Source organism: Sphingobacterium sp. UBA3549, from assembly GCF_002376635.1.
Taxonomy (GTDB): domain Bacteria; phylum Bacteroidota; class Bacteroidia; order Sphingobacteriales; family Sphingobacteriaceae; genus Sphingobacterium.
In genome coordinates this window covers 115,343-173,013 of sequence record NZ_DFOE01000032.1, presented here as the reverse complement: position 1 = coordinate 173,013, position 57,671 = coordinate 115,343, and the positions used below count along the sequence as shown (strand labels likewise).

The 57,671-nt window shown below is 41.9% G+C and carries 51 protein-coding genes and 1 pseudogene (2 of these 52 running past the window's edge); 14 read left to right on the top strand and 38 right to left on the bottom strand.

Features of this window, described 5'->3' with window-relative positions; translation table 11 throughout:
* Positions 1-282, top strand: the 3' portion of a protein-coding gene (locus B2W36_RS16330; RefSeq protein WP_293888755.1) for a mechanosensitive ion channel family protein. 1,038 nt of this gene lie to the left of the window's left edge; the window shows 282 of its 1,320 coding nt (coding positions 1,039-1,320); the start codon falls outside the window, past its left edge; its stop codon occupies positions 280-282.
* A gap of 64 nt (positions 283-346) precedes the next feature.
* Here B2W36_RS16330 and B2W36_RS16325 read toward each other — a convergent pair whose 3' ends face one another.
* The 4 genes from B2W36_RS16325 to B2W36_RS16310 all read right to left on the bottom strand — a co-directional run bounded on the left by B2W36_RS16325 (position 347) and on the right by B2W36_RS16310 (position 6,073).
* Entirely contained in the window at positions 347-2,470 is a 2,124-nt protein-coding gene (locus B2W36_RS16325; protein WP_293888753.1) for a cation:proton antiporter, read from the bottom strand.
* Positions 2,467-3,039 (bottom strand): hypothetical protein, encoded by a 573-nt coding sequence (locus B2W36_RS16320; RefSeq protein ID WP_293888752.1) that lies wholly within the window; start codon positions 3,037-3,039, stop codon positions 2,467-2,469. The genes B2W36_RS16325 and B2W36_RS16320 overlap by 4 nt, the downstream gene beginning before the upstream one ends.
* Before the next feature lie 113 nt (positions 3,040-3,152).
* Positions 3,153-5,156 (bottom strand): BCCT family transporter, encoded by a 2,004-nt coding sequence (locus B2W36_RS16315; RefSeq protein WP_293888750.1) that lies wholly within the window; start codon positions 5,154-5,156, stop codon positions 3,153-3,155.
* 68 nt (positions 5,157-5,224) lie between these two features.
* Positions 5,225-6,073 carry a mechanosensitive ion channel family protein gene (locus B2W36_RS16310; protein ID WP_293888748.1) on the bottom strand — a complete coding sequence of 283 codons (849 nt, stop codon included), beginning with the start codon at positions 6,071-6,073 and terminating at the stop codon, positions 5,225-5,227.
* Positions 6,074-6,331: 258 nt separating this feature from the next.
* On the opposite strand from B2W36_RS16310, the gene B2W36_RS16305 reads away from it, so the two are divergent.
* From B2W36_RS16305 to B2W36_RS16275, 8 genes and pseudogenes are all read left to right on the top strand, one after another.
* Positions 6,332-7,624, top strand: coding sequence for a TIGR00341 family protein (locus B2W36_RS16305; RefSeq protein ID WP_293888747.1), 1,293 nt, complete (start codon positions 6,332-6,334; stop codon positions 7,622-7,624).
* Between the two features lie 477 nt (positions 7,625-8,101).
* Positions 8,102-9,559 carry an alanine/glycine:cation symporter family protein gene (locus B2W36_RS16300; protein WP_293888745.1) on the top strand — a complete coding sequence of 486 codons (1,458 nt, stop codon included), beginning with the start codon at positions 8,102-8,104 and terminating at the stop codon, positions 9,557-9,559.
* The gene (nhaA, locus tag B2W36_RS16295; protein WP_293888743.1) at positions 9,543-10,715 is read left to right on the top strand and encodes a Na+/H+ antiporter NhaA; all 1,173 of its coding nucleotides are present in this window, start codon (positions 9,543-9,545) and stop codon (positions 10,713-10,715) included. Before B2W36_RS16300 ends, nhaA begins: the two co-directional genes overlap by 17 nt.
* Before the next feature lie 133 nt (positions 10,716-10,848).
* Complete coding sequence (locus B2W36_RS16290; protein ID WP_293888741.1) at positions 10,849-12,648, top strand: chloride channel protein; 1,800 nt, start codon at positions 10,849-10,851, stop codon at positions 12,646-12,648.
* Positions 12,649-12,924: 276 nt separating this feature from the next.
* Positions 12,925-13,500 (top strand): annotated as a pseudogene (gene msrA / locus B2W36_RS22600) (peptide-methionine (S)-S-oxide reductase MsrA); the annotation flags it as partial.
* A gap of 24 nt (positions 13,501-13,524) precedes the next feature.
* Positions 13,525-14,028, top strand: coding sequence for a peptide-methionine (R)-S-oxide reductase MsrB (gene msrB / locus B2W36_RS22595; RefSeq protein ID WP_349676338.1), 504 nt, complete (start codon positions 13,525-13,527; stop codon positions 14,026-14,028).
* Between the two features lie 163 nt (positions 14,029-14,191).
* Positions 14,192-14,917, top strand: coding sequence for a ferritin-like domain-containing protein (locus B2W36_RS16280; protein ID WP_293880395.1), 726 nt, complete (start codon positions 14,192-14,194; stop codon positions 14,915-14,917).
* A 21-nt stretch (positions 14,918-14,938) separates the two neighbouring features.
* On the top strand, positions 14,939-15,772 hold the full coding sequence (locus tag B2W36_RS16275; RefSeq protein ID WP_293888739.1) for a ferritin-like domain-containing protein: 834 nt from the start codon (positions 14,939-14,941) through the stop codon (positions 15,770-15,772).
* 84 nt (positions 15,773-15,856) lie between these two features.
* On the opposite strand, the gene B2W36_RS16270 is transcribed toward B2W36_RS16275, so the two are convergent.
* Both B2W36_RS16270 and B2W36_RS16265 read right to left on the bottom strand, forming a co-directional pair.
* The gene (locus B2W36_RS16270) at positions 15,857-17,050 is read right to left on the bottom strand and encodes a DUF1501 domain-containing protein (protein ID WP_293888737.1); all 1,194 of its coding nucleotides are present in this window, start codon (positions 17,048-17,050) and stop codon (positions 15,857-15,859) included.
* Between the two features lie 17 nt (positions 17,051-17,067).
* Positions 17,068-18,444, bottom strand: coding sequence for a DUF1800 domain-containing protein (locus B2W36_RS16265; protein WP_293888735.1), 1,377 nt, complete (start codon positions 18,442-18,444; stop codon positions 17,068-17,070).
* A gap of 225 nt (positions 18,445-18,669) precedes the next feature.
* Here B2W36_RS16265 and B2W36_RS16260 point away from each other — a divergent pair, with 225 nt between their 5' ends.
* A complete protein-coding gene (locus B2W36_RS16260; RefSeq protein ID WP_293880405.1) occupies positions 18,670-19,137 on the top strand; it encodes a DUF6265 family protein in 468 nt (155 codons plus the stop codon).
* A 55-nt stretch (positions 19,138-19,192) separates the two neighbouring features.
* Here the strand turns inward: B2W36_RS16260 and B2W36_RS16255 are convergent, their stop codons facing one another.
* The 6 genes from B2W36_RS16255 to B2W36_RS16230 form a co-directional block, all read right to left on the bottom strand.
* Positions 19,193-19,873, bottom strand: a complete 681-nt coding sequence (locus B2W36_RS16255; RefSeq protein WP_293888733.1) for a type II CAAX prenyl endopeptidase Rce1 family protein — start codon at positions 19,871-19,873, stop codon at positions 19,193-19,195.
* Between the two features lie 68 nt (positions 19,874-19,941).
* Positions 19,942-20,523, bottom strand: coding sequence for a Crp/Fnr family transcriptional regulator (locus tag B2W36_RS16250; protein WP_293888731.1), 582 nt, complete (start codon positions 20,521-20,523; stop codon positions 19,942-19,944).
* Entirely contained in the window at positions 20,520-21,149 is a 630-nt protein-coding gene (locus tag B2W36_RS16245; RefSeq protein WP_293888730.1) for a histidine phosphatase family protein, read from the bottom strand. Before B2W36_RS16245 ends, B2W36_RS16250 begins: the two co-directional genes overlap by 4 nt.
* A gap of 108 nt (positions 21,150-21,257) precedes the next feature.
* A complete protein-coding gene (locus tag B2W36_RS16240) occupies positions 21,258-22,379 on the bottom strand; it encodes a glycoside hydrolase family 88/105 protein (protein WP_293888729.1) in 1,122 nt (373 codons plus the stop codon).
* A 105-nt stretch (positions 22,380-22,484) separates the two neighbouring features.
* Positions 22,485-24,503, bottom strand: coding sequence for a RagB/SusD family nutrient uptake outer membrane protein (locus tag B2W36_RS16235; protein WP_293888728.1), 2,019 nt, complete (start codon positions 24,501-24,503; stop codon positions 22,485-22,487).
* A 20-nt stretch (positions 24,504-24,523) separates the two neighbouring features.
* Positions 24,524-27,859 (bottom strand): SusC/RagA family TonB-linked outer membrane protein, encoded by a 3,336-nt coding sequence (locus tag B2W36_RS16230; protein ID WP_293888727.1) that lies wholly within the window; start codon positions 27,857-27,859, stop codon positions 24,524-24,526.
* Positions 27,860-28,282: 423 nt separating this feature from the next.
* Here B2W36_RS16230 and B2W36_RS16225 point away from each other — a divergent pair, with 423 nt between their 5' ends.
* The 3 genes from B2W36_RS16225 to B2W36_RS16215 are packed head-to-tail and all read left to right on the top strand — an operon-like array spanning position 28,283 to position 31,945.
* The gene (locus tag B2W36_RS16225) at positions 28,283-29,254 is read left to right on the top strand and encodes a TolB family protein (protein WP_293880417.1); all 972 of its coding nucleotides are present in this window, start codon (positions 28,283-28,285) and stop codon (positions 29,252-29,254) included.
* Positions 29,255-29,310: 56 nt separating this feature from the next.
* Entirely contained in the window at positions 29,311-31,329 is a 2,019-nt protein-coding gene (locus B2W36_RS16220; RefSeq protein ID WP_293880419.1) for a sensor histidine kinase, read from the top strand.
* Positions 31,322-31,945 carry a response regulator transcription factor gene (locus B2W36_RS16215; RefSeq protein WP_293880421.1) on the top strand — a complete coding sequence of 208 codons (624 nt, stop codon included), beginning with the start codon at positions 31,322-31,324 and terminating at the stop codon, positions 31,943-31,945. Before B2W36_RS16220 ends, B2W36_RS16215 begins: the two co-directional genes overlap by 8 nt.
* A 33-nt stretch (positions 31,946-31,978) precedes the next feature.
* On the opposite strand, the gene B2W36_RS16210 is transcribed toward B2W36_RS16215, so the two are convergent.
* From B2W36_RS16210 to B2W36_RS16190, 5 genes are all read right to left on the bottom strand, one after another.
* On the bottom strand, positions 31,979-32,626 hold the full coding sequence (locus tag B2W36_RS16210) for a hypothetical protein (RefSeq protein ID WP_293880423.1): 648 nt from the start codon (positions 32,624-32,626) through the stop codon (positions 31,979-31,981).
* Between the two features lie 183 nt (positions 32,627-32,809).
* On the bottom strand, positions 32,810-33,265 hold the full coding sequence (locus B2W36_RS16205; RefSeq protein WP_293880425.1) for a DinB family protein: 456 nt from the start codon (positions 33,263-33,265) through the stop codon (positions 32,810-32,812).
* A gap of 46 nt (positions 33,266-33,311) precedes the next feature.
* The gene (locus B2W36_RS16200; protein WP_293880427.1) at positions 33,312-33,884 is read right to left on the bottom strand and encodes an NAD(P)H-dependent oxidoreductase; all 573 of its coding nucleotides are present in this window, start codon (positions 33,882-33,884) and stop codon (positions 33,312-33,314) included.
* A 58-nt stretch (positions 33,885-33,942) separates the two neighbouring features.
* Positions 33,943-35,088 carry a hypothetical protein gene (locus B2W36_RS16195; protein WP_293880429.1) on the bottom strand — a complete coding sequence of 382 codons (1,146 nt, stop codon included), beginning with the start codon at positions 35,086-35,088 and terminating at the stop codon, positions 33,943-33,945.
* 10 nt (positions 35,089-35,098) lie between these two features.
* Positions 35,099-35,977: a TssN family type VI secretion system protein gene (locus tag B2W36_RS16190; RefSeq protein ID WP_293880431.1), complete on the bottom strand. Its 879-nt coding sequence runs from the start codon at positions 35,975-35,977 to the stop codon at positions 35,099-35,101.
* 119 nt (positions 35,978-36,096) lie between these two features.
* On the opposite strand from B2W36_RS16190, the gene B2W36_RS16185 reads away from it, so the two are divergent.
* On the top strand, positions 36,097-37,047 hold the full coding sequence (locus tag B2W36_RS16185) for a hypothetical protein (protein WP_293880432.1): 951 nt from the start codon (positions 36,097-36,099) through the stop codon (positions 37,045-37,047).
* An 81-nt stretch (positions 37,048-37,128) separates the two neighbouring features.
* Here B2W36_RS16185 and B2W36_RS16180 read toward each other — a convergent pair whose 3' ends face one another.
* The 21 genes from B2W36_RS16180 to B2W36_RS16080 form a co-directional block, all read right to left on the bottom strand.
* Positions 37,129-38,988, bottom strand: a complete 1,860-nt coding sequence (locus B2W36_RS16180; RefSeq protein WP_293880434.1) for a hypothetical protein — start codon at positions 38,986-38,988, stop codon at positions 37,129-37,131.
* Positions 38,989-39,002: 14 nt separating this feature from the next.
* Positions 39,003-39,434 (bottom strand): GPW/gp25 family protein, encoded by a 432-nt coding sequence (locus B2W36_RS16175; protein ID WP_293880436.1) that lies wholly within the window; start codon positions 39,432-39,434, stop codon positions 39,003-39,005.
* A gap of 10 nt (positions 39,435-39,444) precedes the next feature.
* A complete protein-coding gene (locus B2W36_RS16170; RefSeq protein ID WP_293880438.1) occupies positions 39,445-40,830 on the bottom strand; it encodes a DUF5458 family protein in 1,386 nt (461 codons plus the stop codon).
* Between the two features lie 5 nt (positions 40,831-40,835).
* Entirely contained in the window at positions 40,836-41,282 is a 447-nt protein-coding gene (locus B2W36_RS16165) for a hypothetical protein (RefSeq protein ID WP_293880440.1), read from the bottom strand.
* A gap of 120 nt (positions 41,283-41,402) precedes the next feature.
* Positions 41,403-43,910 (bottom strand): ATP-dependent Clp protease ATP-binding subunit, encoded by a 2,508-nt coding sequence (locus tag B2W36_RS16160; protein ID WP_293888725.1) that lies wholly within the window; start codon positions 43,908-43,910, stop codon positions 41,403-41,405.
* Complete coding sequence (gene tssR, locus B2W36_RS16155; protein ID WP_293888723.1) at positions 43,910-46,303, bottom strand: type VI secretion system protein TssR domain-containing protein; 2,394 nt, start codon at positions 46,301-46,303, stop codon at positions 43,910-43,912. The genes B2W36_RS16160 and tssR overlap by 1 nt, the downstream gene beginning before the upstream one ends.
* A 13-nt stretch (positions 46,304-46,316) precedes the next feature.
* Entirely contained in the window at positions 46,317-47,273 is a 957-nt protein-coding gene (locus B2W36_RS16150) for a PKD domain-containing protein (protein WP_293880446.1), read from the bottom strand.
* A 45-nt stretch (positions 47,274-47,318) separates the two neighbouring features.
* Positions 47,319-47,813, bottom strand: a complete 495-nt coding sequence (gene tssO, locus B2W36_RS16145) for a type VI secretion system TssO (protein WP_209579778.1) — start codon at positions 47,811-47,813, stop codon at positions 47,319-47,321.
* Between the two features lie 3 nt (positions 47,814-47,816).
* Positions 47,817-48,344 (bottom strand): hypothetical protein, encoded by a 528-nt coding sequence (locus B2W36_RS16140; RefSeq protein WP_293880450.1) that lies wholly within the window; start codon positions 48,342-48,344, stop codon positions 47,817-47,819.
* Between the two features lie 479 nt (positions 48,345-48,823).
* A complete protein-coding gene (locus B2W36_RS16135) occupies positions 48,824-49,231 on the bottom strand; it encodes a hypothetical protein (protein WP_293880452.1) in 408 nt (135 codons plus the stop codon).
* A gap of 121 nt (positions 49,232-49,352) precedes the next feature.
* The gene (locus B2W36_RS16130; RefSeq protein ID WP_293888720.1) at positions 49,353-49,616 is read right to left on the bottom strand and encodes a hypothetical protein; all 264 of its coding nucleotides are present in this window, start codon (positions 49,614-49,616) and stop codon (positions 49,353-49,355) included.
* Positions 49,617-49,772: 156 nt separating this feature from the next.
* Complete coding sequence (locus B2W36_RS16125; protein WP_293888718.1) at positions 49,773-50,801, bottom strand: hypothetical protein; 1,029 nt, start codon at positions 50,799-50,801, stop codon at positions 49,773-49,775.
* Between the two features lie 37 nt (positions 50,802-50,838).
* Positions 50,839-51,102: a hypothetical protein gene (locus B2W36_RS16120; RefSeq protein ID WP_293888716.1), complete on the bottom strand. Its 264-nt coding sequence runs from the start codon at positions 51,100-51,102 to the stop codon at positions 50,839-50,841.
* Between the two features lie 5 nt (positions 51,103-51,107).
* Positions 51,108-51,365 carry a hypothetical protein gene (locus tag B2W36_RS16115; protein ID WP_293888714.1) on the bottom strand — a complete coding sequence of 86 codons (258 nt, stop codon included), beginning with the start codon at positions 51,363-51,365 and terminating at the stop codon, positions 51,108-51,110.
* Positions 51,366-51,524: 159 nt separating this feature from the next.
* A complete protein-coding gene (locus B2W36_RS16110) occupies positions 51,525-51,779 on the bottom strand; it encodes a hypothetical protein (protein ID WP_293888712.1) in 255 nt (84 codons plus the stop codon).
* Positions 51,780-51,790: 11 nt separating this feature from the next.
* Positions 51,791-52,564 carry a hypothetical protein gene (locus B2W36_RS16105; RefSeq protein WP_293888710.1) on the bottom strand — a complete coding sequence of 258 codons (774 nt, stop codon included), beginning with the start codon at positions 52,562-52,564 and terminating at the stop codon, positions 51,791-51,793.
* A gap of 19 nt (positions 52,565-52,583) precedes the next feature.
* A complete protein-coding gene (locus B2W36_RS16100) occupies positions 52,584-53,270 on the bottom strand; it encodes a hypothetical protein (RefSeq protein WP_293888709.1) in 687 nt (228 codons plus the stop codon).
* 12 nt (positions 53,271-53,282) lie between these two features.
* Entirely contained in the window at positions 53,283-56,009 is a 2,727-nt protein-coding gene (locus B2W36_RS16095) for an OmpA family protein (protein WP_293888708.1), read from the bottom strand.
* A 3-nt stretch (positions 56,010-56,012) separates the two neighbouring features.
* Entirely contained in the window at positions 56,013-56,486 is a 474-nt protein-coding gene (locus B2W36_RS16090) for a DUF4280 domain-containing protein (protein WP_293888706.1), read from the bottom strand.
* A gap of 3 nt (positions 56,487-56,489) precedes the next feature.
* Positions 56,490-57,506, bottom strand: coding sequence for a hypothetical protein (locus B2W36_RS16085; protein ID WP_293888704.1), 1,017 nt, complete (start codon positions 57,504-57,506; stop codon positions 56,490-56,492).
* A gap of 21 nt (positions 57,507-57,527) precedes the next feature.
* On the bottom strand, positions 57,528-57,671 hold the 3' portion of the coding sequence (locus B2W36_RS16080; RefSeq protein WP_293888702.1) for a hypothetical protein. It continues 33 nt past the right edge of the window; 144 of the gene's 177 nt are visible here — the last part of the coding sequence; its start codon lies off the right edge, out of view; its stop codon occupies positions 57,528-57,530.

The following is a 57,671-nucleotide window of genomic DNA, read 5'->3' as shown; positions in this document are numbered from 1 at the left end:
CGGGCTTATGTCCTCGCATACGCAAAAAATAACCCTAATATCCACCAGGAATTGACATTACTGGTACGTCAGCTGGCTCCGACAGAATATGGCATACCATTAGAGTTATATATGTTTACCAAGGGAACTCAATGGGTATATTTTGAAGATACGATGGCCGATATTTTTGACCATCTGCTCGCAGCAATCAAACACTTTCACTTGCAAATCTTTGAATTGCCGGCGGCAGACGATTTGCGTTTGCTTATATCGAAAGAAGAACGTGCTGAATATAGTTTGTAATAACCAACTAAGAGTGCCTAGTGGTTTTCATATGAAAACCACTAGGCACTTATCATTAAATGGTTTATCGGAATACCCGTTGTATCAGTTTACCGATTTCCGCAAAATCCTGGTGATTGCTAATCGCGCGCTTTTCTGACACATCACTGTTATTTTCAGTAAAGGGATAAATCAGCAGATAATTGTTTTCAATCTGATTTTCGTTGAGGTATTGGGTAATGGTATGAATAGGCGATTTATACGAAAAACGGTTACGGTCGGCCATTAGCACGATTAACCCCTGATCAGATGTTAGTCCGCCGATAACCTGATCCACTTCTTTCCAGTCAGATATGTTAACAAATGAAGCTTCCACAGCAGACTTTTTGATAATCCGATAGAGAATTTCGATGATATCCGCTGTACTGTAGAATATAAGCGGGGCGCTCGAATTTCGGGCAATATTCCATATTTTTGATAGCGCTTCAAAAAAGCCGGATTCCCGGTATGCCAATGGCGGGATAAGCACAACATACTCTTTTACAGTTGAAATCGGTTGAACGGCACGGTACAACATCAAATTGACATGCTCATTTTTTAAGTAGCCGTTGTACAGATTATACATAAAAGACGTTGAAAAGCCCTTATCTTTATCCAGGCCGATGATCAGATCCGAAATGGATTTTTCTTTGATCACATTATTTATTCCGTCAACTACTCCGTTGTCATGCCGGGTAATGGCCTGTACCTGCACATCAGCCGCTGCGCCCAGCTTCACTGCAGATTCAAGAATCCTTTCTGCATTTTTTACGGAAGACTCATTTTTATCTTCACTGATGATATTTAACGCAAAAAGCTGATCGTCTTTTAATTTTGTACGAATCAGCAGTCCCAAATTGACCATCTTTTCAGTCATCTGTTCGCTATTGATCGGCAATAGAATATGAGCATCGGGCAGCTTATCCCCTGCTATGGTATCTTCCCGATCTGCCTCCGCAATTCGCTGTGCATTGGACATGGACACAAAGGATGAAATGGTACACGAAATTAGAATCAGCAAAATACTCCCGTTCAGCACATGCTCATTAAGCAAACGAATGGGCTCACCTTCTGCCGTTTGGCCAAGGATAATATTATAACCAACCATAACAGTTGCTAATGTTGCGGCTGCAGAGGCCGAGCTCATCCCGAAAATAAGCATCCCCTCCTGCTTGCTTAGACCAAAGGTCTTTTGCGTCAGCATGGCGGCTATATATTTACCACCAATAGAAGCGACCAACATGGTCGCTGCTACACCCAAGGTTTCCCAGCTTTTAAAAAAGGCCGAAAAATCAATTAGCATCCCCACGCTGATCAGAAAAAATGGAATGAAAATAGCATTTCCAACAAATTCGATCCGGTTCATCAATGACGAAGTATGTGGAATCAGGCGATTCAATGCCAGTCCCGCAAAAAAGGCACCAATAATGGATTCAATACCAGCCAGCTCCGCCAAAATCGAAGCCAGATAGATCATCACTACGACAAATATATATTGGGATATCTTATCCGGCACATTTTTAAAAAACCAGCGCGCTATAATCGGGAATACCAACAAAACAACCAATGCAAACGCAACCATTGAAGCGCTTAATCGAATCCAAAAGGCAGTGCCCACTTCCCCCTGAGACACGCCTACAATAACTGCCAACACCAAAAGTGTTAGCACATCTGTAATCATAGTCCCTCCCACGGTAATATTGACGGAAGGATTTTTCGCTATGCCCAAACTGCTGATCATAGGATAAACAATCAAGGTATGAGACGAGAATAATGCGGCAAATAAAATTGACGTTGCTAGTGAAAAATGTAATACATAATATCCGCCTATAAATCCGAGGATAAAGGGCGCCAAAAAAGTATAGATTGAGAATGTGATACTTTTCCATTTATTTTTCTTAAAGTCACCCATGTCGATTTCTAGACCAGCTAGAAACATTATGTAAAGCAGCCCTGTCGTTCCCGTCACCACTATACTGCTGTCTCGCGAGAGCATATTGAAGCCGTAGGGCCCAACAATCGCACCTGCGACCAGTAAACCTAGCAGATGTGGAACTTTTATTTTATTGAGTAGCAGAGGCACCAGTAATATAATAAGCAACTCGATAAAGAACTTAAGTAAAGGGTCTTCAACCGGAAAAGTAATGTGGTGAATACTGGCTAAGATCATCTTTCAATGCGTGTAAGTTCAATAGAAAAGTTTGCTTCGCAATCGCCATTCGTACCGACCGTCTGTGTTCCGCGCATGATCTTAGAACCAATCAGATCAAGGTTCATTTGCACCCTCGCCCTACTTTCGTTCATACTATCTTGTACTTGGACTAGGCTAATCCGATTATCCAATAAAGAACCTTTAAAGAGTCGCATCGTTTTATTTTTGGTATAGGTCTTTACATAGATACCTGTAGCATCAGCCACAAATTGCCATTGCTCGTTCCTTTGGTCACCAATTACATAATTGTTGCAATTCGAAGACCGGCAGACCAATCTGCTGTTCCATTGTCCTGCGATCGAATCTGGCCAACGCTGAACGATGGTGTCGGGCTTAAGCTGCTTGGATTGTGACGCGCGCAGACTGTCCCGCATGGCTAATAATGCATCGTATTCGGACTCTTTCTGCGCAAACTCGTGTTCTTTCTTGACAAGCTGTTCTTCACGGTTTTGCAAAGCTGTCGTTTCACGCTGACCGCAGGATACGATAAGTACAGAAAGAAATATCATGTATACTATATTTTTCACTTCAATCTTAATTATATATGAACAAATTCTCTTACAATCGCACACTTGTAGAAATATTAATCGGAAATAACAAGCGGCAACTTTAAGCGAAATCAAACCCTATGACGGATTCCTCATCGGAGATTCTTATTCGCATTACTACTAATAAACATTTCATTTTTCTCTTCCGAGATAATTTCCAGAAAACGATCGTAGTGCTTTAAAACATCGCTGATCAATTCGTTTCTTGTAAAGTACTGAATATCATAACCCTCTCGTGCATCTCCAAAATAAGATTTGGGAAAATACGTTTTTTTATCGTCGAATTCTGGGAGATTCTCTTCTTCAACCACATAATCAGAAACCACTTTGACCTGACTTTTTACACCATAGATAAAATTGTTGATTACATCGTGCCGGATTTCAATTTGAATCCGCTTGGGCTGCGCTAACTCTTGAATCTTTGCATCAATACCATTATGCTTGAATTCTGCCTGCAAATCCTCAAACGCTACCATCACGGTGTTCTTCATAAACTCTTCAACAGATTCTCTACTTTTGAATGAGACAATCTGCTGCAGGCGATCTTTCCAAAATTCGCCTGACCAGGGAACCGTACTGACCGAAAAATCACGTTCATAATAACTTCGATCAATGGTCAATGCTTTGACCAAACTGACACAAAAAAGCAACATAATCAGCGAAAAAGGCAAAGCCGTGATAAGGGTCATGGTTTGCAATGCCTGCAGTCCACCTGTATTTAACAACATAAGCGCCAAGATAGCCAACAGAGTCCCCCAAAATACCATTTGCCATTTCGGTGACTTTTCCGCATTCTTAGTAGCAATGCTATTCATCACAAAGATCCCCGAATCGGCCGAAGTCACAAAAAAGATTATGATAATCAAAATGACCAAGTAACTGACTATCTCGGAGAACGGTAAGTAGTCCAAAAACCTAAACATCAAGGCATCAGGATTATCAGCCAGCGCGCTCAATGCACCTTTGGCAAAATGAACATCAAACCACATCGCACTGTTACCAAACACAGACATCCATATAAAATTAAATATGGTCGGGATAATGAGTACGGCCGCAATAAATTCGCGAATGGTCCGCCCCTTGGATATTTTAGCAATAAATAACCCTACATAAGGGGACCATGATATCCACCAGGCCCAGTAAAGAATTGTCCAATTGTAGAACCACGGCAGCGTAGCCTCGTCATACACATGTGTATCGAAAGTCAGACTAAAAAAATTGTTTACATAATTACCGATTCCTTCCGTAAAACTTCCGATAAGGTAAACTGTTGGCCCCAAGAAAAGTACAAACAATAGCAAGATTACTACGGTGATTATATTGATGTTACTTAATAGTTTTACTCCTTTATCCACACCGGAGGTAGCTGATAAAATAGCTAATAGTGTTAATACGCCAACAATAACAATCTGATAGGTAAAATTATTCTCAGGTACAAGTCCTAATGTTTGTAAGCCTGCATTGACCTGTACCACGCCGAACCCGAGCGTCGTCGTAATACCAAAAAACGTACTACAGAGGGCAAATACATCAACGGCATTACCCCATTTTCCATTAATCTTGTTTTTTAATAATGGATAGAAACAACTTCGAAGCGACAGCGGCAGCCGATAGCGATAAGCAAAATAAGACAGAGCCAGTCCCACAACGCCATAAATCGCCCAAGCGTGTATACCCCAATGGAAAAAAGTGTACAGTTGCGCATTTTGAGCTCTATTAATATCATGACGGCCAGCAAAAGCTTCTGTAGAAAAATGTTGCATCGGTTCGGCAACGCTGAAATACATCAATCCGATTCCCATACCCGCGGCAAACAACATAGAAATCCATGAAAAAAAAGTATACTCGGGTTTACTGTCGTTACTTCCCAACTTGATATTCCCAAATTTACTAAACATGAGGTAAAGGAGAAAAATAACGAAGAGCGTAACGGCCCATACGTAAACCCAGTTGAGATTAATAAAAATAAATTGCTTGGCAGTATCTAAAATACGTACAGAGAGGGTCGGAAAAAATACCGATAGTAGGCAAACGCCTATAATAAAGATTAGGCTAGGAATAATAATTCCTTTATTAAATGTCGATTTTGACAACATCACTAAAATTAAATTTGTTTATAATATAGTGTCAAAACAACAGTCTTGACATCGATTTTTACGCTAAATTATGCATTACTACGGATATGGATATCACGTTGCGGAAATGGAATCTCAATACCAGCCTGGTCTAAAGCTTCTTTGCAGTTTATAATCAATTGTTCTTGCATCGTCCAGAAGTTTTCATTTGAAGTGGTCGCGCGCACGGAAAGGGTGATTGCGCTATCGCCCAACTCATTGACCACAACCTGTGGAGCAGGGTCTTTATACGCATATTCATTATTTTGAACGACCTCCAATAGTATCTGTTTAGCTTCTTTTAAGTCAGCGCTGTAAGATACACCAATGTCGAACCATGTCCGGCGTGTCCCCAAAACAGTGTAATTGGTAATGCTACTGTTGGATAACACACCATTGGGAACAACTAGCTGCTGATTTTGCGGTGTATTTAATTTTGTATTGAAAATATCGATTTCAATCACCGTCCCTGACACATTCGCGCTTGAACTAATATAATCGCCCACCCGAAAGGGCTTCAGTAGCAAAATCAGTATTCCACCCGCAAAATTAGATAAAGAGCCCTGCAAAGCTAAACCGATAGCCAAACCCGCAGCACCAATAATAGCAACAAATGCTGAGGTTTGAACACCCAATTGTGTGACAACAACAATAAACAGTAATATATTTAAAATCCAACCAATTAAATTACTGAGAAAACGCTGCAAAGAAACGTCCATTTTCCGGCGTTCGAAAGCTCTGTCGATCATACGCTTCACCAAACGAATAATCCAAGATCCAATTAAATATATCAGTAACGCTGAGATGAGGGCAGTAATAACACGTGGTGCCCAGGCAATTGCAGAAGCAATAAAATTATTCCAATGCGCCTGTACGTCGTTAAGTTCTAAATTATTCATAGTGCCTGTTTTTAAAAAATGTAATACTGAATTTTCAATATAATCTAATATTGATTGAATACCAAAAAAGAAAGTGGATGTTATTTCTAACAACTAATCGGCACGAATGTTTCTGAAAAAATAATACATCCAGATTTAACTTCATAAAAAAATAGAATTTGTAGCGGATATACCACCAATTGATAAAGAAGTATAGTCTATACTGAAATAAGATAAGGGATGTTTCCTATATTCGCATAAGTTATCAACAAAAAGTATATGAATAGAATTTTGGGCTTTTTCGATTTACATCAGGGAGAAGAAAAAAAAGAAACCGTATTGGAAAACGTTATCGCCAATATTTCCTTTCAGGGTTCTAATGCTTGGATCTTAGCTTGTGCCATCGTGATAGCATCGATAGGTTTAAATGTGAATTCAACTGCCGTGATTATCGGCGCCATGCTGATTTCTCCGCTGATGGGACCTATCGTGGGAGCAGGATTTGCATTAGGAACATTTGATTTTCCTCTGCTTAAAAAATCCATTAAAAATCTGCTGATTGCTACAGTCATCAGTCTTGTTGTATCCTTCATTTACTTTCTGCTCAGCCCGTTCAAAGAAGCTCAATCCGAATTGCTCGCGCGCACTTCTCCTAACATCTACGATGTAATGATCGCTATATTCGGTGGACTTGTCGGCATCATCGCCATCACTCGGGTTGACAAAGGAAATCCGATCCCAGGAGTTGCTATTGCAACAGCGTTGATGCCACCGCTGTGCACGGCAGGTTATGGCCTTGCTATTGGAAATTTCAGTTATTTTGCTGGCGCATTATTTTTATATATCATCAACTGTGTCTTTATCTGTATCGCTACTTTTATTATAGTCAAATATTTACGTTATCCGAAAAAGCACTATGTAGATCAGCAACGTGAAAAGAGGATTGCTCAAAGTATATCCATTATTACCCTTGCGCTCGTCGTGCCAAGTATATATTTTGCCTACAATCTGCTGCAGGAAAAAAAATACACCAATAAAGTCAAACAATTTGTCCAACAAGAATTAAGCAACAAAGGCTATACCGTCATTTATGAGAAAATGCAACTCAATACTGAACCGAAGAAGCTAGAATTAGCTTTTCTGGCAAAGAAATTCAGCAGCCAAGAGATAAAATCATTGGAACAAACAATGCAAACCTTCGGAATAAAGAATACACAGCTTGTGATCCATCAAGATAGCTTAGATTTGAAGTCTACTATCCTTAGTGAAATAGACAAACGTACTGCAGCTGTAAGTGAAAAAGACCTAACTATTCGCGCCCTGAACAACGAACTCACAAAATACCAGGTCGTCAACCCAGAACTCGACCGCGATATTAAGGTTCTTTTCCCCGAACTAAATTCTTATAGCATGGGCATGCAACAACATTATGCAAAAGCTGATAGCGTGGCAAATCTCATCGCATTTATTTATACTTCCCCAACCTCGCTAGCACAAAGCCAACAAGATAAATTACAAAGATGGTTAAAGAACCACTTTCCAAAAGACAGTGTCGAAATTATTAGGAGATAAACGTATTAAACTATCCATACGTTTCGCGGAAGCTAATCTGCTGCATTGTCTGTCCAACATATTTTATTGGACGATCGCTTCTGCGATCGAATAATTACTATTAGGTTCGAAGGAATCGACAAATCCACTCTTACACAAACGCTGGAACCGTCATTCTGCAGACTCTTTCGCAGGGTAAACTCTTCCGATCTCCTGCTACTTGCAGGTGTCATATCTAGACCACCCGGTTTCACTATATGCTGAAATGTTTAGCCGCATAGCAAGCGTCCGTCCATGAGATGGTAAATTATCTAACATGTATTGATCATTTTATAAAATTTAAAGCATAGAAATATTTGATACAGATAGGATAACACGCCTATATAAATATTATATATATAGGATTTTCAGAAAAATAAACAAAATCTATTCAATATTTCAGATAGTCTTGACTCCTTTTACCTACTTTTAGCCGACCTAAGAATTCAATTTTACAAGATGGAAGATTTAATCAATAGAATTTATAATATTATCTGGAGTGATGCGCTTGTCTACCTCTGTCTGCTTACGGGTATATACTTTACCGTGCGCTTTCGCTGTCCTCAACTGACGCAGATTCGGGAAATGATCCGTTTGCTTTTTAATGGCAGTAGTTCCGACAAGGGCATTTCCTCTTTTCAGGCCTTCTCTTTGGCTATTTCAGGGCGTGTGGGTACGGGGAATATCGCAGGTGTCGCGACAGCAATTGCCATGGGTGGTCCAGGGGCTATTTTTTGGATGTGGGTAATTGCATTTTTAGGTAGTGCCTCAGCTATTGTAGAAGCGACCCTTGGCCAGATGTACAAAGAGGTAAACGATGGTGAATATCGCGGCGGTCCGGCATTTTATATTCTTAAAGGAGTAAAATCCAAAACTTTTGCATGGGCTTTTGCTATCGTCACCATCATAAGTACTGGTTTTTTACTACCCGGGGTGCAGAGCAACAGCATCAGTTCAGCAGTCGAGTCTGCTTTCTACCTATCTCCTAGCGTGACGGGGTTGGCAATAGCTGGCCTCCTTGCCATTATCATTATAGGTGGGGTAAAGCGTATCAGCACCGTAGCGGAATATGTTGTACCCTTTATGGCTGGCGCCTATATCCTTATGGCTTTGGTTATTATAGGCCTCAATTTTACAGAGATCCCTGCCGTTATTGCTTTGATCGTCAAATCTGCCTTAAACATGGAAGCCACATTTGGTGCTGTAGCAGGCATGGCAATTTCTTGGGGTGTAAAACGAGGTATTTATAGCAATGAAGCTGGCCAGGGCACCGCCCCACACGCCGCCGCCGCCGCCGAAGTATCCCACCCCATCAAGCAAGGTCTCGTACAGGGATTTTCGGTATATGTTGATACTATGTTTGTATGCACAGCAACAGCCTTAATGATCTTGTTTACCGGCCAATATAATGTTGAAAATCCAGCTGGCGGTTTTATTGTACAGCACCTTCCGGCTACGGAAATGGGACCAGCTTTTACACAACAAGCAGTATCCCATCATTTCCCCACCGTCGGAAATGCTTTTGTCGCATTAGCCCTCGCCTTTTTTGCGTTTACCACCATCATGGCTTATTATTATATCGCCGAAACGAACATCAGTTTTGTTAGTCAAAAAAGACAACATAAGACCTTACTTATCTGGATTTTACGACTGCTGATTTTAGTATCTACCTATGTAGGCTGTACCAGCACAGCTAAATCTGCCTGGGCATTAGGCGATATCGGAGTAGGACTTATGGCCTGGCTCAATCTGATCGCCATACTCCTGCTGCACAAAAAAGTACTTACGCTCTATGCGGATTATTGCGAACAGCGGAAGTGCAAAAAAGACCCAGTATTCGACAGTAGTAAATTTCAATTTTCGAACCTGGACTTATGGTCCAAAAAAAATAGACAGAACGATGAGTCAATTGATTAACCTTACCGTATTCAAAAATTTTTTCAAATCAAGTAATGCCGGTGGTATTTTACTATTTATTTGCGTAATTATATCACTTATTATAGCCAATACTGCTGCCGGGCCCACACTGCAATCTTTTTTGGACACTTCTATTGGTTTCGATTCTGATAAAGTGCATTTAAAGTATAGCATTCTACTTTGGATAAATGATGGCCTAATGGCAATATTTTTTCTACTTGTTGGACTAGAGATTAAACGAGAAATCGTGGAAGGCGAACTCTCCTCTCCTAAACAGGCATCGCTACCTATACTATGTGCTATTGGAGGAGCCATAGTTCCTGCGCTCATATTTATAGCGTTCAACGCAGGCCGTGCAACTGTTGGAGGTTGGGGTATTCCAATGGCAACCGATATCGCCTTTGCATTAGCTGTAATAGGTTTATTGGGCAACAGGATTCCAGCAAGTTTAAAAGTGTTTTTAGCTGCATTGGCTATTGTTGACGATCTGATCGCTATTTTGGTAATTGCTTTTTTCTATTCGTCGGGCATTGAGACCACTTATTTACTTTATGCAGGCATCGGTATGATTGTCCTCTTTATCATGAATCGTATAAATGTACAAAATCCTTATTTGTACCTGATCCCAGGCGTATTCATTTGGTACTTTATACACCATTCAGGTATACATGCAACGATAGCAGGTGTGATGGTCGCCATGACAATCCCAACAAATGATACAGACATTGAGTCTCCTTTGGAGCGTTTGGAACATGCTCTTGTAAAACCTGTAAATTTTATCATTATACCCTTATTTGCATTCGCCAACACTAATATCACCATCGAAAGCGAGATGCTTACCGGACTTGTCGCACCTATGGGCTTGGGTATTAGCCTTGGCTTATTGCTTGGTAAGCCACTTGGAATTTTGGTCATGACCTTTGTATGTTCAAAACTAGGGATCAGTAGCCTCCCAGAAGGAAGCTCATTCAGACATATCCTTGGCGTGGGCTTGTTGGCCGGAATTGGCTTTACAATGTCTATATTTATTTCGATCTTATCCTTCAGCGATCTGTTACATATTAATGAAGCGAAGCTCGCTATTCTTCTGACCTCCTTACTTGCCGGAATTTTAGGGTATCTCGTGTTGTCTATATTTGGTCAGAGAAGGAGATAGTTTATTAGGATATATCATGTAACAATAAGTTAGTATTAATACATGTTGGATAGGCAGACGCACAAATTCCTTGCAATAATGACTATATTGGCCCACCTTTTCGTAAAGATAAAATAAGGGTGAATCGTTCAAAATGGCAAATTTCAAAAATACCTTTTACAGGAAAATAGACCAGATCAATCAATGGCGTATGAGAAAGGTTTCCAATCGAAACTTTATTATCATATTGGCATTCCTGGTAGGCATTGTAGGCGGACTGATGGCATCCGTTTTAAAAAGGCTGACTCATTTTATTGCGACCAGTATTCAAAACGATGTGGACTGGAAAGTTAAATATTCGCTGTATCTGGTATTTCCTTTAATTGGTATTTTGTTGAGTGTATTATTTGTCCGAAAATTTCTCAAAGGCAAAAAAATTGAACATGGCATCACGCCCATTATTTACGCCATCAGCCGAAAAGGGAGCCGACTGGATGCTAGTAATATTTATTCACAGGTGTTCACTTCGGCTATCACGGTGGGATTTGGAGGTTCATGTGGTCTAGAAGCTCCAGTGGCCTTGGGCGGATCTTCTATTGGTTCCAACATCGCGCGCTTTTTTGGATTGCAATATAAGGAAATGACTATGCTGCTGGCCTGCGGTGCAGCTGCAGGTATCGCGGGAGCGTTTAATAGTCCGCTGGCGGGTATGATCTTTGCCATTGAAATTCTGCTGCCCGAATTTTCTATCCCTGTATTTATCCCATTGCTAATTTCCTCAGCCATGGCCTCTGTGGTTTCGCGTTTGATGTACAGTGAGCCTCTTTTCACGAATTTTAATTCTTACTGGCAGGTTTCAGCGTTGTTTTTTTATCTTCTTATGGCCGTACTGATAGGCTTATATACCATTTACTTTGCTCGCATATCTGCCGTTGTCAGCCAATGGTTTCGCAAAATCAAAAACCCTTATCACAAGGTGTGGTTTAGCGGTGTCGCTTTAGGACTGATGATTCTGGTATTCCCCGCACTGTATGGTGAAGGCTACCTGACTATACAGCAAATTCTTAACGGACAATTTAATGCAATCGTCAAAAATAGTCTATTCTCGGAGTATCACAATATGGGGTGGGTGGTTTTTGGCTATACTTTATTGACACTTTTCGGAAAATCATTTGCTGCATTATTTACCCTAAACGGAGGTGGCAATGGTGGCGTTTTTGGACCAAGCTTAGTCATGGGCGGATTATTGGGTTTTGCGTTTTCATACGGCATAAATCTGACCGGCATAGCCGAACTCAATGTTCCAAATTTTGTCGTCGCCGGCATGGCCGGTGCATTGAGTGGCATCATGCATGCCCCCTTAACCGGAATATTTCTAATCGCCGAAGTGACTGGAGGCTATACATTGATGGTACCATTGATGCTTGTCTGTTCGATCTCCTATCTTATCAATAGAGCAGCACGCAAGCATTCAATCTATACCAAAGTACTCGCAGAGTCGGGCGATTTGATCTCCTATGAAGACAAAGATCGCTCGGTATTGAGCATGATGCGTATTAAATATGTGTTAGAAACAAACTTTGTAATTCTACGCCCCGACGAGACACCCAAATTGAGGCAATCTGACATTATTCATAGCAAACGAAATATATTTCCTATAGTCAGTTACGATGGTAAATTTATCGGACTGATCAACAGCGAACTTTTATTCTCGGTTCTCCTTGGGGAGTTGCATGGACTAGATAGCACCTTTGAAAAATTGGCTCAAAAACCAAATGACAGCGTTCTAATAGATGAAAATATGGAATCCGTCATGGCTAAGATGAACAAAGATGACACTTGGATCTTGCCCGTGCTCGGCCCTGAAAACAAATATATGGGCTTTGTTTCCAAATCCAGTGTCTTCAATAAATACCGGGCTTTGCTTATCCGACAGGGGCATTACCTCGAATAGCGTATGAATACAAGCGACGATATCTTCAACAAATGGTGTACGATGATGCAACAAAGTTGTGATGCACGACCGGAGTAGTCTACCCAGAAAACAGAATAGATTGTCTTCTATAGGTAAAAAAGGATTCCATTTTGAAAACTTTTCCTTAATACTTTATGGAAATTCATAGCGAAACCTATCGTAAGATAACGGAGTCAAGATTTTAAATTTTCAAATTGATTAAAACCAATTCGTGTCTTTACATCGTATATTAGAAAACAAGAACGGACAATCGCTATGAAAAAAGCATTTTTATTACTATTACTAGGGTTAGGCTTATTTATGCTTAGCAAATTTGGGTTTTCACAGAAATCGGATCCATCCAAACCGATTGAGAAACAATCGGCCGACCATAGACCCAAGCATGATCAGGTTATTTATTTTGCCGGCGGATGCTTTTGGGGTACCGAGCATTTTTTCAAACAGGTGCGCGGCGTTACGGGCACGGAAGTAGGCTATGCCAATGGTAATTTTAAAAATCCCAGCTATGAGCAGGTTTCCACCGGAAAAACAGGCTTTGCTGAAACGGTCAAAGTCACCTATGATCCACAAATAGTTGAGCTTAAGCTTCTCGTAGATCTGTTTTTAAAGACAATAGATCCCACGTCCCTCAATAAACAAGGGAACGATATCGGAACACAATACCGTACCGGTATTTTCTATACCGATAACGCAGTTATTCCTGTTATTAAGGAAAGCCTATCCGAACTGGACAAGAAATATCCGGCAAAAATAGTTGTTGAACTCGAGCCCTTACAGAATTACTACGATGCGGAAGCGTACCATCAAAAATATCTAGACAAAAACCCGGGTGGCTACTGCCATATCGTTCCAGAGATGTTTGATCTAGCGCGCAAAGCTAACCCTGCTCCCACAGATGTTACTGCTCCGAAAAGTTACCATAAAAAAGATAGAAGCACGCTCAAAAAGGAACTTACACCACTGCAATATGATGTAACGCAGAATCAGGCCACTGAACGGGCCTTTGACAACGCATACAATGATGAATTTAGAGATGGCATTTACGTGGATATTACCACAGGTGAACCGCTATTTGTTTCGACAGATAAATTTGAATCAGGTTGTGGGTGGCCCAGCTTTTCCAAACCGATCAATCCCGACTTAGTCGAAGAATTATCTGATAACTCCCACGGTATGCGCCGCACAGAGGTACGCAGCAAAACCGGAGATGCTCATTTGGGACATGTTTTTGATGATGGTCCGGCGGACAAAGGCGGTTTACGGTATTGCATTAATAGTGCATCGCTCCAATTTGTGCCCAAAGAAGAGATGAAAGCCAAAGGCTATGAAAAATATCTGCCTCTACTGGTCAAGAAGTAAAACGAATCACTCCAACGCTTCTTTAAAAAACTGGTGCAAGTCTGCATCAGTTTTTTTTTTGAAAAAAATAAAAAAAAAATTAGGATTTAGAAATCCAAGCTTTCCAAAAAGTCGTAAATGATGATAAGTACAGAAAAATATTATAAACTAAAAGACTTTTGTTATGGAAAAGATAACAACTCCCCACAACGATTCGCTATTGACTCCCAATGGTGAAATAGACCAAAAGGATCTCCGCAGAAGAGATTTTTTAAAGTTTGCAGGTGCCAGTGCAGCATCGCTGGCCATCCTCGGTTTGTCTAGCTGTAAAAAAGACCACGATGATAACATGGATAACGGCGGAAAAGGACTATATTTTGGTAGTGGCGATATCGCTATCCTCAATTATGCCTATGCCCTCGAGCAACTCGAAGCTGCTTTTTACATTCAATTGGTCAATAATCCCTACTCAGGCATGACCGATATGGAAAAGGCCTTCTTTACGGATATCCGTGATCACGAGATTGCACATCGTGAATTTTTTAAAGTTGCGCTGGGTACCAAAGCAATCTCCAGCCTCGAATTAAATCTTTCAGGTATTAATTTTAGCAGTCGGGAAAATGTCCTGGCAACCGCCAAAACATTTGAAGATCTCGGCGTATCTGCATACAATGGTGCTGGATGGCTTATCAAAGACCCTAATTACCTGCTGTTGGCCGGAAAGATTGTTTCGGTAGAAGCGCGGCATGCCGCTTGGGTAAGGGATATGATCGATAATGGCAGCTTCGCCAACCAGGAAGTTGTTGATTCCAATGGACTCGATGTTGCTAAAAGTCCCAGTGTCGTCCTGAGCGCCGCCGCACCCTTTATCAAATCTAAAATTGATGTATCGGATCTACCCACTTATTAATTCACCTAAATACGGATTATCATGAATCTTTTAAATGTTTTTGACCAAATAAATGCTGTAGATCCTGAGTTCAGCGATCGTATCAGCCCACGTCGCGAGGCTATTAAAAATCTAGCTTCCATGAGTAAAAAAGTAACCTTGGCAGCGTTGCCCTTTTTTGTCAGTGAACTTTTCAAAAAAGCGTACGGTGCAACCGCTCCTACGGATGTCAATGGCGTCCTTAATTATGCACTCACGCTCGAATATTTGGAGGCCGAATATTATACAATGGGGGTTGCTAAATCTGGACTTATTCCTTCGGGTAAACCACTTGGCGCTATTACGACCATACGGGATCATGAAGTCGCCCATGTCAACTTTTTGAAACAGGTATTGGGCAGTAAGGCTGTATCGAAGCCAACATTTGATTTTACGGCTGGTGGCACTTTTGGAAATGTATTTAGCGATTATGACACATTTTTAGCTGTTGCACAGGCGTTTGAAGATACTGGTGTACGCGCTTACAAAGGTCAAGCAGGCATTTTAGTTGGCAATCGGGTTGTCCTTACTGCAGCATTGCAGATTCATTCGGTTGAAGCTAGGCATGCATCGCATATCCGTCAGATGCGTCGTGCACGCGGGGGCGCTGCAGCAAATCAAAAACCTTGGATCACTGGAGCAAATGATTCTGGTATCGGTACCGTGGTCGACGCTGTATACGCTGGTGAAGATAATGTAAAGCAAGCAGGCGTTGATATTACGGCACTCAGCAGTTCCATGGGAAAGATCTCCACCAATGCCGCTACCCAATCTTTTGATGAACCATTATCTGCAGAAGCTGTACTTAACATTGCAGGTTTATTTATCAAAGCTTAATAAAAGTCAAGCTACCTGTTAAAACAGCCCTGGTCTGCTATTCAGATCAGGGTTTTTCATACTATATTTCATACAAAGTAGATTTCATATAAAATCATAAATCCCATTTTTCCAACCTAATATTTTGTCGGAATCCGCATCAAGCCAGCTTTTAAGTAACGTAGCATACACCTTTCTGAAATCTTCGGTATACTGGAGATCACCTTCATTGAGTTGGGTCAGATCTGGCAAATCATTCAGTAATCCTTGCTTTTTTAATCCGCCCGAGAGAAAGAAGAGCTGATTGGCTGTACCGTGATCGGTACCATTGCTCGCGTTCTGTGCCACCCGCCGACCAAATTCAGAAAAGGTCATGAGCATGACATGCCGAAAAAGGCCATCTTGCTTTAAATCCTCTACAAAAGCTTCTACTGCATCGTTGATCGTGCGGAATAGGCTCTCCTGCCGTTGATTTTGATTGATATGCGTATCAAAACTACCGATCTGCAAATAATAAACCTGCGTATTGATATCCGATTTAATCAACGAAGACACCGTCTTCAGGTCCTTCCCAAGCACCGAGTCTGGGTACGTCGCTGCAGTTTTCCTAGCTTTACTCTGTTCAAAGATATAATCGGCATTGTTGAGGGTTTCCCCCAGTGTCTGGTACAGGTAAGCAACTGTTTCGTCTTCATGTTGATGCTGATGTTCCTGATACAGCTTTTTAAAATACGCTTCACGACTGGTCTGATAAAGCTTTTTGGGGTCTTTAAACGCAAACGCTTTTTGTTGCCTTCCTTTGAGCGCGAGGCTAAGCATATCGTTCACCTCCAAAGCTTGCGTAGGATGGTCGCAGTCGTAACAGACCTGATCAAGATAGCGTCCTATCCAGCCGCTATCCAAGTATTCATCACTTCGGCTCGCGCTATGCCAGATATCCATGCTACGAAAATGCGATTTGTTTGGATCGGGATAACCGACATTGTTAAGCACCGCCAGTTCGCCACGATCAAAAAGCGTTTTAAAAAATGGCAACGCCGGATGAATACCCGCTTCATCCGTGAGCCGCAGCGCATTATTGATGGCAATCGTCTGCCGCTCGCGAAAGTAAATATCATTACGGATCGGAATGATCGTATTAAGCCCGTCGTTTCCTCCGCTGAGCTGTAATATCACCAATACCTTGTTCCGATTTTCCAGCGCAGGGGACGAAGATAGGGCTTTTAAGAAATTAGGCAACAGTAGCGATGCCGACGCGAGTGAACTCGCTTTGAGAAATTGCCTTCGTTTAAGGATCATAGTAGTCGTTCTAACGGTTAACAAAGCTGATATTCGGGAGTGCTCATGGCTTCAATAATTGCCAATCGAATGTTTTCACTGTCATATTCATCCCGTAATGCTTTTTCAAAGGATATCTGCCGCTGCAACAAAATACGAAAAGGGTCTCTCCCCCCAAAAGTAACTTCTACAGTGGACCAGTCAATGGAAATTTTTGGATTCTTATAGGCTTTTGCAAGCGCCCTCGACTGTTTCAGCCCCATGTCGAGGTCATCGTCATTATGGACATCAAGTTCGAGCGGCCGCAATCCGCTCCATATCTGCGGCAGCTGCATGCGGAGCAACAAGGTAGAGCTGTCTATCCATGCTTTTCCCGACGGCCAACCCGACACGTTCGGCGGATACAAAAGCATCTGCCCCAATAATTTCTGATAGACAATAAGGTTTTCTGGGTACGCGATCTCCATGGGTAAAATGCGCATAATACCAGCCATAAGTTCTATAGGCGACTTTACTTTGTTGCCGATATGCTTGGAATCGTAAAACCAGTCTGCCGTAAATATGCTGTTGATCAGTTGCTTGATATCATAACCCGAATGATAGAAATCACGGCTCAGTAAAGAGACAATTTCCTCATCCACCTGTTCGTTGACCAAAAAACGATATAGCTTTCGGGTTATAAACCGGGCTGTAGCAGGCTGCTCCAATATACTATCCAAAATATCGTTTCCATCAAAATTTCCCGTCTTACCCAAAAATGTTTTACTGCCGGTATCATGAAATTTTCTGCGCTCCAGAAACTGACCATCCTTATCGTAAGACCACCCTGTAAAGGCGCGCGCAGCCTCTCTGACATCCAATTCAGAATAATTACCTCTTCCCATTGTGAAGAGCTCCATCACTTCCCGCGCGAAGTTTTCGTTCGGATGCCCCTTTTTATTCTGCTGGTTATTCAGGAAGTTGAGCATGGCTGGCGCTTTAGAAACCGCAAATAGCAGGTCCCGAAAATTCCCTAGGGCATGCTTTCTGATTTCATTGAGGATGTGCGCACTAAAATTGGCATTAATGACCCTGCTGGCAAAATGTCCATGCCAAAAAAAAGCCATTTTCTCCCTGAGCTGGTCCTCACCATGCACCATTGCTTCCAGAAAATTAAGATTGATTTCAATATTACGCTTGCGGTTGAGCTGCTGTACCAGCTTTTTATCAGAAGCATTCAATTGAGATAGTGCCGTATAATCAACTTCCCCCTGCTCCGAACTGAAACTGATCGGATGGAATGGATGCGCATGCGCATATAGCTTCCATATTGCGGTGGGAGATTGCTGTTCAAAATCTGTAATCTGCTGAAGACTCATCCCAAATCCCGCTCGATTGGCCAGATGCTTATTTTTTATAAAATCAGAAATCATCATGCTTCCATTTATACCTAAATAACGAATTATTTATACATGTTAGCATAAAGCTGCAAAGATTTAACAAACATTAATTTAAATTAACAGTTTAACTATCAATCACTTTCAAAACTTCTAATTTTTTATTAAATTTAATGAGATATGGGCATACGCTAATTCACCTTACCGTTTCATACATATTTTACAATCGACTAGTTGACAAAACCTTTAAAAACCGAATATCATATGCTAAAATTAACCAAGGTATGGGTATCATTATGGTTTCTTACAATTTTCATACAATGTGTGGGAAGTCAAAAGGAGCCGTCCGAAAATTTCGATTGGCTCGTAGGAGAATGGCAGCGCACCAACGAAGCCAAAGATAAAAAGACCTTTGAATATTGGAAGAAAATGAATGATTCTGAATATGCAGGCTTTGCATTTACATTGCAAAACATGGACACCATTCATCAGGAAACCATGCGCTTGCTGAAATCTGACGGCAACTGGAATTTAAGGGTTAAAGTACCTGAAGAGAAAGATTTTATCGCATTTACAATGACCATGATGAAAGATGGCCTGTTCGAATGCAATAATGATTCGCTTCCCTTTCCAAAAAAGATTTCTTACTGGCGCGACGGTGAGCAATTGAAAGCGAATGTAGCAGGCGATAGCCTCCAGATTCCTTTCGAGTTTAGCAAGATTTCCAAATAGAGGGCAGTCCAATCCTTTGACGAGCAAAGCCAACTGAAACATGTCAGTTGGCTTTCTACACTGATGCCGCCTGTTTCTTCTTTTTTCGGAGCACCAAGGCAATTACCCAAACAAGTAGTAGTACACCCAAAATTGCGCCGCTTTTAGCGTTGATACCGGGAAAGAAATTATTGAGGGAATGAAATGCACTAACAGCAACCAGTGAACCCGTTGCATCGGCGACTTTACCTATTCCCCAACTTCCCAACACCAAAATGGCGAAAAACGAGAACTGAACCGGCGTAAAATCAAAATTGAGATGCCATAAAAACCAGAGTAATGCCAGCAGCAATATGTTGTAGATAGGCTTCAATGCTTTGAATTCCTGATAGAGAAAGCCCCGCCATCCAATTTCTTCCAGCAGACCGTAGATCAGGACGCTAAAAACAGTCAAATATGGAATAGTACCTTTTGAAAAATAATACACCGTGCTGATCAAAACTACCGGAAATACCCAATATAACGTAATCGGATAAAGGAGACTCTTATAGTTTCCTTTGAGGGAGAGTATAGGCTTTATCTTAAAAGCCACAAACACAAGCCCAGCTCCAAGCGCAGGCCCCATTCCTGTAAGAATGGATTTTAAATACGGATTGTCTATGGCATTCAGTAATTCAGTTTTGTTGGTCAAATAGCGGCATGCGATGGCAATAATATAATAAACAATAACGGCCCAATAATTGATTTTTCTTTTCATCCTATTTGTATAGCTTTTTTGCAATGCCCAAAAATAACTGCATTAAAACAAAAAACACTTGACGAAAGTTAAGAAATCTTTTTTCTTATTCTGCTCAAGCTCTCCGGTGCAATACCCAGATAGGAGGCGATAATTTTAAGCGGTGTACGCTGAAAGATATATGGTCGCTCTTTTATCAGTTTCAGGTATCTTTCGGTAGGTGGCAAAGTAAGCAGATTGATCTGCTCAGACTGTTTAGCCGTAAACATGATATCCGAAATCGCCTTACCGATAAGGAGCGATCGGTCGGACTTTCCATAAAGCTCCTGTAAATTCTGATGGCTTACCGACCAAAGTTCTGTATCTTCGAGGCATTCCGTTTTGATGACAGTCGGCCGCTGTGATACAAAAGAGAGGTAGTCGCTGAATAGCTGGTTTTCATAATATAGATTAATACAGATGTCTTTATGCTGATAAGGCATAAAATGTCCTACCGAACCTGAAACGAGGATGTTGATAAACTTTTCGGTCTTATCGTATCCCTTCACGATTTCATTTTTTGCAAAACTCCGACGTTCCACCACTTTTGCAAATTCAACCCAAAATTTAATGTCGACGGAATAATACGTATCAAATACTGCTTTGATGTTTTCAGGAGATGGAGTCTTCATATTGCTTTGCTTTTATAATACGAAGTGTCGCTCATCCGCCTAATGATTCTCTTTCCCATTTCTGTTTGGTACAAAAAAGAAACGCCACCACTGACTCCGTATAGATCCATTGTTTGAAGGCTTTCCACCGGCAATCCAAGCCACATGACATTGAAGATACTTAAGCTATCGCCGTGCGAAACAAGGATGATATTCTCTTCATTACCAGACATTACTGTTTCATAAAAGGGAATCATCCTTTGCCAGACGTTAAATCTGGATTCTGCATCACTAAAACATTTGTCGTAGATTGATCGTTCTTCCGCCTCGATATTGTCTTTAAGCCATTGAACCGATTGCCCCACCGCTCGTCCAAGGTAACGTTCTTTTAGTGCGGTTGCCCATTGGGGAACGACATTAAACTGTTTTCCAATGATATCAGCGGTCTGAGCTGTTCTGCTGAGCGGTGAGGTATACACAGAAAACTTCGTATCCCGAAATTCCGACTTTAAATTAGCAGCGATATTTTCCGCTTGTTGGATCCCTTTTTCCGTTAATGGCCAATCGTTCCAAGAGCCAATCATACCATTCGTATGATGCACGGATTCCGGATGTTGTATCGTAATGATATTTTTCTTTTGAGACATACGTATATAAGCAGGCAATTAAGAAAAGCTGACGGCAACTAAGTTGCCTTCAGCTTACACTGCATGCTGTCCACAATGGATAGCGTGTGGTTCAAAAATACCGAAACTTTAGTATAACGACAAATTGTCGTTGGTTTCCAATAGCGCATTGATACACCACATGTAGGCAGCCTGTCCATGATAATCGCCTGTATGTCGAGGACGATCGTAATAATACTGTTTATCGTTCTTTTTGTTGGTACCCACGCAGATTTCCGATACCGCTCCTTGCCCGTCAACATATTTTGCAAGCGCCAGCCAAGCTCTTCGGGCAACGGGACCATATTGCTTTTCCCTTAGCCATCCGTGCTTTACCCCGGTTATGATCGCATAAGCAAACATTGCCGAGCCCGAAGTTTCTGCCCAACAGTCGGCTTCATCAATCAACTGATTCCACATGCCACTTTTGCGCTGCTCTTTTTTCAAACTCTCCATCATGGTAAGATAACCCTTCAAAATACGGGGCCGGTCAGCATGGTCTTTCGGAAGCATGCGCAGTAATTCGGTCATACCCGCGGCCATCCAGCCATTACCACGACCCCAATAGTAAGGAACATCAGGTGCATGGTAAAACAATCCGTTGGAACGTTGTAATTTATCTAAATAAAGCACCATTTCTTTCGCCGCGCGGTCGAGATATTTTGATTCACCGGTTGCTTTAAATGCAGCCGTCTGTACAATGGTAATCATATACATATCGTCAATCCACATCCGGGTCTGCCAGGAATATCCCTGCTGAGCCCAGTTTTTAGCCTCCTGCCCCGCATTTTCTGGTACCTGCCATTGCGTATCCGCATAAGGCAAGCCCAAGTCGAGGTAACTTTCCTCCTTGGTTAGTTGGTAAAGACGCAAAGGTAGACTTCCAAACATATTTAAGTCTACGTGATTTTTCGGTGGCAGCAACTGCGGCTCGCTGGATACAAGTTTAGAAAATCGATCTTTCATTGCTTGCATCAGCTTTGCATCATTTGTTATACGGGCATAGTTTATTGCACCCGTCCAATAAAAGGTCTCCGGATAGCTGATCCATTTACCGGCATGTAGCATATGTTTGCCCGCGATAAAACGATGCGCGATGCGATGTCCTACCTCCATTGGATCTGCCTCGGCCGGAAAATTTACCAGATTCGACTGTGCGATTAGCAGTTGAACTGGAAGGATCAATAAAAATAAAAGAGTCTTCTTTATCATATGAATTAGTTTTATGTACTTATAAACTGATTTTAATTGTCAAATGGGTATTAAAAAATTCCGAACTTATTGCGCTAATGCACAAACGTCTTGGGCCCTCTGAGTCTATTCCACTTTAGATTCATCCGCAACAGCATCCTCCCATTGATCCCATACTGGCGTAGCCGGATTGTAACCATCGTAGCCATAGTTTTGCTTTAACTGGCCTTTAATATTTGAGGTAATAGCTACATTGGGTATTGGCCAATACATATTCTTTTTATCCATGGTATAATGGATATCACTTAGGCCTGTTGCATTGACATGAATGATGCCTTTGTTGTATAAGCTATAATGCACAATGCGTTGATACCAGTAGCTACCGCCACTGGCATCTGTACCGCTTTGCTTATCAAAATTATCCAGATGGTATACATTCCCCCATTCATCTGGTTTACCGCTACGTGCCAGGCAAAGCGATACCCGTTTCAATTCCACATTACGCCATTCCTCCCAGTAGAGCTCGCGAGCCCTTTCATTCATGATATCTCCAATGGTAACGACCCCATCATAGAGCTCCGTACATTTTGCCCGCTTACGAATGACATTTAAGTCGTCTTTAATTGTCCCATCAGACGGACTGATATAATATTTTGCTTCGGCGCGCAAGAGATAAGCTTCAGCCAGGCGATAGAGGTACCAGTCTGCGATGCTACCGTTGGTAGCCCCCCGTGAACCATCTGAACCGCTGATATTAGCCTCACTTACTGGGTCGTCCAGAAAAAATTTATAATGTGGCACATCGTACCAGCGACGGATGGTATCGCTACAAAGGAGTTTACCTAAAGCTGGATCGTTGAGTAAAAGTGGCTTACCAAAATCTTTGGATGCCTTATTGTTGACCTTGTAATCTGCCATGCGCACCCAGTTTCCCACTTTCGAACTGTGGCGCAGGTCGCCCTCATCTTGCTTTCCGTTGACAGCCCATACCCCCTGGGACTGGAAAGAAGTGGGGCGGAAAGTTCCTATACCGCGACCAAAGGCCCGCATGTAATCATATTTAGCATTGTAATCCCCACTGTTACGTTTGATGTTCAACAAAGCCTGTTTCCCGTCTGTCGTTTGTATCCGCGAGTCGAATACAAAGGGATATAAGATCCGCATGGTGAGCATTTTTACAAAAGACTCCGCATCGGCACCACGGTTGGGCATCCCCATGATTACCTCACGGTTGCTGGCGATCAGTTTATTTTCGGGGCGGTGCATATCCCAGATCACATTACGCGTAATAGGCCAGGTCTGCGCTTCCCCGCCATCGTTAAATGTACCGAAGCTTTCAGTCATCAAAGCATAGCCCGACTGGTCAATCAGGATATCGGTTTGCTCTCTGGCCTTTTGGTACTCCCCTATGGCCAGATAATATTTTGCCAGCAACATGCGGCAGGCCCCTTTGTTGATCATACCGATCAGGCTCATGTTTTTCTGATCCGGTACCCATTGGACGGCAAATTCCATGTCCTTGGTCATCATCTGCAAAATGGCGTCGCGCTTGGTACTTCGGTAATTCTGTTTGGGCACATCTATGATGGTTGTCACCAAAGGGACATCGCCGTACTCAAACACCAATGCCATATAGCGAAAAGCCCTATGGAAATAAGCCCGTCCTTTGTAAGCATTCCGATCTTCCTCGCTCAGAGTCTGTACTTGATCCACATACTTAATAATGGTATTGGCATAACTGATCCCTTTATACGTTTCCTGCCACAGATACCATAGGCTGTTGGATCGGTCGAGATTCTGTAAGCTGGAGTTGTCACTGGTTGGTGTCAGCATATTGGCCACATCCGCCATCATGCTGCGTTTGTCCGTATTGCTGGCCACCATCAGTTCAGAAAAGATGTATTCTGTGCCAAGCGTCAGCATCTCGTTATGATCTGTGGCCCAATACCCCTTAAGATGGCGGTCGCAGATAGCCATTGCAGAGCGTAAACCTGACTCGGTATTAAACGTTTCGTTTGGTAAATAAATTGACAGCGGGTCGGGCTGCAAAAATTCTTTCGAGCAGCTGCTTATCGCTAGTGTACTGGCAAGCAAAAAGGCAATACCCTTGCCTAGGTTTCTGGATTTGTTTCGTATATCGTTCATGTACATCACAATTAATCAGGTTATAAAGATAAATTCACACCGAAGGTAAATACCCTTGAGGCCCAGGATTCCGTCTCTGGATCGCCGTATTCCCAGTCCTTTGCCCAGGTCGCCACATTGCGCACCGTACCATACAGCTTCACCCGGTTGAGGTTGTATCTGGAGGTCAGATTTCTTGGCAGCGTATAGCCTACCGAGATGTTGTCGAGCCGGATAAACGAGCGGTCGTATAGCCGCGCTGCACCCTCGGCACCGATCGGTCCCTTGGCCTCGATACGGCCGTAGCGATCGGTGGGATTGTCCGGCGTCCAGTATTCCTTTGCGGGCAGATTAGCCAGTCCATAGGCCATACGGCCGCCATCATCATCGTTATTCAGGTAATTGCCCGACAAACTTTTGTGTCCCATGGCCGAATAGATATTAAACGAAAAACTAAGGTCGTTCCATAGGATAAACTCGTTGCGCATCGACCAACGGAAACGAGGATCCGTCTGCCCTAAAAAAACCTTGTCATTATTATTATATACAGGTTTTGTTATATCGCCGTTCACAACATCATCTGCGGTATACACATTGGCTACTTTCGGATCACCAGGAGCCTGCCCATATTTAGCAGCCTCTGCCACTTCATTGGCCTGCCAGATACCCGTCACATGGTAATTCCAGATGGCACCAATAGGCTGACCGATAAACCATCCGCTCGAAATTTCGTCCATTTCTTTAAGGCCAGTAACATTTCCATTCGCATCAACGACGTCCTGGTAATTACCATAGAGGTGAACAATTTGATTCTTATTATACGCAAAGCCTAACGTTGTAGACCATTGCAAATTATCCCTTTTCAGGTTAACAGTATTTAGTGTCAATTCAATTCCTTTATTATCCACCTGTCCTAGATTGGTGGTAATCCGGCTAAATCCTGTAAAACTGGGCAGCTTCTGTTCCATAATCATATCGTGGGTTTGCATCAGGTAATATTCCAGGGTACCCGAAATGCGGTTCTTTAAAAAACCAAAGTCCAGTCCAAAATTCCATGCCGTGGTCTTTTCCCATTGTAGCCGAGGGTTCGCCAAGCGATCAACCATCAGGTAGCGGTATTGGACCAGTTCACCAGCCGAGTTGAGGTAACCATGCATTTTGCCACTACCCGAATACAAGTTGGCCAACGCCAGATTTGGATCGGCCAGTTGTCTGTTTCCATTTTTACCATAGGAGACGCGCAACTTACCATAATCCATCACATCCGTCCATTTGAAGAATTTCTCTTTGGTAAAGTTCCAGGCTAAGGCCACGGAAGGAAAAGTTGCATAGGGGTTGGAAGTACCGAAACCTGAGTAACCATCCCGTCGGATAGACGTCGTGAGCATATAGCGGTCATCGTAGGCATAAAATAAACGGGCCAATAAGGCATCTGCTGTCTGATGGGTATCGTAGCTATCAAAGCTGCTGTTTTCCTTCGAGCCATTTTTGGTATTGTGAAAGCCGAGGGCATCCGACGGTAAGATATTGCGTGCCTCAATGCGATCTTTCCAGGACTGCTGTTCTTCTGCTTCCTGCACCAAAGTCACCATCAGGCGATGCTTATCCGCAAAGGTCTGTTCCCAGCTGATGGTGTTATTGAGCGACCAGTCGAACCGTTTGGTTTGTTCGCGGTTTGCACCTCGATCGGCCGGATTGGATCCGGGTAGTTCGGCCGACATAAAGTAACGGTCATGGAAATACTGCAAGCGTGGCGACGCATTAAATGAATACGTAATATTAAAGGGCAGTTTAATTTTCGCATTGAAAATGGAGTTAACCACCGAATACCCTTTGTCCAGTTCAAGGTATTTCTTCTGAAAATCATAATTGTACCCCCGCTGGCTGAACTGTTCGCTGAGCGGATATTGCAACGGATTGCCGTTGGCATCAGCATAATCTGCGTACGGGCTGTTGCGCAGGATTTGATCCATATCGATATCAATATTTCCGTCCGAACGGTCCTGGAAATTTACGTTTGCGCCCAGCTCCAGCCAGTTGGTCACCTTTGCATTGATTTTCATATTGGCCCGCACAGCCTTGTAGGTATCGCTCACGACAGCGCCCTCATTTTTGAGGTAGCCCATAGACAGGTAATAGTTTACCCTATCGCTCGCTCCGCTGATGCTAGCATTATAATCCTGATTAAGACCAGTACGAAAGGTATGATCGGCCCAGTCGACCGTTTTTCCATCCAGAAAGTTCTGCAGGGCATTCCCTTGCAGACCCAAACGGCGGCCCCAGATGCTCCGGTCAGACTCGCCACTTTCATTGGTCGACTGTGCGCGCCAAGCATCGAGCGACAACGAGCCCGGTAGCTGTCCCGGATTGAGATAAAAGCCATAAGGCACCGTGAGGTTACCGTTAGCATCCCGCGTCTGATAAGCCTCGTATAAGCCCGTTGTGGGGTTAATGCCGTAGGTATTTTTGGTATACCAGTCTTCACGGTGCTGCAAGTAAGCATCGGGACTGAATCTTTTGCGGTATTCGCTCAACTGTGTTGCACCGGCATTCATCGTCATATTGATGGTCGGTTTGCCCTGCTTCCCTTTTTTCGTGCTGATGATAATTACGCCACTAGCCGCTTTTGAGCCGTAGATAGCTGCAGCGGAAGCATCCTTCAGGACATCAATCTGCTCAATGTCATCCGGATTGATTTCAGAAAGTTCACCATAGAAAATCATACCATCAAGCACCAGCAAAGGGTTGTTGTGACCGCTGTTGCTATCGTATACCGACCGCTTACCCCTTACCTCAATGGAGCCGCCCCCTTTTGCCGAGGCGTCATAGCCAATATTCAGTCCTGCCGAGCCACGCAGAATATCCTGTACGGTTTTTGGGTTTTCATTGGCGATGCGATCCGGATGGATTTGTGTAACCGAGCCCGTCAGGTCTTTTTTGCGCATGGTACCATACCCCACCACCACAACTTCATCCAGCTCGCCCGTGGTAGATGTCAGCTCCACATTGACGACCTTGGTTGCTGTTAGGTCAATTTCCTGGCTCTTGTATCCCAACCGCGTAAAAACTAACTTTTTGCTTCCGACAGGTATGGTAATGGTATAGGTTCCATCCGCCTTTGAGGCAGTACTTACGTTGCTACCAGCCACGTTGACGGTCACGGCAGCTAGCGGCTGGCCGGTATCATCTGTTATTTTACCTGTAATCTCACGATTTTGGATAGCCCCGTCCAAGGTCTTTAAAACCGGGACATTCGCCCTTAGTATCGCAGCAGGACTCGTGAAAGCAACAAGACACCACAGGCAGGAACAGGGTATCCATTTGCTAGTGGCAAAACCATAAAATGGATTTTGTTTTAGTTTACAATTGTTTCCCATAAAGAAATACTCACTTTAGATGATTCAGTAATTTTATAATTGGCTCCCTTTATTCAAGGAATCTTAATTGTAAAAGTGAAGATTAGGAATTAGAAAAACAGGACGATATTGTATCAAAAAATTGCGACTTTGTCTCAATAACAGATATTTCAATCAAAAACGTGCTTGGAGCTATACTCCCCACCGTTAGCAATGTGTGCAAAAACATCTGACTTTGAAGTTATCAATATTTAACTACAACGTTTTCGTTCTTTAACTATAACGTTTTCGTATTTTTAGTATGACAAAGTGATTTCTACAAATCGATGATGCTGCGCCAGCACAAAACAAGTTGACGTGTATTTTAAATAAAACCCTAGTTTTCGTGGATTGATTTAAAATCATCAAGCGTGTAATTTTGGATTATACCAAAAGAAAAGAACAATGAAAAAGTTATTTTGCATAGCCGCACAGCTATTTACTTTATTGATTGTCAGCTCTTGCTCAAAGGATAGTGTAGACAATGGTAGCGGATCGAGCACTTACCCCGCTGCATTGAAGGGAACGATTTATTACGATTGGGCGACTGAAGGGGTGCTGAAGATGAGCTTACCCGATGGCATCGGCGGATCTTTTATACCAGATGATTCAAAGCTCAATAATTTTGATATTTCGCGCGATGGAAAATGGAAACTAACCGCAGTAAATGCCAGCACATTCGGCCAATACGATGTGAAGTTTACGATCAGTGATATGAACAGTGGCAACATCGTTGAAGAATTTATTTATAACAGTCCTGCTGGCAACACCTACTGCAAAGGCTACTTGTCCCCCGACAACAGCTTGATCATGGTTACGTCAAATGACTTTCAGGACGGGGTGACCATTTTAAAGCGAAACGGCGAATTTGTCGCACGTATTGTAGATATCAATGGTGAACGGCTGGGTTTCAACGAATCCCGGGTATGGCTACCAGGAAATAACATTGTCTTGACACATGGAAAGTATATTATAAAGATCGCTCCCCCTTATAACTCGGGAGCCTTGGTGAAGGAAATGAACTATCAGGACTGGGGCAAGCTGACGGTCAACCAGGCGGGAACCCAATTTGCACTCAACATCGGTAATCATATCTACACCATGGATGTAGACGGAAATAACCTAAAGCAGGTCACTTCAAGCAATTTTAAAGAGTCGATGCCAGAATTCTCACCCGATGGAAAACACCTATTGATTGGCACCAACTATCGGTCTACGGGAACACTTGGATACCTATGGGATCTGCAAATTATTCCGAATGATGGTAAGCAACATGATGTTGGTTTAGAAATCAATAGTGCTTCCGAAGTCCTTCCTGTCATTTGGAAAGGAAAAGACAGAATTGAAAGCGCTGATGGACAGATGATTTGGCGGTAATAAGAATTATTTTGTATTTTGAGAAATCAATATTCTGTTTCCCGTGCATGCATAAAATGTTACTATTTATCGCAGTGCTCTGTGCACTACCCCGCTTCAATGCCCTTGGCCAGCAAAAGAATCAACTTGAGCAGTATAGCGATAGCCTTTATCAACAACTACTGCGTGTGGACGATCAGGCGAGCAAGGCCCAAGCCCTGTATGAATTGAGCTTTTTTTGGTGCGATTACGATAGTACCCAAGCGCTCAAGTATATCGCAGAAGCCGAACAGGTATTAGGGCCCATGCGAAAATCCACCTACTATAGGGGCTTATCTTATTTCTACCGCGCTGCAGTCTACTTTGACTCAGCACCTTTACAGGCAAAACAGCTTTACTTACAGGCCGAAGATCAGCTTAAAAAGATCGATCAGAAAAATAATGTCTCCGCCCAAAAGCACCGTGCAAGGCTTTGGGGAAGTTATGGCGCATTACTTCAGCGCGAGGGAAAGTCGGATGAATATGTACATGTGCTGCTCAATAAAGTGATACCGATAGCGGAACAGCTCCAGGATACTATCCTGCTGGGCAATAATTACCAGAATGTTGCCATGGTGTTGATGAACCTCCAGGCATATGGCAAGTCCGAACAATACTATGAGAAGGCTTTTCATCTGCTACAGGGGAGAAAAGATTCCGATGAACAGCTTTTGACATTATACGTAAATGCTGCCCGCAATGCGTTGTTTCGGCAGGATGGTATAGAAGCAAAAAAACGGCTCGATAAGGCTGAGAAAATAAGCCTCCGTATTCCCAATTCATCCTATATACCCATTTACCACACTGTTACAGGAAGCTATTGGGCAGCAAAAAAGAACATGTCCAAGGCTAACATCCATTTTGAGCATGGTCTTGCTGATGCTAAAAGACAGCAAAATAAGGATATGACGGCATCCATTATTTTTGATCAATTCACTGCGTTAAAAGAAGCGGGACAATATCAGGCTGCCCTGGACAAGCTGTTGGCCGTACTTCCTTATGTACAAAACAAAGAGTCCCTCAGAAACAAGCAAATGGTGTATGATAACCTCGCGACCACAGCCGTTAAATTGGGACGATGGCGAGAAGCTACCCACTGGTACGAAGCGCACAAAAAACTATCCGATACCCTCTATCGGGATAAGGGCAATGCGCGAATCATGGAACTGGAAAAAATATATCAGACGGCAGAAAAAGAAAAGGAACTATTGCGTATAAAAACAGAGAACCAAGGGCATCAGCTCGCCCTTCAAAAGACGCGCATGTGGGTCGGTGTTCTTGCTTTCGCTATGCTTATTTTATCCTTTTTATCTTTCACCTGGTACACCGCCTTCCTCAACAAGAAAAAGTTAGCCACCCACAAAGAGATGCTCTTAGAGGAGGAAATTAAAAATCGTAAGCAACAAGAAAAATTGAATCTTTATAATGCGATGTTACAGGGACAGGAAAGAGAGCGAAGCCGCATCGCACGGGATCTGCACGACGGATTGGGCGGAATATTGGCGAGTACCAAACTAAAACTTTCGGCGGTTGCGGCAAATGCCAATCCTCAGCAAGAAGCTGCAAAAACGACGGATCTCCATGTAATCATTGAACAACTGGATCATTCCGTTGACGAACTCCGGCGGATAGCACGCAATATGATGCCAGAGTCTTTGCTATACATGGGTCTGGAAGTCGCCCTCAGGGATCTTTGCAATGCTATGTCACATCCCGACCTTCAGGTCGATTTTCAGGCTTCAAATCTACGAGAACACTACCGGCAAGATTTTCTGATCGCGGCGTACCGGATTCTGCAGGAATTACTGACCAATGCCATAAAGCATAGCGGAGCTTCGCAGGTGTGGGTACAATGTAGTCAGGTGGCGGATAAATTCCACATGAACGTAGAGGACAACGGCAAGGGTTTTGATCCCCAGCATGCAACAATGACCAAGGAAGGGATTGGTATTTCCAACATTCGCAACCGGGTCGACATCTTAAATGGACAATTAGAGATTGATGCAGCAGTAGGAAACGGCGCATCATTCCATATTCAACTTAATATACATGGATAAGATTATTTCAGTTATTATCGTAGACGATCATCCACTCGTACTGAATGGATTTGAATTTATTTTAAAGAACAGCGCAGACATCGTTTTACTGGGCACATTTACCTCGTCGTCTGATGCTTTAGCTTTTCTTCAAACCCAATCTGTCGATATTGTTTTGGTCGACATCAACATGCCCGGCATGAATGGTATCGATGCCACTGCAATCATAAAAAAGGATTTTCCTAACACACAGGTTATTGCAATCAGCAACCTAAATGAAGGCAGCATCGCCCTTCGTATGCTTCAGGCGGGCGCCTTGGGTTATCTTCTCAAAAATGTATCTGCCGAAGACTTAATTCAAGGTATACATTCCGTTCATCAGGGCGAACAGGTGCTCAGCCGAGAAATGAACTTCATATTAAAAGGGAATCAGCAAGATTCTGTTCCAAAGATTACAGAAAGAGAGCGCGAGGTACTCAAATGGATGGCGCAAGGTTATACCACGCCCAAAATTGGGGAATTGATGTTTATCAGCCCACTGACTGTCGAAAGTCACCGTCGAAATCTGCTACAAAAATTTTCCGTCAGCAATTCGGCTTCCTTGATCCACAAGGCTACTGAAATGAAGTTTATCTAATAAGCAACGCGCTGTCGTTAGACAGTGCAACCATCAGTGGCACACCGGCACATAAATCAGGTTTACACCGCCTTCATAGACATTGAATACCGGCCGTGATTCCCATACAATGGTGCAGCCCTGTTGCCCATTGCCCCCCTGTTGGCCGCCCGATCTAAGAAGCTCAAAATGTGTATTTAAGATAGATTCTGCAGGTACACCGCCACCGGATTTAAGATATTTAATTTTGACGTCCAGCATCATCTTGTCGTCAAAAAGTCGTCCCTTCCACATGATCTCCTTAGCACTGGCGGTCAGCGATCCATTGACTTCTCCGTTGTCGGCAACGGATAACTCGCCCGATTCGGCGGTAAACCGCCACGAGCGCCCGGTTTGCTTCCCTGGAATAGCAAAAGAAAATCCCTCTTGGCCAGACAGTTCCATGACAAGTACCAAGGTGGAGCTATCACCTTTTATTTTATCGATGCTGAAAGACCCTTTTCCCTTTACCGGCGCTAAACGATCGTATCCATGTAAATACATGGTCGACTCGGTACTGCCCAGATAGGCCTGTCTATTCATGCGTTCATTGAACGTCTGCTGATACGAACCAGAATCTTGGGATTTACCACAGGCTATCGTTGTAAACAATAGCGGGAGGACTAACGCTTTTGTGCTGTATTTCATATCTAAATATTTCATAAAACTTTCGTTCGTTGTAAGCTGATTTGCGAAGAAAAATTCGCTGCATTACTCAGCTCTATTACAAAACTAATCGTTAGTCCATTTGAAGACAATCCACGAAAACCATGAAAATTAAATCATGAATACTGGCACATCAATATGCAAGTTGGCCTGCAAAGCGTTCTAAAATTGGGGACTTCGTTAGATAAACTTCTTAATGCTCATCATATAGCCCAGGTGGAGCCCTTCATGAAAATTATTCCATTCGAAGGCATCGTATATTGAAGTGACATGGAAGCCCGTCCCCGTGGTACGGGCGTTGTAATGGAGAAATACTTTGTTGTTAAAATCCAGGATAGTCGGCTCAATCTGTTCAACAAGCAAACTTTTAAGCAGATCCGCTTCCTGTTGGGATACCGGTACTGTGGGTTTTGTACCCGACTGGTACTTCAGGAAAACTTCTTCTGGAATATGCCCTTTTACATCCGATCCGATATAAATTAATTTATGCTGTGTGGCAATGATATGACCGATATTCCAGATCAGGTTGTTGCCAAAGCCAGTAGGAATGCGGTTGAGCTCTTCTAGGGAATAGTGCTCAAAAAATTTGAGGTATGCCATACGGCTGGTTTTCCAGGCATTAAAGAGTGATTCCATGTTGTAAAGCTATTTGTAGTACACTTAAAAGATGTTTATAGCACATTTATACGAGATCAATCCGGCCAAACCGTGCGAGTTTATCTGCCCATTTTGAACTGTATGAGTTGTTCAGCTGATGCAGTTCGCCCATGGCGGATGTTCGCACAGGCGAAATATGACAGCGTTCGAAGACATCCTTCTTCACGCTCATAAAGTTTGTCTTTTTGTAAAGGTTATATTCAGCAAAGAGATCTTGATCCAATATACTTACTATTCGGGCAGATTTACCATAGAAATTGTTATCAATGCGGTTAACATCCAGACTGCTTTGATAGGGCAAGAACAGGCGATCAAAAAAGCCTTTGATCTTGGAGGGGATATATGAACGGTAAACGGGACAGAACAATACGATATGTTTGGCCCAATGAAGACGACGCAAAGCAAACTGCAGATCGGCTTCCAAAGATGTCGAATGCAACGAAGGAAGTTGAATATTGTAATTAAAAAGTAGATCTGCGATCCGCAGATCATGTACAATGCCATCCGCCTGCATTACACCTGTTCGGTAAGCATCCATCAGGAAGTCAGTAGACGCTGTTTTAAAAAGATCCCCATTGATTAATAAAACGTTCTTCATCTTTTGCTAACATAAGCAAAAAAAATGAAACGCAAACCGATCTCACCCAATAAATCTACTAATCCAGCAAAGACCAGGTTCGCTTCGTCTGTACCTCCTGCACAACCTTTTGCTCAGCAACGACTATATTTTCCCGTCGTTGACCAATATATTCCAACGTCGCCAATTTACCCCATAACGAAACCATTACCTGCATAAAATCAGCCACGCATTCCATCGCTTCTGCAATTTCCAGATGATCGTAACGCAATTCAATAAGGTTTGATAAACGTTCCTCAAAATTTCCGGGTGTCACATCTTTCCACTCATAAAAATATTTTAGCATTTCCTCCCGTTCAGCAGATTCGATCAGCCGTACAGCATTAAAAAATACATGTGCAAAATCCGAAAAATATTTTAAAAGATAAATGGGTGCCTTTTGCGGAAGGATAGATCGGTATTCAAAAAATGAAGTGGCCATATACGCTAAGATACGTTCAGTAATAAAGCGGATATTAAGCCCCAGCTCGGTGATCTTAGGCTTATTCACTGTTTTATCCATGATGCGATATGCGGCTGACTGAAACTCATTCAATGCTCGGTAAAAGCGGTTGTGAAAATCCATCAATTGCGGATGGCTTTCGATATAAACGCAAGGCATAATGTATTGCGAAAGCAATAAAGTTTCCTGTCCGTCGTTTACAAGCTTGCCGATAGGCAGAAAAGAACCACTCACCTGCCGTTGCTGTACTGCGGACTTCGTCACAATGTCGATCGTATATTCTTTTTTTACAAACGGGTAACGAAGGGGTGATTCCTCCGGATTAGGTTCGCCAAAAGCCGATTTTCTAAATGAATGTACATATAAAACTACATAATGCTCGCCGACAGCAATTTTCGACACATCCATAAAGGCACTAAAATTCGCCTCTACCGCACCTTGCTGATAGGCAATATTGATTCGGTTCCCATCACTGGTGACCGCATTGCAAAACCGAACTTCAACCTCCAGATAATTTGTATTTTTTTTCAGCAGCGAAATATCAAAAGAACGATCATACCCCGCAAAGGCTGGCAACAATCCAAAATTCGCATGATGGAGCCCCACTGATATGCCGTCGCGGACGAGATCTTGGGTATAGAGATCCGTATGAACAAAATCACCACTGGAGAGTTTCATCCCATCCACCCAATTGATACCTTCGTAATTTAATGGTTTTTGCATAAGCTTAATGTTATCCTATAGTTTCTGAAACACGCTTGGCGTGAATAGTCATTTTTTCTGTAATCTGATTGCCTGAAATGTCTGCATTGGGGTCTATATATACATTTCTTCTAAAGATAGACCTCTTCACAACAAATATCCAGCGCTGGTATTCTCCCTGATCGTCCACGAAGCGAACCGGGGCGCTTGGAAATTTGGCATTATAATCTTCAATAAATTTTTGGAACCACAGTCCGAAGTTCATTTTTTCTGGCGCTTTAACCTTCACGCGCAACGGCTCCACATCTTTGCTGTCCTTATAGAGTTCCAGTTCTAATACCAGTAGTTTATCAAAATCCAGATGATCCAGACTGATTTCTTCGGGAAACCGGGGGTATTCCCATACCCGATGTATTTCCATAGGGATAGATAAAAGCGCGATGTAGGTCCACCAAAAGAACATAGGAACCATAAAAATGGAAATACTGGTGGCTGCCCACCAGCCCAATCGGAATGGGCTCATCCAATCGAAAAACAGTTTATATATATATATCCCCAGCAACAGCATGACCAGCATGACGAAAAACACAAATACCTTTTTGTTCTCCAACGTGTTGAGATCCCATTTACTCAGCAGATACACCCAAAGCACCCCTAGTCCCAACGCGTACATCATGGTCATAAAATAGCCCCAGGGCATATAGCCAAAGCCCAAAAACCCGAAAAAACCGGGCAATGCCAGCGCTAGTCCTCCTAGAAGGATCGAAATAATTAACTTCTTATTGCTAAGAAGAGAATTCTTCTTATTCCAGACCGACAATACAATTGTCGAAATAAATACTAATAAAGGCGCAAGTATGTACCTCAAAAAAACTGTTTGTACTTCCATTTCAGCTGTTGCAGTATTCACAAACTAATATACTATCTTTAAATAAACAATTTATAATTAAAATCCCCGGTCAGCTTGAAAACAATCTACTGGGTTAAAACAATCTATTGGGCTTATATGTTCAAGGAAAAATGATTTCTATGAAAAAAAAGGACGGTTTATTCACCAGCAATAGCATGACATCAGATATCAAGGCCAGCCAAAAGGCGGCTGATCTTATTCAGCACGGCGTAGATCCAGATCATATTATCTTTACCTGTGACGGTTCAAGCCGTCGCCCATTCTCCACAGAAATTCAATCTGTCAGCCCTTATATCTCCGAGACGAGCAATGAAGAATTTGTACGCATCCATATGAACCGTGAAGGCTTTTATGATATGCTTCCCGAAGGCCTCTTTCATACCCTACATGCTGGCAGTGAAATTCTTGACGAAGATGTGATGATCCAGGATGTTCGAAACAAGCGTCGCCAGGAGCAAAATGCCCGTCAGTTCTTCGCTCCATTCGAAAACGAACTGTTCTATTTACGGACGCAACTGGATCAATATGAAAGCCGTCTTGATATGCAGACAACGTATCAGGATATGAGCAACCTACTACTCTCCAATTTTCCCGAACTACACCGCCTGAGCCCGCGCCAGCGTGTGATCTGGATGCATTTTATCCCTGAAATCCACAATCATAAAAACGATATGGCTTATGCTCAACAGCTGTTGCGCAACCTGCTCAACATGCCCATTGAAATCCATCGTGCAACACATGACCGCAAAATCGACTGGCAAGAAATCGGGCTTCCACCCAGTACATTGGGCTATTGCCAGCTCGGAGTCGACAGTTTGACCACGATGAACTTTGAGCGCAATGAGAGCTATCTTAACATCACAATAGGGCCGTCTTATCCCCAACTTTTAAAGAACTATCTGCCCAACGCCAAAGACGAATATATCATTCATCTGGTGCTGGACAACCTTTTCCCGGCTCATTTAAACCGACAATTGCGCTATGACCTCCTTCCAGAGGTGAAACATAGCTATTTAAGCGATGAGCAGGGCAACAACCACACTGTATTGGGACACACCTCATACCTGTAGTCAATATACTGTAGTCGACATAACTGTAGTCTACTTCATTGTAGCCTACGCGACGGGCCAGCCTACTTGCTATACAACAACTTATAGCGTCTTCAGTAGCAGACGATAGTGCACCTCCATGCTGCTGCGCACCTGTAGCTTACTCATCACCTGTTCCAATAACTCATTCCACTCGGAGTCTTCCAGATCAAAGCTTCCATCAGGCTCCACGTAGATATCAGTAGTTTTCTGAAACCCTTTTCTTGGATCGGCATCCATCATTACTCCAGACTTAATTTCAATACGTTTAACCACCTGTCCGAGTTCCAGTTTAATGAAATTGATAATATCATTCTTACTAACGATGCGATCTCCGGTGGTCACATTGTATTTAAAAGCTTGCAAACTATCCCTTCGGTTGAGACGCGAACGTCCGCCTCTACTTGTGGTAAGAAACACAAGCTGTTCATAATTTTTTACCGCACCCAACTGGATCTGCAAAGGCGTACCGACAGCAATGCCGTTCGCTAGCTCCGCTTGGGTCATCCACATCTTTGTAAAAAGAAGGTCGCCATCATTTTTTGGATTCATCACAATGTATTGCTTGAAATCATTCTGCCGGAGATGCAGGGCCTTTCCCTTCTGCTGTATCATTGCTAAGTTTTTGTCCAACTCACGCAATATAGCATTCAAGAAATCAGCATTATAAGATGCAAAAGCAGCTTTTTCATCCCGTATCAGTTCAAACAGGTAATCCAGCAAATCTTTGGCAGTGCGATTATCAAGCCTTTCGACTCCACCCTGCCGCACGGTGTAAAACCCTGCTTCGGCGTGTACACCAGATCTGTTGTAAGGCACTTCACTATATTTTTCCCCCTCCTGATCCAATACCTCTTCCACCGTCAGTAGTTGTTCAAGCTGTGCGGTTTCGATACCAACAATGTTTTTAAGGGCTTTCACCCGATGCTTACCTTCGACCAAGCGCTTATTGACAACGGGAAATGCATTTATTTGTACATGGAGTTCATCAAGCAGCTGCACCGGCATGGAAGTCGGCATGTCAATACGAATCCAATCCAGATCCTGCTCGAGGTGATCCGTCATCTGCTGTTCAAAATGCGCTACAATTTCCTCCGGTAGCGAACTAGTTTTCCCAAAACAAGCCGCATCCGGCTCATCGTCCAAGGTCAGAAAATGCTGCTGATAATAGCCCTCTATGTCCTGACTTAAGTTAAAGAGGTAATTTTTTCGGTCAAACAGTTCATCCACTAAGCGATCCGACCGTTTTAAAAATCTATTTTGATGGTGTTTTATGGGAATTCCATTCAGGTGCCATTTTCCAAGGTTTAGCACTTTGTAGATCTCCCGGTTGACCTGATAATTGCCCCAGTCGAAATAGAAATTTAAACCCGCAAAGGCTTTCCTACGGTCGTACTCCAAACATTTTATACCCAGAAAGATGGAATGCCCAGTATTGATGTGCAGCGATTTTCCTAATGAACGTTTTACATTGGGCTGTATTTCAAACAGGTGCATAGGGGTAGCCATATAACGGATCTTTCCATGAAATAGATGCACTTCTTCCAAACTGGAAAAATTCATTTCCACCATTTTTTCCTCTTTTGAAGCGCCTACAGAAGAAATTTTTTTCTTCATGTTCATATGCAGGTAAGGGCTTATACGCGCCTCAGCTTCACTAGGTTGGTACAGCAAGATCGCATGAGCTGGTAGTGGCGCTACCAGATAGTCCGGTGCCAAGAGACGACCGATCTTATCAAAAATCCGATTCTCAAAATCGCGCACATCATTCGACACCTGAAAGATCTCACTGCTCAGCACTTCCATCAATAAAAGGACCACCGGATCAAAGTCAAATACCTTTTGGATTCCCCAAAGCTCCTGGGCCTTCTTAATGATCCTATTGCGAATCTCTTCCTTACTGGAGTAAAAAATATCGTTCATCTGCTCTTTGCTCACTACTTAGCTAAAGGACTTAAAAATAACGAAGTACTGAATGCATAGCGCTCCCCAGTCTCCACCATCTTACCCTCCACATAAATCATTACTTTCTTTTTGATCTCCGCTACCTTCCGCTTTGGAAAGAATGTTTCCACTTCAGAAATATTGACCTTGACCGCCACCTGTGCGATGCGCCACTCATAACGCGTAATGCAATCGAGCAGTGATTTTCTAAACTTTTCTTCCCATAGACTCTCGCTGACGATCAATTCAAAATCCAGGTCCCAAATGGCACATCCAAAATCGGCGTTAAAGCGGTGCTCTCCCTTTCGGGTAAATATGATCAGCTCCAAATAGTTTGAAATGGATTTACCCAGATCCGACTCTTTCAACCGCTGGTTTTCCACTGGGAGGTTTAACTGTAAAGGTTTATCCAGGTAAAATTCCATATAACCTCATTTATTGCTGATTGTACTCACTGGCCCATGTGGTGCTTTCATCTTCCCCTTTGTAGCCATCCAATTTGACCATAAAACTTTTGGCAGGAAAGAATGGAGTAATATGGATATCAAGATGAATTTTATCTTTTTGCTGATCATCACGTTCAAATCGCATGATTTTGAAGCGCTCAATCAGTCTATCTGGCCCTTGAATACTGTCTAAAAACTTTACAATCTGCGCACGCAAATCTTTTTCCGTCTTGGTCGTCCAGTTTTCAAACGCTCTGCGGTTCAGAAAATCAAAGAGGACTTTGGTCACATAATCAAATACACGCACCACAGAGTAAGTCTGCAAGCCAATATTATCACCATTAAATAACGTTTTGGCGGAGAATGCCATCACCTTTCCATATTCATTCACCATTGGAACCAATCCAATACGTTCGAGATGCGAAATTTCACTTTTCTTAAGGTCAAACTTTACGCCATCAACCTCATTGATTGTACCGTGTTTCTTTCCTGCGGTTACCTGCGACATCAATGTATAATACATTTTTCCCGCCAGCGCAGCAGAGCCCGGTACAGTCAGATCTTCCTCCTCGCCTACAGTGGTATTTTTCTCCCGTCCAATCAACCAGTTGGTCGTCATGATGACGTTGGATTTATACGCTTCCGCGCTGGTGTAATTACCAGATGTGAAGAGGTCAATCACATCATCCGGCTGTTCGAGATCCGCAAAATCGGTGACGAGCATCGCTTTATTCGCATTGGCAATTTTCGCCCATCGATCCAATACCTTGTTGGATCCTAGATAGCCTGGCAACACCAATAGCGAATAGTTGTCGCGAAGGTCGAGCCTATCATAATTCTGTTTAAACTCTTCAGACACATATTCGATAAAACGCGGGTTGTCCAGGTCTGTCAGCTGGTCCATACTGGCATTCATGAGGACCACATTGTCCACTTTATCAGCTTCTGTGTTCTTATAGAACAAGTGGACAGAGCGATAAGCCTGCTCCAGCTCACGGGTTGCTTCCAAAGCCGTTCCCAAATTGCGGTTCAATGTCTCTTCGGCTACCTTCAGCTTTTCAGCGCTTTTATCCACCATAGAAGCAACGGAATCCGAATTTTCCAACAGATCTACCCAAAGTTCCATCTTCTTTTTAAGTTGTTCACGTTCCTTCTTTTTTTGGTCATCGCTCAAAAAAATCTGCTTGCGTGCTTTACGTTCCGGATTTAAATTTTGGATACCATCCACCGATGCTTCCAATAGATCAAAGCCCCCCACACGCACCAGCTTATCCAAACTTTCTTGCAAGCTTTCGGTAGCTGCACGATCCTTTACCTCTTTATATCCGGCAGCGCTACCCGCTTGTGCCGCCTTTTCTTCTTGTGTATTTGCCATAGGTCCTATTTATTAGCTTCTAATTCAGCGATAAAATTTTTCAGCACATTGATAAATGCAGCCTTTGTTTCGGCATTCTCAATGGCAGATTTCAAAGTTTTATTCGATTTCAGCTGTTTAATCACACTTGCAGAAAGATCTTTTTGAACACTTAGATTAGACAAAAAATCACTTTGCATCGTTAGATTCTTTGCTGAAAAATCCCCCAGATTTTGAAATTTCAGCTGTTCATGAACGCTGCTACCGTCTTCATCTTCAAAGGATACGCCCACACTTGGCTTGAAATGCGCAAATACATCCTCCACTTTCTTTAGTCCTTCTACTTTCTCTGGACGCAAAGGTTCATTATCGGTCAATTTCTGAATAAACATCGTTTTATTGAACGAGATGTCCACAATGGATTCCGAAGTCTCAACTTTCCTTTCGTTTCCACCAATTTCGTACTCAAACATATATCTAAAAATTAAGTTTATACTCTAATTAATTTGTCCTATTCTAATTACAATATACTAAAATATTAACAGAATACCGCCAGCCAACGCGTTAGTACACTGTATTAAAACAACATACAGCTATTTCTGTTTTATTTCCCATGTGAGAATTTCCTGACTTGCATCCCAGCCGACCGTCAGTATGTCCCATTTATTCAACTCGCCTGCAATAAGCATTTTTGAAATCGGACGCCGCAGTTCATTGCGAATACCTGCGGCCAGCTGCCTTGCACCGTATTTGGGCGTAAAGCCCTTCATCGCAATAGCTTGCTTGGCTTCGGCAGTTACGAGCAGATCAACCCCCTGCTTGTCGAGCAGCTGAATGAGCTGTTGGAGTTGAATATCAAAGATCTTAACGACATTATCTTTAGATATTGGCGCGAAAGGCACAATTTCAGCAATACGCGCCAAAAACTCAGGCCTAAAATGGGCGGTCATGATTTCCATCAACTGATTATGCGTTGGGAAGCCCTTACCCGCATCGATTTGTCCAGCAATCCACTCACTCCCAATGTTAGAGGTAAATAAAATCAGGGAATTGCTAAAATCACCAGCTTTTCCTAATCGGTCGTGCATCATGCCTTCGTCCAGGATCTGTAAGAATGTATCAAACACGGAAGGATGTGCTTTTTCGATTTCGTCAAAAAGCAAAACCGAATAAGGTTGCTGTCTGATTTTGTTGACCAGCAGTCCACCTTCTTCATACCCTACATAACCCGGCGGAGCTCCATAGAGCAATGCCGCACTATGTTCCTCCTTAAATTCCGACATATCAAAGCGGATCATTGCTTTCTCATCATTGAATAGAAACTCGGCTATGGATTTTGCAAGTTCTGTTTTCCCGGTACCTGTAGGTCCCAAAAGGAAGAAAGAGCCAATGGGCTGGCCTTTTTTATTCAAACCACTTCTCGACTCCAGTATGGCCTCCGACACTGCTTTGATAGCCTGATCCTGCCCTACGACACGCTTCTGTAGGTAACTTTCAATCTGCAGCAGCTTTTCTTTTTCTCCGGCCTGTAGTTTTCCCATCGGAATTCCAGTTTTATGCGCCATCACTGCAACAATATCCTGCTTGGTGAGCGTATCGGACAACTGTTGCGCATGCATTTTCAAGTGTGGTATAATGTGTACAAGAAAGTCAGCATAGTGTTGAGCAGACTCCAAGTCTTCATAACGTTCCTCTTCATTTAACATCCCCAAGAGAATGGGGCTCAACCTATTAAACATCGCCTCTGTAAGCCACTTATATGCATCAAACTGCTCCCGCTCACTTTTCTGTTGCAGTTCAGTTCGGAGATGCTGAAATTCTTCGTCTATCTGCTCAAGTATGCTGAGCGAACCACTTTGCGCGAGCTTTAGTGCCGCCATACTGCGGTCCATAAGATCAAATGCCGAATCAGGCAGATGGCGGTCCTTTAAGTATCTTTTTGCCAGCGACACAGTTACGGGAAGTGCGGCGCTATCTACCTTCAATTCATGGTGCTGTTCGTACCTATCCAACACCTTTTCAAGCATTTTAATGGCTTTCTCTTCCGTTGGCTCGGCAATTTGCAGCAATTCAAAACGTCTACTGAAGGCCTGTTCGGGTTCAATAATCTTTCGATACTCTTCTAGCGTGGAAGCTCCGATTACGGTAATCTCACCACGGGCCAATTCAGGTTTCAGCAAATTTCCCGCCCCAGAACCAATGGGCCCCTTGCTATCTAAAAGCGTGTGTATTTCATCAATAAATAAGATAGCCTTATCGAATCGCTTAATTTCTGCGATAATTTTCTTCAGTCGGTCTTCTATTTCACCCTTGTAACTTGCCCCTGCGATGAGCGCACCAAGATCAAGTTCAAAAAGTTGTGCTGCCTTGAGCTGTTCCGGCACATGGCCATTTACGATATCGATGGCAAAGCCGTCCACAAGCGCTGTTTTACCCACGCCTGCTTCCCCAGCAATAATTACGTTGGGTTTGTTGCGTCGGCAGAGGATTTCGAGCATCATGCGTATCTCGCGATCGCGACCCACAATCGGATCCGATTTCCCTTCGCGCACCAGCTGCAGACGATCAATACAATACTGATGCAACGCATTATGCAAGCCGCTTGGCTCGCCGCTCTGCGTGCTACTGCTTCCAGCAGCACCCGATACCGCCTGTGTCAGCTGATTTTGATCAATATATAGATCATATATCTCCTTTTCTTTGATCGGAAAAGATTTCAACTGATTGACATCAAACGCAATACCCGCTTTGGAGATGGCGGCCAATACACATATAGGTGTGATAAGATCTAGTCCCAATTTAATGCGCACCAGGTCGGCTTCGTCCAATAACCGCACCACTGCTTCATTCCCTCTGATTTCTTCGGCAGGTGGCACGTTGCTGGATCGCTCAAGTTCATCCATACGCACTTCGGCCCATTCGGAGATGTACTGGTCGTCTTTGTCAATCGATTGTACAAATTGTCTTAAGCCGACATCTTTGTGCATTAAAGCTTTTAACAGATGCGCTGGGCCGAACTGGTTTTGATGGTATTCTTCCGCCAGGGCCTGTGCAATATGAATTGCTAATTTTACAGATTCACTAAAATTACTAATCGTCATTAATTTGCCGTTTGAATGGTGTTCATATTAAAAAAGCTGCCACGTACCCGGTAATATTGCTCGCCGTTGGAGAAAAATTTACCTTGATTTTGAGCATAAGTACGCGTCATGGACATCACCTTCTGTAAATAGACGATATACTCTTCGAATGACGGTAGCGACATCTCCTTCTTGTTCTTTAATGCTTCCACTTTCATGTCGGTAAATGTATTGTGGAGCAACGGAATTCCCAACATCACGGAGAAGTACTTTCCTAATGTCCATTTGTCAACATCACGGGCAGAATACATTGGCCATTTTTTCTTATATTCGTCGATATAGTTATCATATAGTTTTTTACGGAAAGAATTGTCATCCTTCACTAAGTTATCTCCACTCATAACCGACAGCATACTGCTGAATTCGTTGAACTCGCCTGCGTTCAGGATCAAATCAAAATCGAGCCCTTTGGTAAGCTGATATTGTAAATCCGGACTGAATTTCAGGGTAGACGCGAATTTGAATGCATTGTGCGGCATCCCTTCACCCACATCCCTATTGAATTTTCCTCCTAATAATTTGGCCACAGTCGGATTAACATTAGCATTTTCAATACCTGTCAGTCTAAAAGCACTATCTAAGCTATGGATATGCGAGCGTATATCTTGACGGGTTTCGTCCATAAAACGATAGAATGCTACATTGAAACTTTTATTATTTAATGCCGAACCCCTTGTAGGGAACACCACGCCACCCTGAATAAGGCTATTTTTCGGAAAATCAAGGTAGTAGGAAATCGAATCTGTCAAGTTAAAATCATAAGACTGATTACCGAAAGCTTCTCCACGTACCAATTGAAATTTTCGCCTTTCAGCCGCATAATAGGCTTCACTAGAGACCAGCTTTCGCGATTGAACAATAAAATCGTTAAATGTTGTTGGGGTGCTATTATAAGCTTGTAAGATCACCATGCGCCCCTCCACATCGGCTACCCGGCGTGCTATTGAAGACAGTTGACTGTTGTTTGCGCCACCTAAATTGCCGGTAGCACCAACAATCACGAAAAGATTTGTTTGCTGCGCCACATCCTTAACCAAGTTGGTGGCCTGTGCGATCCCCTCGAAAAGGGGCTGCTCCGCATTCCCACGATCACATTCGCTGGTTATTTTGGATTGGTCACGCAAAAATCCCACCAGCTTACGAAAATCATCGGTCAGCTCCAACGAGGCACTTCTTCCACCACATGACGATGGGTTGCGGAACACTACACTTCCATATTTTACATTCTGCTTGTTAAAGACCTGCTCAACACTATTTTCAAACCCTTGAATGGTATTTGTAAGACTGGCAAAATGGTTACGCATGGCATTTCCGCCATCGATTACAAAAATAATATTAACTTTCGACCTGTTTTTGATCAGATTGATTAATCCAGGATAAGTCAGTTCAGCCCCATTAATGGTAAGCACCTTGTTATTCGATTTATTGAACACATCAACCGCGTAATGTGTAGCAATGCCCGAATCATCAACGGTGCGCACAGGCAAACCGAGCATGGTGATATTCGCAGTATCTATCAATGGGTCCACCTTATAAGGCTCAAATCCATCGATACGATTCTTATTGATCTTTGCCACCACGGTATCGGCCTGCGGTGATTCGAATGTGTAGGGCGCAAAATACAGGCGATGACCCCAATTTTGTACGACCGATGCTGACACCCAGCCTTTGATATATTTTGCTGCCTCGCGGGGAACAAACTGATCCGCCGACCCAATTAAAAACTGCTTGCCGTCATCAGATTTCTTGAAGATATACACGTAATTATGCAGGGCAACTTTAGATTTCCCATTTTTAAGATCAGGTCCGTCAAAAACAAAAATAGAATCTTTTTTATCGAAATAATACTGTCCATTCAGTAAAGGCTCTACGTCATTGATAATGGTGAGTGCTTTATTGGGAAATCGGGTTGCTACATCGACAAAAGAACGCTGCCAAAGCAATAACTTATCCTTTGCTATCCAACCCACACTTTCCACACGTTTTTTATCTTTCAGCTTAAGCCCGCGTACCATATTATCGCTAAACCGCAGCAGTTTAACATAACCATCCTTCTCTTCAGACACATAAAATGGCTGCATAAAAGAAAGTTTTTCCATCATGAGCGTACCACCCGGCGAAGTGCTGGTATGATTGTCGTTTCTATCCGAAAAAACAATCCAAGGGAGATTAGATTTATCGAAAGATTCTTTGGTCGATGTCGAAGCATTAGGCTCAAGGTACGGAATAGGCAGTCCGACCACAGATCCGCCAAATGAGGTCGCAGACTGCGCGAGGAGGTCATTTGCGCTAAGGGCACCCCACAGCAGGCCCAGGCATAAGGTACAAAACCGAAAAGAGTTAACTATTTTCATACAACGCTTGGCTTTATTTTGATTGTTTAACTTTAATTAAAGTAGGACATTCTTTTGTAGCGTTTGGCGTCGAAGCGCTTTCCACTGTGACTTCATTGATAGTAACCCCTTTTGAAAAAGTGAGTCCCATCAGATACGCGTAAATATCCATCTGCTTTTTCTGCCCATCCATTTCGACATTCACTTTCACTTTTTCGTCCCCACAGAGGTATTTCGATAAGATGTAACTATATTTTGAATTAAAATCGGCTCCATTGGCGATATCCTGAATTTTTTCTTTTAGATCGTTAAGAGCATCCTGCGCTCCTTTGCCCGGGGTCACCAGCTGATTAATGTCTGCTGCTGGGTCAACAATACGGATGTTGTGTGTAGCAAATTTCGAACTTTTATCCGAGCGCAGCCGCACCTGATAAACACCAGGTTTCGTATAGGTATACAAAGCCGATTTACCGATTGCATCCACCTTTCCGGTTTCACCAAACCACCATTCGAATATTTCACCAGGGCCATTTGCTTCCAAACGGATCTCTTCGAGCACGATACCGTTTGTAGAACCACTGATAAACAATGTGGTATCCTGTGCAATCGAATGCACCACACTGTCTTTTACCGAAACGAAAAACTGTTCACGCAAATTCTCATTCACTGTAAGTCTGACCACATAAGACCCAACCTTATTAAAGCGGTAAGTACCTTGCTGCTTTGTCGACTTATCGCCGTTTCCAAATTCCCAGAGCCATTTTTTAGCGCCATTGGTGTTGTCGGCATAAATCAGATCTTCATTTAGGTAGATTTCAGTTTTATTAATTTTGGCGCTAATCTTCTCTTCCGATCGCGTATAGACCTTGAAGAAATAAATCAACCCTGCTAAAAGAGCGACGACCAAAAAGATAATGATAAACAAGTAAATACGAGGGTTGCTCTTTGAGACATTCCTTTCGTCGCCCTCTTCAATAAAATTCCTATCCATTTAGTTACAATTGATTAATTAAAAAATGACTTTCAAAATTTGCAATTAGCGTGAATTCATCATATTGATCGTTTGCTGCAATTGTTTCCGGTTCACAATGCAGTCGTCGAGATTTTTGGAAATGCGCTCGATATCATTGAGATTACCTTTCAACTCCCGCCTGTCGACGTAATAATTCTCGTAAAACAATGCCCCTTGTGCAAAAATACTATATCGACTATCGAAGCTATTTTGTGCGTACAAAGCATTAATGTCCGAGAAGGTCTTTTTAATATCATTTTCAATAAAAACGGCCTGTACGGTCGGATCAAATCTTTTTATCTGCGCCGAAGCGCTATCAACATATTTTAAAGCCAAATTAGCTGATTCCTCAAACTTTTGATCGTCACGTATACGGAGGGCAAGATCTTCTTTAGAGATGGCAAATCGCGGACCGTCGCTGTAAAATAAAACGTACCCCAATAATGTCATTGCCAATACAAACGCGGCCAGCAGCAGCAAAAAATGTTCACGTCGTTCGACTAAGCTTAGTTTAATCATACCTTATCTTCCTACTATAGAACCTTGGTTTACAACTTTGTTAATCTGATTATTCATGGTAATACAACTTTGAAGCTGCATTCGTTTGCTTTCAATGACGTTTTTAGTGGAAAATAAAGAATCCTGTAGGCGCGATACCAATAGGATATCTTTATTCAATCTGCGATAAAGCTTTAGGCTTGCTCTGCTGCTATCCACTTTCAGGCCATCAATGACTCTTCCGATATGTCCCGATCCTTTTGCAATTTCATTTTGGAGCACCCGCTTTCGTGCTACGGCAGACATATCGGCATCCCCTTGACCAATATCTCTGAAATATTGATTGATCTGCGCAAATTGTCTATTGATATCCGTGCGGGCGTTCATTAAATTTTCCACTTCTTCATATTGCTCTTTTAAGATCACATATTCTTTTTCAGAAGCTTTTAAATAGAGAAATAAGCTTGATAATGCTATCAGCAGTAGGAAGGTGAATGAAATGATAAATTTGCGGTATGCCGCATTTATCTCTTTTTGGTTTATAGGCTTCATGGATTACAATTTATTCTAAAATCACATTACTTCACAATTTTGATAATTACTAAAACTATACGAGCATAAGATAATCTTAATGATAAGACCATCTTTTCCAAAGGAATATTCAAACTAGCACGATAGTTAAATTACACCTGATCATAAAAAGCAAAAAACAGGCCACAAATCTTTAAACTATTGGGTTTAATCAGATTATCGTGACAGCGCTAGGGTTTACTTTCGTTTCATCAAGCGTGTCGCTGTACGCATTCTATATGAGCTAATGAAAAAAATGCGCAATAAAACACTCATTTTCAACAATCTATTTATAATAAGATTTTACATTTGCTATCAGCTATGTTTATAACTCTTTGACAGGCAATTACTCTTAATTCAATATTAAGTTTATATTAATTAGATAACGTATTAACTGCCTTACTAGTTTTCATTGCCTCTTTAGTAAAGTGTTTTAAAAGGGTTACGCCTACCTATTTCCTTTACCAAATTTCAAATGTATCTTTTCCTTTCGGTAGATAAAGTAGTATCCGCAGAAAGCGCACACGTACCCCACCCTCTTCGGCATTATATTTTCCCCAGATGGAAGACCTTCCCTGAAGTCTTGTATCCATTGAGGTATGCTCCAAACATACCAGCTTTCCATTTCCATAGATTTTCATCGCATAATCCGCTAATGGCTCAATCTTAAAAGATGGAGTATTAAAATAGAATAAATCATCATTACCATTTTCTTTCAAATGCTCGGATGTATAGTACGCTGACTGTAATTGCCGCATATCACTATTGAACACCAGTGAAAAGTACTGATCCTTGTTTTTATCGCTTATTAATTTTCCCAAATAGCGGTAGGCCTCCACTGTCTTCTTTTCCAATAGTTCTTTATCCATAGATTTTAAGTCAACAGCTGTTTCGAGCGATGGCGATTGTTCGTAGGGTACGTTGGCATCAAATTCTAAGGTGTATTCGTAAAATCAAATTAGTTTAGTATTTGCTATCGCTATATTTGCATTAATAATGGTTATTATACCAATCAAAGGATCGCACACTTATAAATTGTTTTGCAAATTTTTCATCTGGATCTAAAATAGTCAGTTCCGTCACTTTCGCTCCAACGTCGCTGTGCTGTAAAACAAAATAACTTTTTTTATTGTCGCTCTTTTCCCAAACCATAAAGTTTTGCTTGGGATAATTAGCGCTAGAGATTGCGTTTCCATTTTCGTCAACCCCCATTCCATTGTCCTTGTCTGTATTCTGTTCAAAACCTGGTTTCATCGTTTATTATTAGAATTTTCCATCACTTATCCTTTTTTAGCACCGTGATTAAAGACTCTGCAGTCGAAAATTTTTAGATATTTATAGGTCGAAAAGATTACATCACCTAATTTGAATCCTTCCCTTAACATATCCATTACGTCTACCTATTTTTCTTTACCAAATTTCAAAGGAGTCTTTTCCTTTAGGGATGTATAAATACAGGCTTAAAAAACGCGCAAAGGTACCACCTGTATCTCCTTTATACTTACCCCAAATCGCAGAACCACCCCGGAGGCGTAAGTCCAATGAACTATGCTCCAGGCAAACGAGCTTCCCATCTCCATAAAGTTTTAAGGTAAAATCCTTTATAGGCTCGACTTTAAAAGTAGGATTGTCAAAATAAAACATATCTTCATTCCCACCTTCACGGATATCATTTTCATCCTGATATAAGCTTACAATCTGCCTCACATCACTATTAAAAACTAGTGCACTATAGACATCTTTATTTTTATTTGCTATCAAATCCCTAAAATAGTTATAAGCTTCAAGTGTTTTCTCTTCAAGCACATCTTTCGGTAATTTCCTTAAATCCGTTGCGTTAGCTAGCGCGGGGACTTCATACGGTACTGAAGCATCGAAAGTAACTGTATACTCATAGTATGGCAAACCTGCTCCTATAAAGGTTTTACCATCTTCTTTTTTTAAATTAGGATGGTCTAGTAACTGAACTTGATGATCGAAACCAGCAACTGTATCCATATTATCTCTCGAGAAAAGTGTCAAATTAAATCGGGTAAACGGTGTCAATTGTTGAAACCCTTCGCCATGTTCACGTTCCGTCTGCGGGTAAAGACGATAAGTTATTTTCTGTTTTCCGGATTTAGCTATATAATTATTCAAAGTTATGGGCGACATAATACCACCATCCTGAAAATATTGAAATGCTGGGATATCATTCACAAGGATCTCGAAAAAACACTGCTCGTGATCGATGTAAATGTAGTATAAAGGCTGTTTCGGAAAATGCTTGATCATCTTTTCTTTGACGGACAAGGCATTACCCACCGAAACAGTCGTCGGATTTGATTCGGTAATTGGTGGGTGGGTAATTTTCTCACCAGTACCGACACAAGATAGTTCCAGCATGATGGTAAGCAACATAGAAAAACTAAAATTAGTGCTATAATAATTTTTACCCATAATTTTAAACTACCAGAAATTGACCACTAAAAAATACTCAACGTTTTATATGTATTTTCACATAGCCAAAGGTCAATAATAAGTTCTTCCTGTGTTTTTTATTCTCCAAAACCATGGCGGAGTTACCATCTAGACGTACTTCAAGCTGCTGTTCGCCGCTCCCAAATATCCCACCATTTAGCGGTATTTCAGATGCAACATTACCGTCGATATTCAACATAAAAACCTCAAAATTATTTACCTTAATTTGAAATTTGCACGTCGTCGCTCCAAAATCCAGGCTGTAATATGGTTTTTGCATACCTTCTAATCTTTAGGATATAAGCCATCTATCTGTTGCCAGATCGTAGGGATTGAACTGTCTTTTGAGTCGTCCAGACGAGTCCCTTTCTTCACATACAGGAAATTAGAATTCAGAAAATCTTTACCATTACTATCAACAGAATGATTCGGATAGTAAAACAGCCAGGCATTCAGCGACTTTAAGTCCCACAGATAAACGTCCCCTGCAGAATCTTTTCTTTGTTCAAATTCAGGATAATTTTTTTTAAGAGAGGCAATCAATTCCTGAATCTCATGCTGTTTTACTGTCGTATACCTGAAGCCTAAGTAATTCTTGGACGTTCGACTGTCTACATATATTTGTATTCTATTAAAATCTGCTACTGGACCATTTGGATACTTGTAGGTTGAAAGATCTATGTCTGCAATTTTAAAACCATCCTATTGATCTGTTTTATAGGTATAAATCCCATAATTCGGATCTTGGAACTGTTCTAATTTATGTGCACCGATCAATTCAGTTATAGGTTGATCAAAGTGCATGGACAATAAATCATTTCTATTTTGAGCGTTACATGCGGTAAGTACAAACACACAAAATAGCACCAATAAATACATTTTAAGCCTTTTCCCATTTATCATATCATAAAATATACTAGATAAGAATCCAATTATTTTTTGACGGTTACTCAACATTCTATTAACAGTTAAACTAATTGAAATTCGGTTTTTCCTTCTGGCATATTGAACATTAAATCCAATACAATCTCCCTGTTTAACTCTAGGTTACGTACGGATAGCGCATGGTCTGCATTTCTTTTCTTTAGGCATACCGCCCTATTTCCGCCAACAACTTGCATTAATACATTCTCCGAAATCTTTACATCATTAAATCCAGATTCAAACTTTTCGATGTAGTGCTCCAATCTAACCATAGAATCAGTTGGCCCCAGATACATAGCTGTGTTCATAATTCGCTCCCTATTTCGAAATGTGTCAATAAAATAGCGATAATCTTTATTTTGTATTGCCTCAGCCAACTTATTATAAGCCTGCAGCAGTTTAGGAAATACGTCTTCAATATCATTTATTGAAATACCATTTTTCCAACCAATAAATTCATAAGGAACATCTCCATCAAAATAGTCCATCAAATACACAGGAAAATCCTCACCTGAATCTTCACGATGGGAAATAGAATATTTTTCAAAATCCTTTTTTAAAACAAAGTTATTCTCCGCGTCCATACATTTAACTTGAAAATCAACAAATGCATTCTTATGAATTCTTTCTTGACCACTTAATGGAAGAATCCGGCCTGTTATTAACTGTTTACCTGATGATGGGATAGCATAATTTATGGGAACTACCGTCGAAGCCTGTCCTTCGATTTCAAAATTTACTACAGGAATATCATTAATTCGAATATCAATCTGACAGCCTCCAGCACTGAAATCCAACATATAATAATTTTTATCCATATTTATCGGTTATAGTCCACTATTTATACCAATCTAAGGAACGCACACTCATATATTGTTTTCCAAATTTTTCATTTGGATCTAGAATAGTTAGCTCAAGCACTTTCTGCCCTTCAGCGCGATTTTGTGAAACATAATAATTCTTTCTATCTCCATTTTTTTCCCAAACCATAAATTTTTGCTCGGGGATATTATCTGAAGAGATTGCATTGCCTTTTTCATCAACCCCCATTCCATTTTCCTTTTTAGCATTTTGTGCGAAATTTGGTTTTCCGAAACGCTTATCTAATTCATCTAAGAAAGCCTGTTCAAGACTTTCATCCGTTAGTTTAACTTCGATAAATTTCAAAATAGAAGTTCCATCTTCCAAATGAAATATTACCTCTGTTGGATGATCAGAAGAACTCAAAATTAGACTTCCAAATGAAAATATTTTAGTTGCATTATACCCAATCGCAGTTAATCCACTCATCGTTTCATATTTCTTTCCATTTGATTTCAAAATTGACCCATCTGAATCTTCAATCTTTCCAAATTTTTCAGATAAGGCTATGCTACTCAAATCTATTTTTTTAACGACCAAACTATTAGCATGGGGTGCTTCAATTTTTTCCGCTTTATCTGTATTCACTTTAGGGTGATTAGCAGAAGGTGTACAAGATAATAAAACTAACAGTCCAGAAAATCCTAAAAACATTGCATTCATATTTAAAATAATTTAATCATTAACAAAAAGTGGAATATTTGCACTCACTCCAGCATACTTTTCTAAATTTTCGATAACATCAAATGGCGGAAAGAGTGTCGCATTTCTTTCGAAGTCTGCCAAACTAATATTCTTTGACGTATTTTCCATATCTCTTTCAAATCCTATCCCAACGTCAGCCTTAATAACGAAAGTTACTTTCATTCCTTCAAACACGAGGTTTGGCCTATAAAAAAGCCCCCTATTATCATAATTGACTTTATGTGCAAATATAACGGACGCAACACCAGAAGCCTTGATTTGTCCTTTTAAATAGGCTTGTACACCGACTAATACATATTTTCCTTCAATCTCCAAACCTGCCTTTAATTCGACTTTAAGCCGAGTTCCAATCGAAGCGTCCAGTTTTTTATCTTTAGATTCTGTATTGAAATTTATGTTTGCTTCGCCCAGAATCGTGCCAGTAATTACTAAGTCAATATACATATCCGCCTTTATTCCCGGCCGATCTTTTCGAATCCAGTCTCTTACATCGTTAAGTATCTTCCCAGCTTGGGGGTTTCCAACAGCGGTACCAGCGGCAGTAGCAGCAAGGCTAAGAAGGTCAATATTAATAGTTGCTCCAATTAACGGCTCAGCTTTAAAATACAAATGCAAATCCGTACCAATTTTTCCCGACTCTACCTTGGACAATTTCCAAATAGCTCCAAAACAAAAATTTGGAGGGTTTATAGTAATTGTGAAAGGTAAAATTTTACCCAAACGCGTTCTAGTAATTGTACCCTTAGTGGTATCTGTTACACCTTTCGCAAAGTCTTTAAGTGTCCCAAAAATATTATACAATTGCTTTATTTTGGCCTCATGCTGGAACGTAGCATCAAAATGGCTGCTATAATTTTCTCCGCTTTTATTCCAGTCCGCCTGAAGCAAGACTCCAAAATCAATTTCAGTTTGCTTCCACCTTTTTTCTGCACCAATTTTTCCAGCTTTACTCTTCATCTCGCGATCTTGTTCAGGAGATAATTTTTGCCACTTGACACTCAATTCATTACTTAAATTTAATTGAAAATGGAACTCCCACTTAATATCAGGATATACCCTAATTTTAACGGGAGGATTATTCTCCACTGAAAAATATCGACACGAATGAAAATGAACAATATAGTCGTTTGCCGAACTAAAAGAATTTTTATTAGTAACACAATACATTGGCCAAATGTAGTTTAGCGGAACAGGATTGGTTTCTGACAAGCGCGATATTGCAGGGATGCTGCCCCCTTTCCCACTCGGAATATTGGGATTTGAAAATTTAATTTCTTTTTTATGCGCCGGTTTACTAAAACAAGCCTTTGTATCGAAATTGACAGGCTCAACTGTAATCGTCGTTGGCTTGCTTCCCAAAATTGTCTCATAAACTATTGTATCAGCGTTATGTCCGTAATATTCAAAGGAAATGTCCACCCGCCGATTGTTGATATAATCTTGTTCATCTTTGTATTTGATGTTGTCGCGACCTTGTTTGTCATCCGTAGGCTTAAGTTCACCGTGCCCCACAACAGTTTTAATCCGGCTAGCTTCCAGTTTACCCTTAAGAAAAAATTCTTTGACAGTCTTTGACCTGTTCTCGGAAAGCACCTGATTGTCAATCTGCTTACCGATAACACAGGCATAACCATCCAAACGAATAGAAGATCCATTGTGCTCCAGTATAAACTGAAGAATGGTGTTCATCTTCTTCAGGCTTTCGGGGGTCAACGCTGTTTTTCCTATTTCAAAATAGATAGACTGCACCACCCGTTCTCTTGGATTGGATTTATTGGCAACCCCACCACCGTGATCAAATACAGTGATTGCCGATTTCCCAGCTTCAGTGATTTTGATCTGTTCAAATTTACACGGTTCAAACCTTGCCGCATTCTTATCTGGTTCATAAATCGTTACAGGCACTCTATTTTGCGGAGTTTCAATAACCTGAGAAACCTCTTCATTCTTGATCCTTAGGAATCGGGCGTGTGCTGTATCGCCATTTAATCCCGTGTCGGCAATATAAGCTTTAGTCACAGGATGCACTACCCTAACGTAGAACTCCTCTACCGCTGCTTTATCCTTCATAGTCCTTCCCCACGAATAGGTATTTGGGATTTTAAGGTTAATTTCACCGTTAATAACCTGGCAGTAATAAATCTTACGGGTCACTTCATCATCCTTTGGAAGAAGACCAAATGCCGATCTCAAGCGTCTAAAAACACGAACCTCGACATTGTTATAGCCATTAAGCCCCTCCGTAAAAAGACGCAGCCATACCAGTTCACCGTATGAGAAATGATAGGTTTTGCGTACATCCTCTCCGCCTTCAAGCTTTGTCCAACGGCTATCCACAATACGTGCCGGAGTTTCTCCGCGCAAGCTTAATCCAGCCTTTCCATCAAAGTTTCCAGTCCAGGATGCTTCCACATAGAAGGTATAAGGACCACATAGTTTTCGGGAAATTCGAAAACCATACCGATAATTCCATCCCAGCGTCTTTTGGTAGGCTATCTTTCCTTCTTTATTCTGTACAGCCCATCTCAAGTCCTTTTTCTTATCCGCTTCAGTCGTATCTGGATACCACTCCCCAACCTGAAACCATACATATTCCCCTGGACCAATCACGAGTAAGGAGTTCGGGACAGATCCTCTTTTCCCATTGTAAACAGGTCCCTCGCCCGACCACTTTATTTTCTTAACACCCTTTGCCATAATCTATCGTGTTGAGACATCAATACCGTCAAAAGCTTCTTTCTCATCGATCATATTTGCCATCGGATTTAGCTGGCTTTGCACTTCCCTGGAACTATTGTTCCGGTTGCTTTGCGATGGCTCCGCTTGCTGACCGTGGTGAATAATCCGGATACAGTCTGTTCCACCGGTTGGGCAGGTAGCTTTGCTATCCTCTAACAAAACTTTTCCGCCATTAGACAAGATCGTATCAGGATAAAACCCAGACCAACTTTGCACTGTTGCACTACAAGGTTTATTATTCATTTTCGAACATGAGCCAAACATGTTCTTTTCAAATGTAGTTCCCGTATCTTTTGTCGTAGCAATTCGCTTTTTACTTCCTTGACTATCATTCGCAAAATCTTTATCATTAGTGAGCACCTTCAACTTATCTGGTGCAGTACCAAAGTTGCACATACATTGCGCTCCTTGGACAACTACATGTTTTTCTGCCATCTTTTAAAGATTAAATAGTTTCGCCCATACATCCTTTTGTTCGTTCGCATCACTTAAATTAGCAGTATGTTGGTTTTTTGACGAAGTCGTATCGATGTTATCATGTCTATCTTTCGTGACCGTATAATCGTGTACAAAATCTTCTCCATCTTGGGCTAGGTAAAATATCTTCATACCTACGGTCCCCCGAGCGCCTTCCACGCTTGCATCCCAATTTCCGTCTACTCCCAATAAGGCACATGTCTGAGGATGAAAAATATAAAGTGCCTCGCTACTTCCCGTACCATCTACGCCAAAATCATCGTTCAGTTCAAGTAGACCATGTTGCATTAGCTCAATAGCGCCAAAGTGGTTCAGCTCAGGCATAATTTTCTCAACGACCTGGTACCCCATGGCACGCGTAGGAAGGTTTGGAAAAAATTGCAGTCGATCTTTGGATCCATTCGCGGACTGCTGATAAAAAGGCTGAAAGAAAACGTTTAGCAACCAATCTGTTCGACTCAGAGCAGAAAATATGTTATGCTCTTCCAACAAAAGATTATCCATTTTCTGTAGGTATTCTTCAAAAAATTCCCCATAAAAATAATTTCGTAGTCCTTCTTTTACGTCAGGCCAACGCTGTCGAATAGTTTCTGCATTTGCAACCCCATGTAACTCGCCGGATGGAGCAACAGAAAGATGCAGCGGGTAAAACACTTTGCCAGCTTCGAACGCCAGTTTGTCGGCTATAAGATCTGGTACAATTTCATTGATATAAACATCACTCGTTCGATCTAAAGCGAATACGAAATTACCTTCACTTCCATTGTTAAGTCGCCTAACGCTGCATGTATATTTTAATTCTGTTTCATTGCCCTCTCTTCCGAAAGTTAACCTCACTCCATAATTTAATGTGAGCCCTATCCGCCAGTTTAAAGACGATAATATCGTTGTCGATAGCGGTTTATTCGTGTTAACCTTAGGCGTGTTGGTAGCGGTCTGCCCTTCCTGAAAAAAAATACTTCCGTTCTTATTAAACATACACTTTAAAAAACATCACATTTAAACTTCTTTATTTCCTCTTCCATGTACCACTTTATTACTCGCCAATATCAAATTTCCTTCACGCGCTTCCGCATTGAGCTTATCAGCGAGCTTCTGTACCTTCCCAGTAACCTGTAAGTTATATTTTGCTTGCACATTTAT

Excerpts from the sequence above, each read along its gene's own strand:
- B2W36_RS16085 (WP_293888704.1), bottom strand. The coding sequence starts at position 57,506 with ATGTTTAATAAGAACGGAAGTATTTTTTTTCAGGAAGGGCAGACCGCT.
- B2W36_RS16265 (WP_293888735.1), bottom strand. The coding sequence starts at position 18,444 with ATGATGATTTCTGATTTTATAAAAAATAAGCATCTGGCCAATCGAGCG.
- B2W36_RS16305 (WP_293888747.1), top strand. The coding sequence starts at position 6,332 with ATGAATAGAATTTTGGGCTTTTTCGATTTACATCAGGGAGAAGAAAAA.
- B2W36_RS16275 (WP_293888739.1), top strand. The coding sequence starts at position 14,939 with ATGAATCTTTTAAATGTTTTTGACCAAATAAATGCTGTAGATCCTGAG.
- B2W36_RS16255 (WP_293888733.1), bottom strand. The coding sequence starts at position 19,873 with ATGAAAAGAAAAATCAATTATTGGGCCGTTATTGTTTATTATATTATT.
- B2W36_RS16110 (WP_293888712.1), bottom strand. The coding sequence starts at position 51,779 with ATGTTGAGTAACCGTCAAAAAATAATTGGATTCTTATCTAGTATATTT.
- msrB (WP_349676338.1), top strand. The coding sequence starts at position 13,525 with ATGTTTGATCTAGCGCGCAAAGCTAACCCTGCTCCCACAGATGTTACT.
- B2W36_RS16130 (WP_293888720.1), bottom strand. The coding sequence starts at position 49,616 with ATGAAACCAGGTTTTGAACAGAATACAGACAAGGACAATGGAATGGGG.
- B2W36_RS16175 (WP_293880436.1), bottom strand. The coding sequence starts at position 39,434 with ATGGAATTTTACCTGGATAAACCTTTACAGTTAAACCTCCCAGTGGAA.
- B2W36_RS16150 (WP_293880446.1), bottom strand. The coding sequence starts at position 47,273 with ATGGATAGGAATTTTATTGAAGAGGGCGACGAAAGGAATGTCTCAAAG.
- tssO (WP_209579778.1), bottom strand. The coding sequence starts at position 47,813 with ATGATTAAACTAAGCTTAGTCGAACGACGTGAACATTTTTTGCTGCTG.
- B2W36_RS16170 (WP_293880438.1), bottom strand. The coding sequence starts at position 40,830 with ATGGCAAATACACAAGAAGAAAAGGCGGCACAAGCGGGTAGCGCTGCC.
- tssR (WP_293888723.1), bottom strand. The coding sequence starts at position 46,303 with ATGAAAATAGTTAACTCTTTTCGGTTTTGTACCTTATGCCTGGGCCTG.
- B2W36_RS16315 (WP_293888750.1), bottom strand. The coding sequence starts at position 5,156 with ATGTTGTCAAAATCGACATTTAATAAAGGAATTATTATTCCTAGCCTA.
- B2W36_RS16220 (WP_293880419.1), top strand. The coding sequence starts at position 29,311 with ATGTTACTATTTATCGCAGTGCTCTGTGCACTACCCCGCTTCAATGCC.
- B2W36_RS16235 (WP_293888728.1), bottom strand. The coding sequence starts at position 24,503 with ATGAACGATATACGAAACAAATCCAGAAACCTAGGCAAGGGTATTGCC.
- B2W36_RS16135 (WP_293880452.1), bottom strand. The coding sequence starts at position 49,231 with ATGGATAAAGAACTATTGGAAAAGAAGACAGTGGAGGCCTACCGCTAT.
- B2W36_RS16225 (WP_293880417.1), top strand. The coding sequence starts at position 28,283 with ATGAAAAAGTTATTTTGCATAGCCGCACAGCTATTTACTTTATTGATT.
- B2W36_RS16160 (WP_293888725.1), bottom strand. The coding sequence starts at position 43,910 with ATGACGATTAGTAATTTTAGTGAATCTGTAAAATTAGCAATTCATATT.
- B2W36_RS16325 (WP_293888753.1), bottom strand. The coding sequence starts at position 2,470 with ATGATCTTAGCCAGTATTCACCACATTACTTTTCCGGTTGAAGACCCT.
- B2W36_RS16095 (WP_293888708.1), bottom strand. The coding sequence starts at position 56,009 with ATGGCAAAGGGTGTTAAGAAAATAAAGTGGTCGGGCGAGGGACCTGTT.
- B2W36_RS16210 (WP_293880423.1), bottom strand. The coding sequence starts at position 32,626 with ATGAAATATTTAGATATGAAATACAGCACAAAAGCGTTAGTCCTCCCG.
- B2W36_RS16180 (WP_293880434.1), bottom strand. The coding sequence starts at position 38,988 with ATGAACGATATTTTTTACTCCAGTAAGGAAGAGATTCGCAATAGGATC.
- B2W36_RS16195 (WP_293880429.1), bottom strand. The coding sequence starts at position 35,088 with ATGCAAAAACCATTAAATTACGAAGGTATCAATTGGGTGGATGGGATG.
- B2W36_RS16120 (WP_293888716.1), bottom strand. The coding sequence starts at position 51,102 with ATGCAAAAACCATATTACAGCCTGGATTTTGGAGCGACGACGTGCAAA.
- B2W36_RS16260 (WP_293880405.1), top strand. The coding sequence starts at position 18,670 with ATGCTAAAATTAACCAAGGTATGGGTATCATTATGGTTTCTTACAATT.
- B2W36_RS16100 (WP_293888709.1), bottom strand. The coding sequence starts at position 53,270 with ATGAATGCAATGTTTTTAGGATTTTCTGGACTGTTAGTTTTATTATCT.
- B2W36_RS16105 (WP_293888710.1), bottom strand. The coding sequence starts at position 52,564 with ATGGATAAAAATTATTATATGTTGGATTTCAGTGCTGGAGGCTGTCAG.
- B2W36_RS16090 (WP_293888706.1), bottom strand. The coding sequence starts at position 56,486 with ATGGCAGAAAAACATGTAGTTGTCCAAGGAGCGCAATGTATGTGCAAC.
- B2W36_RS16250 (WP_293888731.1), bottom strand. The coding sequence starts at position 20,523 with ATGAAGACTCCATCTCCTGAAAACATCAAAGCAGTATTTGATACGTAT.
- B2W36_RS16245 (WP_293888730.1), bottom strand. The coding sequence starts at position 21,149 with ATGTCTCAAAAGAAAAATATCATTACGATACAACATCCGGAATCCGTG.
- B2W36_RS16270 (WP_293888737.1), bottom strand. The coding sequence starts at position 17,050 with ATGATCCTTAAACGAAGGCAATTTCTCAAAGCGAGTTCACTCGCGTCG.
- B2W36_RS16240 (WP_293888729.1), bottom strand. The coding sequence starts at position 22,379 with ATGATAAAGAAGACTCTTTTATTTTTATTGATCCTTCCAGTTCAACTG.
- B2W36_RS16205 (WP_293880425.1), bottom strand. The coding sequence starts at position 33,265 with ATGGAATCACTCTTTAATGCCTGGAAAACCAGCCGTATGGCATACCTC.
- B2W36_RS16140 (WP_293880450.1), bottom strand. The coding sequence starts at position 48,344 with ATGAAGCCTATAAACCAAAAAGAGATAAATGCGGCATACCGCAAATTT.
- B2W36_RS16125 (WP_293888718.1), bottom strand. The coding sequence starts at position 50,801 with ATGGGTAAAAATTATTATAGCACTAATTTTAGTTTTTCTATGTTGCTT.
- B2W36_RS16185 (WP_293880432.1), top strand. The coding sequence starts at position 36,097 with ATGAAAAAAAAGGACGGTTTATTCACCAGCAATAGCATGACATCAGAT.
- nhaA (WP_293888743.1), top strand. The coding sequence starts at position 9,543 with ATGAGTCAATTGATTAACCTTACCGTATTCAAAAATTTTTTCAAATCA.
- B2W36_RS16215 (WP_293880421.1), top strand. The coding sequence starts at position 31,322 with ATGGATAAGATTATTTCAGTTATTATCGTAGACGATCATCCACTCGTA.
- B2W36_RS16165 (WP_293880440.1), bottom strand. The coding sequence starts at position 41,282 with ATGTTTGAGTACGAAATTGGTGGAAACGAAAGGAAAGTTGAGACTTCG.
- B2W36_RS16200 (WP_293880427.1), bottom strand. The coding sequence starts at position 33,884 with ATGAAGAACGTTTTATTAATCAATGGGGATCTTTTTAAAACAGCGTCT.
- B2W36_RS16280 (WP_293880395.1), top strand. The coding sequence starts at position 14,192 with ATGGAAAAGATAACAACTCCCCACAACGATTCGCTATTGACTCCCAAT.
- B2W36_RS16300 (WP_293888745.1), top strand. The coding sequence starts at position 8,102 with ATGGAAGATTTAATCAATAGAATTTATAATATTATCTGGAGTGATGCG.
- B2W36_RS16290 (WP_293888741.1), top strand. The coding sequence starts at position 10,849 with ATGGCAAATTTCAAAAATACCTTTTACAGGAAAATAGACCAGATCAAT.
- B2W36_RS16230 (WP_293888727.1), bottom strand. The coding sequence starts at position 27,859 with ATGGGAAACAATTGTAAACTAAAACAAAATCCATTTTATGGTTTTGCC.
- B2W36_RS16310 (WP_293888748.1), bottom strand. The coding sequence starts at position 6,073 with ATGAATAATTTAGAACTTAACGACGTACAGGCGCATTGGAATAATTTT.